Source organism: Ancylobacter sp. GW821-FHT10E12 (assembly GCF_058809335.1).
The window spans coordinates 384,885-441,808 of record NZ_JBXASN010000001.1; the positions used below are offsets into that span (position 1 = coordinate 384,885).

A 56,924-nucleotide genomic window follows, 5' to 3' on the forward strand; every position below is an offset into this window, starting at 1 on the left:
AAGCTCATCAGGCCGGAGGAGCGGCCGCCGCCGGACAGGCGCTCGCCCTCGCCGCGCAGCGCCGAGAAGTTGGAGCCGGTGCCGGAGCCGTATTTGAACAGCCGCGCCTCGCGCACCCACAGGTCCATGATGCCGCCCTCGTTGACGAGGTCGTCGGACACCGACTGGATGAAGCAGGCATGCGGCTGCGGGTGCTCGTAGGAGGTCTTGGAGCGGGTCAGCTTGCCGGTGGCGTAGTCGACATAGAAATGGCCCTGGCTGGGGCCGTCTATGCCATAGGCCCAGTGCAGGCCGGTATTGAACCATTGCGGCGAGTTGGGCGCCGCCATCTGCATGGCGAGCATGTAGCGGTGCTCGTCGAAGAAGGCCTGCGCGTCTTCCTCGCCGTCGAAATAGCCGCCCTTCCAGCCCCAATAGGTCCAGGTGCCGGCGAGGCGGTCGAAGACCTGCGTCGCCTTGTCCTCGCCGATGAAGCGTTCCTTCTCCGGCAGGCCGGCGAGCGCCTTCTCGTCGGCCGCGCCGCGCCACAGGAAGGAGGGGACGGTCTCCTCCTCGACGCGCTTCAGCCGGGCCGGCACGCCCGCCTTGCGGAAATATTTCTGCGCGAGGATGTCGCTCGCGACCTGGGAGAAGTGCTCGGGCACCTCGATCCCTTCCAGGCGGAAGACGATGGAGCCATCCGGGTTGCGGATTTCGCTCGTCACGGTGCGGAACGCGATGTCCGCATAGGGTGACCGGCCGGCCTTGGTGTAGCGGCGCTCGATGCGCATGATCTTCGTCCCCAACTCGTTCGAGGCGCCGACCGCAAGGCCGCACCCTGTTCGATAAGGCCTGGCGCTTCGTCCAAGCCGTCCCAGCCCTAATGAGGAAACAACCGCTCTCGAGCGCCTATCGTTTCCCGAAACAGTGGAGCCCACGCGCAAGGACCTTCCGGCGGTGTCGCCGGACGACGGACTTTGCTGGGCTGAAGCGCTCCCGAACAGACACAAACGCCAACGGCCGGGAGCGAACTCAACCTGTACGACTCTCCGTATGACGTCAAGATATGGTGGAGGTCGTAAACAAACTCTCTACATGTCGTATATGGTGACGGGCGGCCACCAATGCGACCCGCGAACCCTTATCGAGCGCGGATTCGTGAAGAGAGTCCAGACCTCCGGTCCGTGGACAGCGGAGATCGCGCAGGCGAGAGAAAAGCGGGGACAGTCCGTCCCTCGGCCAGTCTATCCCTTGTGCATGACCGCCTTGCGTCGTGCATGACCGCCTTGCGTCGCGGGCGGTGGACAAGCCGGCCGCGACGCCGCAGAACGGGCGCCCCTTTCCCGGAGACCGGCCGATGATCCGTTCCGGCGGGCGGCCCAGCGGGACCGCCAGCGAGTTTACCTTCTTCCTCCTCGCCTTCGCGGCGGGCGCCGGCGCGGCGAATCTCTATTACGCCCAGCCGCTGATCGCGCTGATCGGCGGCGATATCGGGCTCGACGAGAGCGTGGCCAGCCTCGTCGTCACCATCGGCCAGATCGGCTATATCGCCGGGCTGATCCTGGTGGTGCCGCTCGGCGACACGCTGGAGAATCGGCGCCTGCTCGGGCTGGTGCTGCTCTGCGCCTTTGCCGGGCTCGTCGTCGCCGCCTCCGCCACCTCGCCGGCGGTCTTCGCCGCCGCCGCGCTGGTCTATGGATTCGGCTCGGTGGTGGCGCAGGTGGCGGTGCCCTTCGCCTCGCACCTCGCCCCGCCGGAGCAGCGCGGGCGAAAAGTCGGCAATGTGGTGAGCGGGCTGATGGCGGGCATCATGCTCGCCCGGCCGGCGGCCAGCCTGATCGCCCACTGGTTCGGCTGGCGGGCGGTGTTCATGCTCTCGGCGGCGCTGATGCTGGCGCTGGCGGCGGGACTGCGCTTCGCGCTGCCGGCGCGCCGGCCGGACGGGCAGCTCGGCCTTGCCGCGCTGCTGCGCTCGTTCCCGGTTCTGCTGCGCACCCAGCCGGTGCTGCGCCGGCGCATCCTCTACCAGATGCCGATGTTCGGCGCCTTCATCCTGTTCTGGACCGCGGTGCCGCTCGAGCTTGCCGGCCCCGGCTTCGGGCTCGACCAGCGCGCCATCGCGCTGTTCGCGCTCGCCGGGGCGGCGGGGGTGTTCGGCTCGTCGCTGGCCGGGCGGCTGGCCGACCGCGGCTATTCGCGCCTCGGCACCGGGCTGGCGCTCGCCGGCGCCATTCTCGGCTTCCTGATCGCCGATATCGGCGCGGTCAGCGGATCGGTGGCGCTGCTGGTCGTCGGCGCGGTGGTGCTCGACCTTGCGGCGGCGGCCAATCTGGTGTTCGGCCAGCGGGCGCTGTTCATGCTGGACCCGGCGATCCGCAGCCGGCTGAACGCGCTCTATATCGCGCTGTTCTTCCTCGGCGGCGCGCTCGGCTCGGCGCTGGCCAGCCCGCTCTACGTGGCCGGCGGCTGGCTCCTGGTGTCGGCGGGCGGCATCCTCGCGCTGCTCGTCGCGCTCGGTTATTTCGCCACGGAGTTTCGCGCCGCGCGGCGGTGAGTGCGGTTGACGCTGCGCCTTGTCTGGACAGGGCGCGGCGCGGGTGGCATGTTCCGGCCGATATCGCCTCGCGAACTTTGCCTCGCCTCAGGGACGCAGCACGTGAACCTCTCGACATTCCTCACCGAAGTCTTCACCTGGTGGAACGGCCAGACCATGGGGACGCGCTTCCACACCTGGCGGCACGGCGAGTTCGTCGGCGAGGACGATTTCGGCAATCGCTACTTTCGCACCAAGGGCGGCGCCATCGACCCAGCGCTCGGCTTCGAGCGGCGCTGGGTGATCTTCAACGGCCCGGCCGAGGCGACCGCGATTCCGCCCGGCTGGCACGCCTGGATGCACCAGCGCTCCGACGTGCCGCCGAGCGAGGAAACCTACACGCCGCACGAGTGGGAACTGCCGCACCGCGCCAACCCGACCGGCACCGCCAACGCCTATCATCCCCCCGGCTCGACGCTTGGCTTCGGCCACCGCCCGGCGGTGACCGGCGACTATCGGGCCTGGACGCCCGAGTGAGGGCTCAAGGCGCCGGCGTAGTTGCCGCGGGTACGATGCGCGCCTTTGTGAGCCGGTTCGGGAGCCGTTCGCCCCTACATCGCCGCATTGCCTCGCCATGCCGCAGGGATGGTGCGGCGTCGGGTGGCGTGGCGTCGGGTGGTGTTCCGTGGGGGCGTGCCGTGTGCGCGCGCCGAGAGAGTCTTCGCATGGTTTCGGCTTCGTCATGAATTCGCGTTCGACCGCCGCGCTCCGACACTGCCTAGCCGTCGCCTCCGCGGTCGCGCTGCTGGCCTCCTCGCCGGCCGGCGCCCAGCAGGGCTGGCAGGGCGGGGTCGAATCGGCGCCGCTGGCCCCGCCGCCGGGCGGGCCGGTGCAGGAACCCGATTCGCCGGCGCCGGGCGGATCCGGCGTACCCTCGATCATGGAGCCGCCGGCCAGCGAGGTGCCGCGCGCGCCCGCCGCGCCGCCGCCGGAAGTGCCGGGCAGTGCGACCGTCGGGCCGCAGGGCGATATCGAGGTGGTGCAGCCGCCGACGCAGAAGATCGCCAACAAGACGGCGGTGTTCTCCGGCCTCGACAAGATCACCGGCCGCATCATCACCTTCGACGTGGCGGTGGGCGAGACGGTGCAGTTCGGCGCGCTGCGCCTCACCCCGCGTGCCTGCTACACAAGGCCGGAAAACGAGACGCAGAACACCACCGGCTTCGTCGACGTGCAGGAGATCGCGCTCGACGGCACGGTGAAGCCGCTGTTCGGCGGCTGGATGTTCGCCTCCAGCCCCGGCCTGCACGGCATCGAGCACCCGATCTATGACGCCTGGCTGATCGACTGCAAGCAGACGGCGCCGGTGATCGCCTCGCCGGGCCCCCAGCAGTAGAAATCCGCCTCGCCCTTCAGCGCCTTCGCCAGCAGCGCCGAATAATGGTGGCGCGGCACCTCCACCGCGCCGAAGCTGCGCAGGTGGTCGGTGACGAACTGGGTGTCGAGCAGCGTGAAGCCGCCCTTTTTCAGCCGCGCCACCAGATGCACCAGGGCCACCTTGGAGGCGTCGCGGGCCCGGTGGAACATGCTCTCGCCGAAGAAGGCGCGCCCCAGCCGCACCCCGTAGAGGCCGCCGACCAGCTCGCCGTCCTGCCAGGCTTCCACCGAGTGGCAATAGCCGCGCGCGTGCAGGTCGCAATAGAGCTTGTGGATGCGGGCATTGATCCAGGTGGAGCCGCGTCCCTCGGCCGGCTCGGCGCAGCCGCGCATCACCGCCTCGAAATCATGGTCGATGCGGATCTCGAACCTGTCGGCGCGCACGGTACGGGCAAGGCGGCTGGGGACCTTGAAGCCGTCCAGCGGCAGGATGCCGCGCCGCTCCGGCTCGATCCAGTAGAGGCCGGGATCGTCGGCGCTCTCGGCCATCGGGAAGATGCCGCAGGCATAGGCCTTCAGCAGCACTTCCGGGGTGATTTCGACCTGGTGTTCGCGCGGGCGTGACATGCGTGCAGCATGGCGCAATGCGACGAATGTGTGAAGGCGATGATGTGTGAAGGCGCCGCGGCGCCTTCACACGCGGCTTCAGGTGCCCGGCTCGCCCTCGGCGAGGAAATGCTCGAGCCAGTGGATGTCATAGGCGCCGCGCCTGATGTCGTCATTGACGACCAGCTCGCGGAACAGCGGCAGCGTGGTCTCGATGCCTTCGACCACGAATTCGTCGAGCGCCCGCCTGAGGCGGGCCAGGCATTCCTCGCGCGTCCGGGCGTGCACGATCATCTTGCCGGCGAGGCTGTCGTAATAGGGCGGGATCGTATAGCCCTGATAGACCGCCGAATCGATGCGCACCCCGAGCCCGCCCGGCACGTGCCAATAGGCGATCTTGCCCGGCGAGGGGCGGAAGGTGCGCGGGTGCTCGGCGTTGATGCGGCACTCGATGGCGTGGCCATTGATGCCGATATCGGCCTGGGTGATGCCGAGCGGCAGGCCGGCGGCGACGCGGATCTGCTCGTTGATCAGGTCGATGCCGGTGATCGCCTCGGTGACCGGGTGCTCCACCTGGATGCGGGTGTTCATCTCGATGAAGTAGAACTCGCCGTTCTCGTACAGGAACTCGACGGTGCCGGCGCCGAGATACTTCATGTCGCGCATGGCCTTGGAGACGGTCTCGCCGATGCGCGCCCGCTGCTCGGGCGTGATGACCGGGGAGGGGGCCTCCTCCCACACCTTCTGGTGCCGGCGCTGCAGCGAGCAGTCGCGCTCGCCGAGATGCACCGCATTGCCCTGGCCGTCGCCGAGCACCTGGATCTCGATATGGCGCGGCGTGCTCAGGTATTTCTCGATATAGACCGCATCGTCGCCGAAGGCGGCGCGGGCTTCCGAGCGGGCCTGCGACAGCGCCGAGGACAGTTCCTCCAGCGAGCGGGCGACCTTCATGCCGCGCCCGCCGCCGCCGGCCGCGGCCTTGATCAGCACCGGGAAGCCGATCTCCTCGGAGACGCGGGCGGCCTCCTCGTCGGTGGAGACGCCGCCGTCCGAGCCGGGCACGCAGGGGATGCCGAGCTTCTTGGCGGTCTTCTTCGCCTCGATCTTGTCGCCCATGATGCGGATATGCTCGGGCTTCGGCCCGATGAACTTCACGCCATGGTCGATGAGGATCTCGGCGAAGCGGGCGTTCTCGGCGAGGAAGCCGTAGCCCGGATGCACCGCTTCCGCCCCGGTGATCTCGCAGGCGGCGAGCAGGGCCGGGATGTTGAGATAGCTGTCCTTGGCCGCGGGCGGGCCGATGCACACGCTCTCGTCGGCCAGCTTGACATGCATGGCGTCGGCATCGGCGGTGGAATGCACCGCGACGGTGGCGATGCCGAGCTCCTTGCAGGCGCGCAGCACCCGCAGGGCGATCTCGCCGCGGTTGGCGATGAGGATCTTGCCGAACATGGGGCTAATCCTCACTCGATGATCAGGAGCGGCTCGCCATATTCGACCGGCTGCGCGTTATCCACCAGGATGCGGGTGATGGTGCCGGCGCGGGGCGCCGGAATGGCGTTCATCGTCTTCATCGCCTCGACGATGAGCAGGGTCTGGCCTTCCTTGACCACCGTGCCGACTTCGATGAAGGCGCGCGCACCGGGCTCCGGCGACAGATAGGCGGTGCCGACCATCGGCGAGGGCACGACGCCGGGATGCTTGGCCGGATCGGTCGTGGCCGGCGCGGCGGGCGCTGCGGCGGCGACCGGGACCGGTGCGGCGGCGGGCGCCGGGGCGAAGGCGGGTGCCGGCGCGGCATAGACGGTCGGCGCGGCGCGCACGACGCGGATCCGCAGGTCCTCGTGCTGCACCTCGATCTCGGTGAGGTCGCTCTCGGAGAGAAGATTGGCGATCTCGCGCACCAGCGCGGGGTCGATGGCCGGTTTGGTTGTTTTCATCATGATCCCGTGACGGTCGCTTGCCCGTCCCCCTCAACTCACGCGGCTGGAGGCCAGCGCGTCGATCGCGAGCCGGTAGCCCTCTCCCCCCAGCCCGCAGATCACCCCACGGGCGACCGACGAGATATAGGAGTGGTGGCGAAAGGCCTCGCGGGCAAAGACGTTTGACAGATGGACTTCGATGACCACCGCGCCCACCGCCTTGATCGCGTCCGCAAGAGCGATCGAGGTGTGCGTGTACGCGGCCGCGTTCAGCACGATGCCGAGCGAGCCGCGCGCGCGGTGGATCATCTCGACCAGCTCGCCCTCGTGGTTCGACTGGCCGAACACCAGCCTGAGCCCGTGCCGCTCGCAGGCCGACCGGCACAGCGCCTCGATATCGGCGAGGGTGGTGCGGCCATAGACCTCCGGCTCGCGCGTGCCGAGCAGGTTCAGGTTCGGTCCGTTGATGACGTGGACGGTGTCGGTCATGGTGACTCGAATGGACGGATCACGCCGACGGAAGCCGGCATGATCGCGGGGTTATAGGCAAAGGGCGGGCGCGCGCCAAGCCCTTCGCGGCGTTCGGGGCCCGGAACGGTGCCCGAGCGGTGCGGTAACTGTGGGAAAGCCCCGGCAGGCGGGTGTCAGCACGCCGCCATCAGCACGCTGCCTTGCCGCAGGCCCGGACGGCGTCGATGGTGCCCTTGAGCTGGTCGTGGCCGACCGCGCCGACGATCACCGCGTCGCCCGCCACGTAGCTCGGCGTGCCGTCGATGCCGAGCGCGTCGGCGAGCTGCATGCTCTCCTGCAGCGCGACGTTGACTTCCGGCCGGACCATCGCCTTCTCCACCGCCGCCCGGTCGATGCCGGCCTCGGCGGCGGCTTCGAGCGCGCGGGCCTTGTTGGCCTGGCCGCGGCCGCCGAGCAGGTTCTTGTGGAACTCCATGTATTTCTCCGGCGCGACCATCTTCACGCCGACCGCGACCTGCGCCGCCTCGACCGAGCCCGGTCCGAGCACCGGGAATTCCTTCAGCACCACCTTGAGCTTGGGGTCGTTCTCGATCAGCTGCACGAGGTCCGGCAGCGAGCGCTTGCAGTAGCCGCAATTGTAATCGAAGAACTCGACCAGGGTGACGTCGCCCTGCGGGTTGCCGACCACGACGCCGTTCGGGGAATCGAAGATCTGCGGCTTCAGCCTGGCGATGGCCTGCTGGCGCTGGACGTCCGCCGCCGCCGCCTGCTTCTTCTGCAATTCGCCGATCGCCTCCTGGATCACTTCCGGGTTCTTCAGGAGGTAGTCGCGGATCACGCTCTCGAATTCCTTGCGCTGGGCGTCGTCGAGGGCGAGGGCGGGCGCGACGCCGATGCCGAGCGCGAGGCACGCGGCGATGAGGCCGTGCGCGGCGCGGCGGAAGGTGAAGGTCGGCATGTCGGTCTCCAGATGCGACGGTGGCTGTTGGCTTTTGACGACAGGTAGCATGGCGCTCATGGCGAGGGGCGCTGGATCTTCTTCGGCGGCGGCTTGACGTTGACGATGTCGTCCGCCTTCAGCCAGCCCGGCGACCCGTAGGGGAATGTCTGGCGGGCGCGGGCGGCGAGCTCGCGGGCGAGCTTCACGTCGCCGGTGAGGAAGGCGGACTGGGCGGAGGCGAGGTCGGCATTGGGCAGGTCGCCCTTCTGCCCGTAGGCCTGGGCGAGGAAGCGCCACGCGGTCGCCGAATCCGGCTCGCGCTGCACGCCGAAATTGAGCTCGCGCACCGCCTCGTCGAGCGAGCCCTTGTCATTGGTCGCCACCAGCGCCTGGCCGAGCAGGGTGCGGATCAGCGGCGCGCCGCCCGACAGCTGCACCGCCCGGCGCAGCGGCGGGATCGCCTCGCGGGCGCGCCCGGCCTCCAGCAGCGCCTGGCCCTTGATCTCGTGGAAATAGGGATTGTTCGGCTGCTCGGCGATCAGCGCGTCGATCTGGCGCAGGGCGTCGGGGATGGCGCCATAGCGATAGGCGGAGATGGCGCGGGCGTAGCGGGCCGGCAGGCTGGTATTGGAGGGCGGATAGCGCCGCGCCACCGTGTCCGGCGGCTGGGAATAGCCCACCAGCTTGGCGCGCATCATGTCGTGGCGGGCCTGGAGCTCCGGCGGGTCCTTGGCGTTCAGATAGGGGCTCTTGGCCGCGAGGTCCTCCAGCGCGGCGATGCGCTCGCGCGCCATCGGGTGGCTGAGCGCATAGGGATCGAGGCGCTGGCTGATGAACATCTGGTCGTTCTGAAACCGCTCGAAGGTCTTGAGCATGCCGGCCGACGACTGCCTGGTCGCGTTCAGGTAACTCACGGCGGAGCGGTCGGCCGCCTGTTCCTCGCTGCGCTGATAGGCGAGCAGCGAGCGGCGGATCGCCTCCTGCGGGCCGAGGAACGCCCCCGCGGGGTTGCCGATGTTGGTGCCGGAGGACATGCCGGCCGCGACGCCGCCGGCGGCGAGCAGCGTCGCCACGATGGCGGCGGTCTGCGCGTTCTCCAGTTGCAGGCGCATGCGCGCGAGATGGCCGCCGGCAATGTGGCCGGTCTCGTGCGCCAGCACGCCGATGATCTCGTTCGGCGTCTCGGTGGTGACGAGCGCGCCGCTGTTCACGAAGATGCGCTTGCCGTCCATCACGAAGGCGTTGAAGGACGGATCGGAAATGATCACCACCTGCACGTTCTGCTGGGCGAGGCCGGCGGCGCGGTAGATCGGCCGCATGTAGTCGCGCAGCAGATTTTCGATCTCGGCGTCGCGGATGGTGGTCGGCCGGCTTCTCGGCGTGGATTCCTGCGCGACGACGGGCGGCGGGGCGAGGCCGAAGCAGAGGGCCAGCACCGTCGCGCTCCGGGCAAGGCGCGTGGCGGCATTGGCAAGGCTTCGCGCAAGCGAGGGGTTGTCAAGGCGGGCCAGAAGCATCATCCATCGTCTGCATGCGGGTGCCGCGACCTGACGCCCGACGGGGTGTCCGGTCAAGAGCGGTACCTATCATGTTCACTTGAACGCAGGGAGCGCAGACGAACCGCAGATTGCGGCATCGATGCGGCGACCCGACGGAACCCTCGCCGATGACGACCTCCCTCGCTTCCCCGCCCCCGGTTTCCGCGGCCGCCCTCGCCGCCGCCTCCGACCTGCTGACCGGCGCCTCCCGGCGCAGCGACATCGCGCCCTTCATCGTCATGGACGTGATGGAGCGGGCGGCGCAGATCGAGGCGGCCGGCGGCCATGTCGTGCACATGGAGGTCGGCCAGCCGGCGGCGTCGGCGCCGCTCGCCGCGCGGGCGGCGGCGCGGGCGGCGCTCGACGAGGGGCGCATCGGCTACACCACCGCGCTCGGCCTGCCGGGCCTGCGGGCGCGCATCGCCCGCCACTATGGCGAGACCTACGGAATCGATCTCGACCCGGCGCGGGTGGTGGCGACCACCGGCTCCTCGGCCGGCTTCCTGCTCGCCTTCCTGTCGCTGTTCGAGCCGGGCGACCGGGTGGCGATCGCCAACCCCGGCTATCCGCCCTATCGCCACATCCTCACCGCGCTCGGCTGCGAGCCGGTGCTGATCGAGACCGACGCCGCCTCGCGCTGGGCGATCACCCCCGAGGCGCTGATGGAGGCGCACCGCCAGGCGCCGCTGAAGGGCGTGCTGGTGGCGAGCCCGGCCAACCCGACCGGCACGATGATGCGGCCGGAGGCGCTCGCCGAGCTGATCGCCACCGCCGAGGGGCAGGGCATCCGCTTCATCTCCGACGAGATCTATCACGGATTGGATTATGCCTTCCCGGCGGCCACCGCCGCGGCGCTGTCGCCGCATGCGACGGTGATCCATTCCTTCTCGAAATATTTCTGCATGACCGGCTGGCGGGTCGGCTGGATGGTGATGCCGGCCCCTCTGGTGCGGGCGGTGGAGCGGCTGCAGCAGAACCTGATGATCTCGGTGCCGACGTTGTCCCAGGTCGCGGCGCAGGCGGCCTTCGACGGCGCCGCCGAGATGGAGGCGGTCAAGCACGGCTACGAGGCCAACCGGCTGCTGCTGACCGCCGAGCTGCCGAAGATCGGGCTGCCGGAATTCCTGCCCGTCGACGGCGCCTTCTACCTCTATGCCGACGTGTCGCGCTTCACCGACGATTCCGCCGCCTTCGCCCGGCGGCTGCTCGACGAGGCCGGGGTGGCGGCGACGCCGGGGATCGATTTCGACCCGCATCGCGGCCACCACTACCTGCGCTTCTCCTATGCCGGGGCGCAGGGCGAGATGGCGCTGGCGGTGGCGCGCATCGGCGATTTCCTGCGCCGGGGCTGAGAGCGGCGCGCCGGCCCGGTTCGGCGGGGCCAATGAAAAACCCCGGTCCGCGCAGGCGGGCCGGGGTTTTTCCTGTTTGATCGGCAGACGGTCTCGGCTGCCGAAGCGGTCTCAGCTGCCGAAGATCTTGCGCTGCCACCAGCCGGTGCGGCGCGGACGGTCGTCCGGCTCCGATTCCGGCGCGTTCTCGGTGCCGGTGCTCCCGGTGGTGGACCAGGAGGCGTCGAAGCCCTCGCTGGTGTAGGAGGTCGGCGCTGGCTCGTCCTCGGCGGACGAGGTGTCGATCGCGGGTTCGGCGGCCGGAGCCGGAGCCGGCGGCGCGGTTTCCGTCACCACCGGCGCGGCCTCGCGGACCGTCGAGCGACGGCGGCGCGGAGCCGGCTTCGGGGTTTCCGCTTCGACGGGGGCGGGGGCCTCGACGGCAGCCGCCTCGGCCGGAGCGACCTCAGCCTGAGCGACCTCGGCCGCAGCCGCTTCGGCGCTCGCGGCCTCGGCCGCCGCCTTTTCGCCGCGCGGACGACGGGTGCCGCCACGACGACCGCGCGAACGCGGCTTGGCGTCCTCGACGGGCGCGTCCTCGGCAGGTGCCGCTTCCGCAGGCGCATCGGCGAACGAAACCTCCGCGACCGGAGCTTCGGCAACCGGCTCGAACGCCGGGGCGAACTCCTCGGCCAGCGCCACCGCTTCCACCGCGGCCTCGCCCTCGACCGGCGCAGCGGCGATCACCGCCTCGCCCTCGGTGCCGGGATTCTCGGCGTCCGTCTCGTCGGAGCCGGCTTCCTCGCCGTCCTCGTCCTCGTCGTCGCCTTCGAACTCGACACCGCTCATCGAACCGTCATTCGGGCCGCCGGCATTCTCGCCATTGGCACCGCCGCCCCGCCGCCGCCGACGGCGACGCCGGCGCCGGCGTCCACCTTCGCCCTGCGGTGCCTGCTCGGCGGTGGGAGCCGCGGGAGCGGCCGGCGCGTCCGCAACGGCGACGCTCTCGGCCTCGACGACGTCCTCTTCCTCCTCGACGACGGCGATCTCGTCCTCGATCTCCGCCACCGGCTCGGCCGGGCGGGGGAGGGGGATCGGGTTCAGCACCGCCTCGCCCTTGTCGATGGCGAAGGGAATGAGGCCGGTCAGCGTCTGGTCCGCCGACACGGTGATCACCACGCCGAAGCGCTCTTCCAGCTCGTGCAGATGCGCGCGCTTGTGGTTGAGCACATAGAGCGCGTTCTCGGCGCGGGTGCGCACGATGAGGTTATGCGTGTTCGCCTTGAGCAGCATGTCCTCGACCGCGCGCAGCAGCTGCAGCGCCACGGAGGAGGAGGAGCGCACATGGCCGGTGCCGCCGCAATGTGGGCAGACCTCGGTCGAGCTCTCCAGCACGCCAGTGCGGATGCGCTGGCGGCTCATCTCCATCAGGCCGAAATGCGAGATGCGGCCGAGCTGGATGCGGGCGCGGTCGTTCTTCAGGCATTCCTTGAGCTTGCGCTCCACCGCCCGGTTGTTGCGCTTCTCGTCCATGTCGATGAAGTCGATCACGACGAGACCGGCGAGGTCGCGCAGGCGCAGCTGGCGGGCGACTTCCTCGGCGGCTTCGAGGTTGGTCTTGAGCGCCGTGTCCTCGATATTGTGCTCGCGGGTCGAGCGGCCCGAGTTCACATCGATCGAGACCAGCGCCTCGGTCGGGTTGATGACGAGATAGCCGCCGGACTTGAGCTGAACCACCGGCAGGAACATCGCGTCGAGCTGGCTCTCCACCCCGAAGCGGGCGAAGACCGGTTGCTGCTCGCGATAGGGCTTCACGTTCTTGGCATGGCTCGGCATGAGCATGCGCATGAAGTCCTTGGCCTCGCGATAGCCGTCGTCGCCGGAGACCAGGACCTCGTCGATGTCCTTGTTGTAGAGGTCGCGGATCGAACGCTTGATCAGCGAGCCTTCCTCATAGACCAGCGCCGGGGCGGAGGAGGCCAGCGTGAGCTCGCGCACGTTCTCCCACAGGCGCAGCAGATATTCGAAGTCGCGCTTGATCTCGGTCTTGGTGCGGCTGGCACCCGCCGTGCGCAGGATGACGCCCATGCCCTCCGGCACGTCGAGGTCGGAGGCGACCTCCTTCAGCCGCTTGCGGTCCTCGGCCGAGGTGATCTTGCGGGAAATGCCGCCGCCGCGGGCGGTGTTGGGCATCAGCACCGAATAGCGGCCGGCGAGCGACAGGTAGGTGGTCAGCGCCGCGCCCTTGTTGCCGCGCTCTTCCTTCACGACCTGCACCAGCATCACCTGCCGGCGCTTGATCACTTCCTGGATCTTGTAGGAGCGGGCGCGGCGGGGGGCGGCGCGCTCGGGCACCTCTTCCATGGCGTCGTCGGAACCGACCTGCTCGACGACCTCTTCCTCGCCGGCGATCTCCTCGACCTCGCCGGTCGGCTCGTCATCGGCGGAAGGGCGGCGCGGCCGGCGCGAGGAACGCGGGGCGGGCTCGGCGCCGTCGGCTTCCGGCGCGGCGGCCTCGGCCTCCTCGCTCACCGTCTCGTCGCCGCCGGCGCGGCGGGCGCTGGCCGGCTTGTCGTCGCGGCCGCGGCGGGGGCTGCGGCCGCGCGGGCGATCCTCGTTCTCTTCCTCGGCGTCCTTGCGCTGCTGGCGCTCCTCCTCGGCAAGCAGGGCCTGCCGGTCGGCGACCGGGATCTGGTAATAGTCGGGATGGATCTCGCTGAAGGCGAGGAAGCCGTGCCGGTTGCCGCCATACTCGATGAAGGCGGCCTGGAGGGACGGCTCTACCCGCGTGACCTTTGCGAGATAGATGTTGCCGCGCAGCGGCTTGCGGTTGGCGGCTTCGAAGTCGAATTCCTCGACTCGGCTGCCGCGCACCACCACGACCCGGGTCTCTTCCGGGTGGGTGGCGTCGATGAGCATCTTGTTGGCCATTGAACTCTCATATGGGGGCACGGCGTCGGCTTCGCGGACGAAGCCGGACGGCGAAGGGCGTGCCTGTAAGCGGGGATCGATACCGGGCCAGGGGGACGATCCGCCCCGCATGCGGGGCGCGAGGGATGAGGCCGCGTCGGCACCCGGCGATCACGCACCGCGCGGGACTTCCCGCTCCGTGCCCGATCCGCCCATGCCGGCTGACGTGTCATCACTCTGGTGTCGTCCATTCCTCGACCGAACAGGTAGCCGCGGTCGCGAACGACCCGGCCGGCGGCACATGGCGAGGGGAAGAGGCGCGGGCACGCTCGATACGAGCAGGCGCTGCGAGCGGCGCCCCGCGGCCTCGAAACGTCGTAGGCTCAGGCGTCACCGCGGCGCGCGGTCCGCGAGGGCCGCTCAATGCATCCTCACGCGCCCGTTTGAAAGGACCTGGTCGTGGCCGGATGCTGGGCTTCACCATTGCTGGACCGCCCGGCGCCATCGGATCGCAAAAGCCGGGGAATCTGACGTCCCTGCAGGCGAACCATATGCATGCTCTTAATAGCGGCATGCGTGCCGATTTGGCAAGCTGCGCCGCAAGCGGGCGTTGCCGGCCGGACACGCCGCCGCTCACAGGCGCGCGAGGCGGTCAACCGTCGGTTAACCGACGCTTCTTATTCGGTTAGATAGCGGAAGCCGGAGAGCGGGCGGGGCGGAAGTTCGGAGTGACGACGCTGACGACGGGTGTGCGGCCAGGAGGGTTGGGAGCGAGGCTTGCCGGGGCGATGCGCCTCGGGGCGGTGCTGCTGACCGTGGTTCTGGCGGGGCTGCTCCGTCCGGCGCTGGCGCAGGAGGCCCTCGACGGCGAACTGGCTCCGGCGGTGGCGACCGAGGCGCGCCTCGCCGGCGACGGCGAGCGCACGCGGCTGGTCGTCGACCTGTCGCGCTCGGTCTCGCTCGGCGCCTTCACCCTCGCCGACCCCTATCGCGTGGTGATCGACGTGCCGGACGTGGTGTTCGCGCTGCCGGCCGCCTCGGGGCAGGAGGGCCGCGGCCTGGTTTCCGCCTACCGGTTCGGCCTGTTCGCGCCGCGCAAGGCCCGCATCGTGATGGACCTTTCGGCGCCGGTCTCCATCGACAAGGCGTTCGTGCTCGACCCGATCGACGGGCAGCCGGCACGGCTGGTCGTCGACCTGGTGAAGGTCGACCGCGCTACCTTCCTCAGGACCGTCGCCGCGCCGGTGCGCGCGCTGCCGGACGCCGCCATGGCGCGGCCGACGCCGGGCCGGCCCGGCGACACGCGGCCGGTGATCGCCGTCGACCCCGGCCATGGCGGCATCGATTCCGGCGCGGTGAACAGCGAGTTCGGCGTCACCGAGAAGGAACTGGTGCTGAAGATCGGCGCGCTGCTGCGCGACAAGCTGGAGGCGAGCGGGCGCTACCGGCCGGTGATGACCCGCGACGACGACACCTATGTCGCGCTCGGCGAGCGGGTGCGCATCGCCCGCGAGAACGGGGCGCGGCTGTTCATCTCGCTGCATGCCGATTCGCTGGCGGCGCGCGACGGCGACGTGCGCGGCGCCACCATCTACACGCTCTCCGACCGCGCCTCCGACGCGGAATCGCAGCGGCTCGCCGATTCGGAGAACAAGGCCGACATGATCGCCGGCCTCGACCTGTCCGAGGAGCCGGCCGACGTCGCCGGCATCCTGTTCGACCTCGCCCAGCGCGAGACGCGCAATTTCTCGGCGCATTTCGCCCGCACGCTGGCCGGCTATGTCGAATCCACCGCCCGCATGCACAAGTCGCCGCTGAAATCGGCGGGATTCCGCGTGCTGAAGGCGCCCGACGTGCCTTCCGTGCTGTTTGAGCTCGGCTATCTTTCCAGCCGCAAGGATCTCGAACTCATGACATCGGCGGAATGGCAGTCTAAGGTCACCGACGCGATGATGACGGCGATCAATGCCTATTTCGCCGCTCAGAAGCCGACGGACGGGCCGTCCGTCGCCTTGCCAGGTGATCTGGACGAGGCGGTGGCCGGCACCCGCGCCGCTCCGGCCGCGATAAGGCCATAGTTGCTGCGCACACGGGTGCTTCGAGGCGACAAGGATCAACGGGGCTCGCGCGCCATGCGGCGGGGCGGGCGTACCAGCTTACGGGGTCACGGCCGAATGCGGCTGCTTTTGCGGTTCCTGGGATTTCTGTTCGCGTTCGGCACCATCCTCTTCGTGATCGGCGGTGCCGTGGCGGGCTATTTCGTCTGGAAGTTCTCCCAGGACCTTCCCGATTACTCGCAGCTGCAGAACTACGAACCGCCGGTGATGACGCGCATCCACGCGACCGACGGCTCGCTGCTGGCCGAATATGCCAAGGAGCGCCGGCTCTACCTGCCGATCCAGAACATCCCCAAGCGGGTGATCGACGCCTTCCTCGCCGCCGAGGACAAGAATTTCTATTCGCATGGCGGCATCGACATCACCGGCATCGGCCGCGCCGCCTACGCCTTCGCGCAGAATTACGGCTCCGGCCGCCGCCCGCAGGGTGCCTCCACCATCACCCAGCAGGTGGCGAAGAACTTCCTGCTGACCAACGAGGTGTCGATCGACCGCAAGATCAAGGAGGCGCTGCTCGCCCTGCGCATGGAGCGCGCCTATTCCAAGGAGAAGATCCTCGAGCTCTATCTCAACGAGATCTATCTCGGCATCGGCTCCTATGGCGTCGCCGCCGCCTCGCTGCTCTATTTCGACAAGTCGGTGAACGAGCTCACCGTCGCCGAGGCCGCCTATCTCGCCGCCTTGCCCAAGGGGCCGAACAATTACCACCCGTTCCGCCGCCACGACGCCGCCGTCGAGCGCCGCAACTGGGTAATCGACCGCATGGCCGAGAACGGCTTCGTCACCCAGGACGAGGCCGACAAGGCCAAGGCGAGCGACCTCTCGGTCACCGTGCGCCCGACCGGCGCGCATATCTTCTCGGCCGAATATTTCGCCGAGGAAGTGCGCCGCGAGATCTTCGAGCGCTATGGCGAGGACAAGCTCTATGGCGGCGGCCTGTCGGTGCGCACCACGCTCAACCCGAAATTCCAGCAGATCGCCAAGAAGGCGCTGCTGGACGGCCTGACCCGCTATGACGAGCAGCGCGGCTATCGCGGGGCGATCACCGGCATCGAGATTTCCGGCGACTGGGGCGCCCGGCTCGCCGACGTGCGCGCCTTCAACGACATTCCCTGGCGCCTCGCCGTGGTGCTGGAAGCCAATGCCGACATGGCGCGCATCGGCCTGCAGCCGCAGCGCGACCGTTCCGGCGTGCTCGGCACCCAGCGCGAGGTCGGGCTGATCAACTCCGACGGGGTGAAATGGGCGCTGCGCGGCAAGAAGGGCGGCGTCGCCGGCGTGCTCAAGCCGGGCGACGTGGTCTATGTCGAGCCGGTCGACGGCAAGCTGGACCAGTGGCGCCTGCGCCAGCAGCCGAAGATCGAGGGCGCGCTCGTCGCCATGGACCCGTGGACCGGCCGCGTGCTCGCGCTGGTCGGCGGCTTCTCCTTCGACGAGAGCCAGTTCAACCGGGCGACGCAGGCGCAGCGGCAGCCCGGCTCGTCGTTCAAGCCCTTCGTCTACGCCTCCGCGATCGACAACGGCTACACGCCGTCGAGCATCGTTCTCGACGCGCCGTTCGAGCTCAACCAGGCCGGGCAGGCGACGTGGCGGCCGGAGAACTATTCCGGCAAGTTCTACGGCCCGCAGACCTTGCGCTTCGGCCTCGAACAGTCGCGCAACGTGATGACGGTGCGGCTCGCCAACGACCTCGGCATGCCGACCATCGTCGACTACGCCAAGCGCTTCGGCATCTACGACAACCTGCTGCCGGTGCTGGCCATGTCGCTCGGCGCCGGCGAGACCACGGTGATGCGCATGGCCGGCGGCTATTCGATGTTCGCCAATGGCGGGCGCCGCATCAAGCCGACGCTGATCGACCGCATCCAGGACCGCTACGGCAAGACCATCTACAAGCATGACGAGCGCGAGTGCCGCGGCTGCGACGCCGCGCAGTGGCAGGACCAGCCGGAGCCGACGCTGGTCGACCGGCGCGAGCAGGCGCTCGACCCGATGACCGCCTACCAGATGGTCTCGATGATGGAAGGCGTGGTCCAGCGCGGCACCGGCACGGCGCTGAAGGAGCTCGGCAAGCCGATCGCCGGCAAGACCGGCACCACCAACGAGGAGAAGGACGCCTGGTTCGTCGGCTTCACCCCGGACATGGTGGTGGCGGTGTATCTCGGCTTCGACACGCCCAAGCCGATGGGCAAGGGCTCGACCGGCGGCCTGATCGCCGCCCCCGTGGTGCGCGACTTCATGAAGGTGGCGCTGGCCGACCGCCCGGCGGTGCCGTTCCGCGTGCCGCCGGGCATCAAGCTGATCCGCATCAACCCGAAGAGCGGCCTGCGCGCCGGACCGGGCGAGAACTCGATCCTCGAGGCCTTCAAGCCGGGCACGGCGCCGCCGGACAGCTATTCGATCATCGGCGCCACCGATGCCAGCGGCCGGCCGACCACGGTGACGCCGGATGCCGACCGCGCCATCGGCAATAGCGGCACCGGCGGGCTGTACTGACGCGCGATCACTCGATCGGCGTCCCGACGAATGCCGGCAGCGCCTCGGCGCGCGCGGTGAGCCGCGTGAGTGCCGGGCAGGCGTCGGCGGCCAGCGCGTCCGGCAGCATGTAGCGCGTGAAGCTCAACGTCACCGCCGCGGTGATGTCCGCCTGCATCGGCCGCTCGCCGAGCAGCCAGTCCTCGCCCGGGCCGATTTCCGCTTCCAGCAGCCGGTAGGCGGCGGCGAGCTGGCCGCGCACCCGCTCCAGCCACGGCTCGTGGCGGCGCTCGGCCGGGCGCAGCTCGTGCTCATAGACGATCTGCACCGTCTTCTCGCAGGCGGCGAGCGAGAGGCCGATGAGGCGCTGGGCGCGGGCATGGGCCTTGATCCCGGTCGGCGCCAGCGACAGCGCCGGGTCGGCGAGGCGCTCGGCATGTTCGAGGATGAGCGTCGAATCCATCAGCGCCACGCCGTCGTCGGTGACCAGCGTCGGCGCCTTCACCACCGGGTTGATCGCCGCGAAGGCGTCGAAATGCCGGAACACCGAGACCGGCTCGTGGGTGAAGGGCAGGCGCAGCAGCTTGAGCGAGATGGCGACGCGCCGGACATAGGGCGAATCGAGCATGCCGATGAGGCGCATGGGAAGGCTCCGTGAGGGCGGGCTTTTCGCCCGCGCGTGCAGGAATGCAGGAATGCGGACGTGCAGGAATGGTGGACGTGCAGGAATGCGGATTGTCGGTCCGCCCGCGCAGCATGGCAAAACCCGGTCGCCGGTGACATGCTGATCCATCGGCGAAAGCGGAGATCGGCTTATGGATTCAAGGCGAATGGACGTGAGGCGGGCTGATTCCAGGCGGGTGGATTCGAGACATGAGCGCATTCCCGGCTTCCGTCCCGCCGCCACGGCCCTCGACGAGCGCGACCTCGACATCGTGGAGGCGCTGCAGGAGGACGGGCGGCTGTCGCTTTCCGAGCTCGGCCGGCGCATCGGCCTGTCGCAGCCGGCGGTGTCGGAGCGGGTGAAGCGGCTGGAGGAGCGCGGCGTCATCGCCGGCTATGGCGCCCGCATCGATCTCGCCGCCGTCGGCCTGCGCATGACCGCGATCATCCGGCTGAAGACGACGCACGAGCATATCCGCGCCTGCCTCGCCGCCTTCGAGGACCTGCCCTATATCGTCGAGGTGCACCGGGTGACCGGCGCCGACTGCTTCGTGCTGAAGGCGATCGTGCCGACGCCGGAGCATCTGGCGCTGATCGTCGACGCCATCGGCCGCTTCGGCGAGGTGACGACCTCGCTGGTGCTGCGCTCGGAACCTGCGAGGCCGATCTCGCGCGAATTGATGGCGGCGGCGCGGGGACATTTCTGATCGGCCGTCCGCATCGACGGGACGGCCCGCCGGCGCCGGTTTACACGCCGGGCCAACCTCTCTATTTTCCGCCGCCTTCCATCTGTTCGAGAGTGTTCAACATGCGCGCCGACCTCGCCGCGAGCGTCGACGAAATTCGGGAAGCTGCCAATCTTCTGCGGCAGCACATCGATTTCGACCGTTCCAAAGCCCGTCTCGCGGAGCTGAACGCCCTCGCCGAAGATCCGAATCTGTGGAACGATCCCGAGCGCGCGCAGAAGCTGATGCAGGAGCGCGGCACGCTGGAGGATGGGCTCGGCGCCATCGAGCGCATCAATCGCGAGCTCGCCGACAATGTCGAGCTGATCGAGCTCGGCGAGATGGAGGGCGACGAGGGCATCGTCGCCGAGGCCGCCTCGTCCCTCGTCAAGCTCAAGGCGGAGGTGGCGCGCCGGCAGCTGGAAGCGCTGCTTTCCGGCGAGGCGGACGCCAATGACAGCTATCTCGAAGTCCATGCCGGCGCCGGCGGCACCGACAGCCAGGACTGGGCGCTGATGCTGCTGCGCATGTATACCCGCTGGGCGGAGCGGCGCGGCTTCAAGGTCGAGCTGATCGAGGAATCCGCCGGTGAAACCGCGGGTCTCAAGTCGGCGACCATCCTGGTCAAGGGCCACAATGCCTATGGCTGGATGAAGACCGAGGGCGGCGTGCACCGGCTGGTGCGCATCTCGCCCTTCGATTCGAACGCGCGGCGCCAGACCTCCTTCGCCAGCGTCGACGTCTACCCGGTGATCGACGACCGCATCGTGGTCGACATCAAGGAAAGCGACCTGCGCATCGACACGATGCGTTCGGGCGGCGCCGGCGGCCAGCACGTCAACAAGACCGAATCGGCGGTGCGCTTCACCCATATCCCCACCGGCATCGCCGTGGTGGCGCAGGGCGACCGCTCGCAGCACAAGAACCGCGCCACCGCGTGGGAGATGCTGCGCGCCAAGCTCTACGAGATGGAGCTGAAGAAGCGCGAGGCGCAGGCCGCCGCCGACCAGGCCGCCAAGACCGATATCGGCTGGGGCCACCAGATCCGCTCCTATGTCCTCCAGCCCTACCAACTGGTGAAGGACCTGCGCACCGGCGTCACCTCCGGCACGCCGCAGGAAGTGCTGGACGGCGATCTCGACCCGTTCATGGAAGCCGCGCTCGCCCAGCGTGCCTATGGCGGCGGCCCGGCAAGCGTCGACGATGTCGACTAGACCGGCATTCCATTGATTGCCCGCCGCGCGCAGGCCGGGCGCTCAGAGCGTCCGGGCCACCGCGAGCACCTCGTCGGCATGGCCGGCCACCTTCACGTTGGGCCACACCCTGGCGATGCGGCCTTCCGCGTCGATCAGCAGCGTCGTGCGCACCACGCCCATGAATGTGCGGCCATACATGCTCTTCTCCGCCCACACGCCATAGGCGGCGAGCATGTCGTGCGTCTCGTCGCCCGCCAGCGGGAAGCCGAGCTCCTGCCTGGCACGGAATTTCGCCAGCGCCCGGACCGGATCCGCCGAGACGCCCAGCACCGCGGTGCCCGCCTTGTCGAAATCCGGGAGCAGGCGGTTGAAATCGTTCGCCTCCAGGGTGCAGCCCTCGGTGCCGGCCTTGGGATAGAAATACAGCACCAGCTTGCGGCCGCGGAAGTCGGCGAGGCTGACGTTTTTGCCGTCGGCATCGGGCAATGAGAAGCCGGGAGCAGACTGTCCCGCAGCGATTATGGTCACTTGCCTTCCTTTCGTCAGCTTTTGCGGCGATGCCGCGTGTCGTCCGCCCGCTTCTACGACAATACCGCTTCATAGATTTGGCCACAGACAAGAAACAGACAGGATGTCGCGGTAGACCCCACGTGGGGACTATCATGGCATTCGGAGATTCGGGCTGTAGATGAGCGACACGACGACGCGCAGGGCCGGCGGTGGCCGCGCCGGCCCGGGGAAACGCCCGCGGCTGAGGCGGGTTGCGCGTGTCTGCGAGGCGCCCCGCCGCCGGCGTCGCTGGCTGCGCGTGTGCGGCTGGTCGCTGGGCGGGGCGGTCGGCTTGGCCGTCGCCGCGGTCCTCGTCGTCTATGTGCTGTTCTCCACCGGCCTGGTGACGGTGAACATCGCCCGCCCCTATGTCGAGCGTGCGCTCGAAGAGCGGCTCGGCGCCGGCCGCACGGTGGAGATCGGCGAGATCATCTCCGAGCGCGTTGCCGAAGGCGGCATGGCGCTGCGGGTCAGCAACATCGTGGTGCGCGACGAGACCGGCGACGTCATCGCCACCGCTCCGCAGGCGGAGATCGTGCTGCAGGACCGCTGGATGCCGTGGATGGCGGGGCCCAAGCGGGTCGACCTGATCGGCGTCAAGCTGCAGGTGTGGATCAATGCCGAGGGCGAGCTCGCGGTCTCCACCGGCGAGAACGCCAAGCCGATCCATGCGCCGGCCCCCGGCCACACGGCGGCGGCCTCGCAACCGGCTGCTGCTCCGGTGACGGCCTCGGCCCCGGCCGCGCCAGCCGGCTCCACGCCGGTCGCCGCCGCGCCGGCGGCCGTGGCTCCGGCGGCCGTGGCGCCGCCGATCGGGCCGGTCCGCCTCGCCAGCCTGGCGGCGCTGGCCGACAGCCTCGACCGCGGCGGGCTCGACGGCGGCGAACTCTCCGATATCGGCCTGAAGGACGGCACGCTGATCCTGCGCAGCGAGGTCAGCGGGCACACCTGGAGCTTCGACGACATCGACATCAGCCTGTCGCGGCCGGCGGCCGGCGGCCTCAGCTTCAACCTGCGCTCCGGCGGCGCCGACGGCCCGTGGTCGGCGCAGGCGACCATCGCCCCGCTGGTCGACGGGCGGCGCGACATCGACGTCGCCGTGCGCGACCTCTCCCCGCGCGACCTGATGGTCGCCGCCGGCATGGCCGACGCGGAGGTGATCGCCACCTCGCCGCTGTCCGGCGGGATTCATGCGCAGATCGACGCCAATGGCGAGCTTGTCGGCAGTTCCGGCCGGCTGCTGGTGGGCGCCGGCGAGCTCCAGCTCGGCAAGGACGATCTCGGCCGCATGATCCTCGACGAGGTGACGCTGGATTTCGCCTTCGATCCGCAGGCCCGCATCGTCGCCATCAAGCCGCTCGCCATCCATGCCGGCCCGCTCGATCTCGAAGTCGCCGCCGACCTGAAGCTGCCGGACACGGCGGACGGGACATGGACGCTGCACGCCACCAAGGCGCATGGCAGCCTCGGCGGCGGCGGTCCGTTCTCGGAGAAGGAACCGCCCTTCGTGGCGCAGTCCATCGCGCTCGACATCAGCTACGATCCGAAGGCCCGGAGCCTGTCCATCGACACCGGCAAGGTCAGCGGCCCGCAGGGCGACATCATGATCGGCGGCGGCTTCGATCTCGATGGCGCGGAGCCGACCTTGCGGCTCAACGTCTCGACCACGCCGATGTCGGCGACCTCGTTGAAGCGCATGTGGCCGGTGCTCGCCGCGCCGGACGTGCGGCGCTGGGTGTATGACCATGTGATTTCCGGCGACGTCAGTCGCGCCGAGATCGCGCTCGCGGCGCCGATGTCCTCGATCGGCAACAAGGACAATCCGCTGCCGGACGACAAGCTGCGCATCGACATCGTCGGCAGCAACGGCGTGTTCCGTCCGCTCACCGAGCTGCCCCCGCTCACCGGCGCCGACATCACCCTGCACGTCACCGGCCGGGCCGCCCATGTGGTGGCGAGCAAGGCCGGGCTGCAAACCCCGGCCGGGCGCAAGCTGACCCTGACCGAGGGCGTGTTCGACGTGCCGGACACGGTGCCGAAGAATCCGACCGCCAAGATCCGCCTCGCGCTGGAAGGCTCCGCCGCCGCCATGGCGGAGCTTGCCGGCATGCCGCCGCTGCGCAGCCACACCGCCTCGCCGCTCGACCCGGCGACGGTGTCGGGCGATTTCAAGGGCGTGGCGCAGATCAGCGCGCGGCTGTCGGACAACATCAAGCCCGAGGATGTCGATTTCGCCTTCGAGGCCGACCTCACCGACTTCTCCGCCGACAAGATACTGCTCGACCGCAAGCTCGACGACGCCACCATCCGCGTCTTCCTGACGCCGCAGGCGAGCGTCTTCCGCGGCGAGGGCAAGCTCGGCGGCGCGCCGGCCAGCTTCGAGTATACGCGGCCGACAAAGGGCGACGCCTCCTTCGCGGCGGCGGTGGTGCTCGACCAGGCGGCGCGCGACAAGCTCGACATCGATCTCGCCGGCCTCGCCGGCACCGTCGGCGTCAAGCTCAACGGCACCGTCGGCGCCAATGGCAAGGTGGCGGCCGATGTCGATGTCGATCTCGGCGGCGCCCGCCTCGCCGAGCTGGTGCCCGGCTGGTCGAAGCCGGCGGGAAAGCCGGCGCGGCTGACCGCCAAGCTCAACATGACCGGCAACGGCACGCGGCTCGACGACCTCGTGGTCGCCGGCTCGGGCGTCAACATACGCGGCTCGGTGACGCTCGATGCCAAGGGCCTGCCGTTGAGCGCCGACCTGCCCACCTTCCAGCTTTCCGACGGCGACAAGGCGAGCGTGAAGGTCGACCAGGCCGGCGGCGTGGTGAAGATCACCGTGCGCGGCGAGGTGATCGAGGCCCGCGCCTTCCTGAAGAACCTGCTGGAGGCCCCGATCGCCGGCAATTCCGGCCAGGCCAAGCCGGTGGATCTCGACCTCGACGTCAATCTCAACGTCGTGGTCGGCAATAATGGCGAGGCGATGCGCGAGGCGGTGCTGAAGCTGTCGCGGCGCGACGGGGCGCTGCGCAGCTTCTCGCTGGGCGCGCTGGTCGGGCGCGGCGGCGGCGTCACCGGCCAGTTGATGAACGTGAGCGGCGGCAGCCGGGTGCTGCGGCTGGCAACCACCGATGCCGGCGCGCTGCTGCGCTTCATCAATTTCTATTCGCGCATCTATGGCGGCGATCTGTGGCTGGACATCGATCCGCCGACCGGCGACGGCACGCCGCAGAACGGCGTCATCAACATGCGCGACTTCACCGTGCGCGGCGAGCCGGGGCTCGACCGGCTGATCGCCGCCGCGCCGACCACCGGCGCCGACGGCCGCCCGCAGCCGGGCTCGGCGGTGACCTTCCGCAAGCTGCAGGTGAACTTCACCCGCTCGGCCGAGCAGCTCGCCATCCGCGAGGGCGTGGTGTGGGGGCCCTCGATCGGCTCGACCTTCGACGGCTCGCTCGACTATGCGCGCGACCGCATCTCGGTGCAGGGCACCTATGTGCCGGCCTATGGGCTGAACAACCTGTTCAGCCGGCTGCCGGTGCTGGGCTTCTTCCTGGGCGGCGGGCCGAACGAGGGGCTGGTGGGCGTGACCTACGAGATCGTCGGACCGCTGAGCGGCCCGACGCTGCGGGTGAACCCGATCTCGGCGGTGGCGCCGGGCTTCCTGCGCAAGATCTTCGAATACCGCCAGGCGCCCGACCCGACGCCGCCGGCGCTGGTGCCGACGCGGTGAGGGGCTGAGCGCTCCATCCCCCCATCTTCTTCCCTCATCCCCGGACTTGATCCGGGGATCCCGCTTCGAGCAGCCGTGGCGGCGGAAGCATGGATGACCGGGTCAAGCCCGGGCATGAGGGGGCATGAAGGCAGCGCCCATGGTGAAAGCCGGTCCCGGCCCTGCAGCTTCGCCTTCGGCCGGGCCGACGGCAGCCGGCTGAGTCTCACACCGGGCGCAGCAGGACGTGCTTCTTCTTGCCGAAAGACAGCTTGACCACGCCTTCCGGCGTCAGGTCGCGGGCGCTCACCACCGCCTTGTCGTCGGTGACGACGGCGTCGTTCACCTTCAGCCCGCCGCTCCTGATCTGCCGGCGGGCCTCGCCATTGGAGGCGACGAGGCCGGTCTTCTCGGCGAAGGCGTTGAGCACGCCGATGCCGGCCTCAAGCTCGGCGACCGGCAGCTCGACGGTGGGCAGGTCGGCGGCGAGCCCGCCTTCCTCGAAGGTCTTGCGCGCCGTCTCGGCCGCGGCCTCGGCCGCCGCGCGGCCGTGCAGCATGGCGGTGATCTCGGTGGCGAGGATCTTCTTGACCTCGTTGATCTCCGAGCCGGCGAGCGTGGAGAGCCGGGCGATCTCGTCCATCGGCAGCGTGGTGTAGAGCTTGAGGAAGCGCGAGACGTCGTCGTCCTCGGTGTTGCGCCAGTACTGCCAGAACTCGTAGGCGCCGAGCATGTCGGCGTTGAGCCACACCGCGCCGTTGACCGACTTGCCCATCTTGGCGCCCGAGGCGGTGGTCAGCAGCGGCGAGGTCAGCGCGTAGAGCTGCCTGGTGCCCATGCGGTGGCCGAGATCGATGCCGTTGACGATGTTGCCCCACTGGTCGGAGCCGCCCATCTGCAGCCGGCAGTCATAGCGCTTGGCCAGCTCGACGAAGTCGTAGGCCTGCAGGATCATGTAGTTGAATTCGAGGAAGGACAGCGACTGCTCGCGCTCCAGCCGCGTCTTCACGCTGTCGAAGGACAGCATGCGGTTGACCGAGAAATGCCGGCCGACGTCGCGCAGGAATTCGAGATAGTTCAGCGAGCGCAGCCATTCGGCATTGTTGATCATCATGGCGCCCTGCGGGCCGTCGCCATAGCTGAGATAGTTGGAGAACACGCGCTTGATCGAGGCGATGTTGGCCTCGATGGTGTCGAGCGTCATCAGCTGGCGCGCCTCGTCCTTGAAGGACGGATCGCCGACCATGCCGGTGCCGCCGCCCATCAGCGAGATCGGCCGGTGGCCGGTCGCCTGCATCCAGTGCAGCATCATGATCTGGATCAGGCCGCCGGCATGCAGGCTCGGCGCGGTGGGGTCGAAGCCGATATAGGCGGTGACGGTTTCCGTGGCGAACAGCTTGTCGAGCCCTTCCGGGTCCGAGATCTGGTGGACGAAGCCGCGCTCGGTGAGGGTGCGCAGGAAGTCGGAACGGAACGTCGTCATGTCTGGCCTGCCGGCATCAACGCCATATAAAGGATCGGGCGGCTCATGTAGCAGCTTCGTGGCGCGCATGCACCCCGAGGCAGCGAGATGCGAGGGAGCGGGATGGCCGAAACGGTGAAGGCGATCGGGCTGATGAGCGGCACCTCGCTCGACGGCGTCGACGTGGCGCTGATCGAGACCGATGGAGAGGACGTCGCGGCCTTCGGGCCGTCCGCCACCTATCCCTACCGGCCGGAGGATCGTGCGCTGCTGGTGCGGGCGATCGAGGATGCCAAGCCGCTGGCCCGGCGCGACGAGCGCCCCGGCGCGCTCGCCAGGGCCGAGGCGATGCTCACCGCCCGCCATGCCGAGGCGGTGGCGCGGTTCATTGCCGTCCATCCCGAGGCGGCGGAGGCGCAGGTGGTCGGCTTTCACGGCCAGACGGTGCTGCACCGGCCGGAGATCGCCCTCACGGTGCAGATCGGCGACGGGCCGGTCCTGGCGCGCGCGCTGCGTACCGCCGGGCTGAAGCCGGGCGCTCGGCTAGTCTACGACCTGCGTGCCGCCGATGTCGCGGCGGGCGGGCAGGGCGCGCCGCTGGTGCCGGTGTATCACCGGGCGCTCGCGCGCAGGCTGGGGCTGCCCATGCCGCTACTGGTGCTCAATCTCGGCGGCGTCGCCAACGTCACCTATGTCGATGGCGAGGCCGACCCGATTGCCTTCGACACCGGCCCGGCCAATGCGCTGGTCGACGACTTCATGAACGAGCGCACCGGCCGGCCGGTCGATGGCGACGGTGCCGCCGCCGCCGCGGGGCGCGTGGACGAGGCGGCGCTGGCACGGCTGCTGGCGCACCCGTTCTTTTCGGCGCCGCCGCCGAAATCGCTCGACCGCAACGACTTCAAGGCCTTCGTCACCGAGCATGCCGGCCTGCCGGCCAAGAGCACCGAGGATGGCGCGGCGACGCTCACCGCGCTAAGTGCCGCCACGGTGGCGGCGGCCTTGAAGCTGCTGCCGCGCCGGCCGCGCGCGGTGGTGGCGGCGGGCGGCGGGGCGCATAACCCGACCTTGCTCGCCATGCTCGCCGAGCGGCTTGGCATGGCGGTGATGTCGGCGGACGAACTCGGCCTGTCGTCGGATGCGGTGGAGGCGCAGGCCTTCGCCTTCCTGGCGGTGCGCTCGCTGCGCGGCCTGCCGCTGAGCTTTCCCACCACGACAGGCATCCCGGCGCCGATGACCGGCGGGGTGATCCTCCCGTCCGCGGCTCGCTGAGCGGTTTGCGAGGCGAGGTTTCGGTTTGAAGCAAAGCTGAAGCGTTCATTCAATAAAATTGAATTAGAAGTCGCGGATTCCCCAGTATTCCTGAAACGCATTGGTGCGATGCGAAAACGTATGATGCGGCGCACAATAATTTGCTTATCTTGAGGGCTCCCGGAAGTCCGGCTCGCCAGGCAGGCAGCTTCTGATCAACACGCCTGGACAGAAACTTTGGAGCAATCGAGATGCGCAGCCTCTCCCGTGACATTCTGCCCCTCGCCTTGGCGGGGAGCCTCATCGCCATCGCCATCATCGCCCCGGTCCGTGCCTCCGAGAAGGCCGGCCTGCGTCCCGCCACCGCGCAGACGATCAATATCGGCTATGTCCGCGGCGTCGCCTATTACACCCCGCAGGAAGACGGCTATCACGTCGTCGCCACGCTGAGCGTCGCCGACGGGGCGCCGATCCGCGTCGCTGCCACGCTGCAGCCGGAGCAGGCCGTGAGCTTCTCCGTTCCGGGCCCCGAGGGCGCCACCGCCAGCATGGTCGAAATCTCGCGCCACGGCGACGGCGTGACGGTGACCAACCCGGCCCGCCTCGTGCTCAACTGAGCTCGCCGGCTGCCAAAAGAAAAAGCCCGGCGGTTCCGCCGGGCTTTTCATGTGTCGGGACGGCAGGCCGTTCGGGGCCGTGTTGCCCCTGAGGCCGCGCTTTCGCCGGTTCAGGCCGCGCTTTCGCTCTTGCGGGTCTCGGGCAGGCGCTTGTCGAGATAGGTGCCGATCAGCTCGGTCAGTTCTTCGGTCTTGTTGTCGAAGAAATGGTTGGCGCCCGGCACGGTCTGCTGCTCGATGATGATGCCCTTCTGGGTCTTCAGCTTCTCGACCAGCGTGTTCACCGCCGAGAACGGCACCACCGCGTCCTTGTCGCCATGCACGAACAGGCCCGAGGACGGGCAGGGCGCGAGGAAGGAGAAGTCGTAGAGATTGGCCGGCGCGGCCACCGAGATGAAGCCTTCCACCTCCGGGCGGCGCATCAGCAGCTGCATGCCGATCCAGGCACCGAACGAGAAGCCGGCGATCCAGCAGGCACGCGCATCCGGGTTGATCGACTGCGCCCAGTCGAGCGCGGCGGCGGCGTCGGCGAGCTCGCCCTGGCCGTGGTCGAACGAGCCCTGGCTACGCCCGACGCCGCGGAAATTGAAGCGCAGCGTCGAGAAGCCCCGGTTCACGAACTGGTAGTAGAGATTGTAGACGACCGGATTGTTCATCGTGCCCCCGAATTGCGGGTGCGGGTGCAGGATGATGGCAATCGGCGCGTGTCGCGTCTTGGCCGGCTGGTAACGTCCTTCCAGACGTCCTTTTTCGCCGGTGAAAATAACCTCGGGCATGAAGCGTGTGACCCTAGAAGCGGGCGGCCAGGCCGTCCTGCGCGGAGAAACGACGAGGACGAATGTCCACCGTTTCAATTCCCCTGCATGTGTACATAATACCGAGGGCGACTTGACGACATAGGGAGCGATCCCTAATTTGTTAGAATAATTCTAATATTCTACAAGAAGTTGCAAACCAAGGCCATGCAACCAGTGTCGGCGTCGTCCTGCGGATTGTGCGGAGCCGAACCTATGAATGAGATGGGCTTGTTTTGCAAGCATATCGAACGTGCCGCAGCAAAAGCGGCCGTCCATCCCCATATAGGCGGATGAACGGACTGAACCACCGATACGGGCCGCGATGAACGAACGCACCTATCTCGATCACAATGCCACCGCACCGGTTCGGCCGGAAGCGGCCGAGGCGCTCGTCGCCGCGCTGGCCGCCACCGGCAATGCTTCGGCGATCCATGGCGAGGGAAGGGCGACGCGGACACGTATCGAGGAGGCGCGGGCGGAGGTGGCGGCGCTGGTCGGCGGCGACGCGCGGGGTGTCGTCTTCACGGCCGGCGGCACCGAGGCCGATACGCTCGCCTTGACGCCCGACTACCAGCGCGGCGGCGAGCCCGCGAGCTGCGACGTGCTGATCATCAGCGCCGTCGAGCATGCGGCGGTGCTGCGCGGCCATCGCTTTCCCGCCGGGCGGGTGGAGATCCTGCCGGTGGACGCGCGCGGCCGGGTACGGCTCGACGCGCTCGACAGCGCGCTCGCGATCCATGCCGATGCCGGACGGCGGGCACTGGTGTCGCTGATGCTCGCCAATAACGAGACCGGGGTGATCCAGCCGGTGGCGGATGCGGCGCGGCGCGCCCATGCCCATGGCGCGCTGGTCCATACCGATGCGGTGCAGGCGGCCGGGCGCATCCGCGTCGACATCGCCGAGCTCGGAGTCGATCTGGTGTCGATCTCCGCCCACAAGATCGGCGGCGCGCCGGGCTCGGGGGCGCTGGTCATGGCCGATCCCGATCTGCGGCCCGCGCCGGTCTTTGCCGGCGGCGGCCAGCAGCGGGGCCTGCGGGCCGGCAGCGAGAACGCACCCTCCATCGCCGCCTTCGGGATGGCGGCGCGCAGCGCGCGCCTGGCGCTCGACGGTGAGATCGAGCGCATCGGCGGCTTGCGCGAACGGCTCGAAAGCGCTCTAAGGTGCGAGTTCCCGGAGCTGGTGCTGCTGGTCGGCGACGTCGATCGCCTGCCCAACACCTCGTGCTTCGCCCTGCCGGGCGTGCCGGCGGAGACCATCGTGATCGCGCTCGATCTCGCCGGGCTGTCGGTGAGCGCGGGAGCGGCCTGCTCGTCGGGCAAGGTCGGGCCGTCGCACGTGCTCGCCGCGATGGGCGTGCCGGAGCGCATCGCCCGTTCGGCGATGCGGCTGTCCTATGGATGGTCGAGCGGGGAAGAGGATGTTGACCGGGCGCTCGGCGTGTTCCGCCGCGTGTTGCCGGGCCTTTTGCGTCGCGCACGGGCGGCCTGAGGGGGTTTTTCCGCCGAGGCGCCGCGTTGGTGCCGAGGCGCAAGCAGTGCGGGGCCGCGTGCATGGCCTCGCTGACGTGTCGAGACGTGACGTGTTGACCTGACCCGCGGGCCTTGACCCCGCGTGGGAGAGGAGATGAGACGATGCCGGCCGTACAGGAGACAGTGGAGCAGGTCCGCTCCATCGACGTCGATCAGTACAAATACGGGTTTTTCACCGACATCGAGTCGGACAAGGCCCCGAAGGGACTGGACGAGAGCACCGTCCGCTTCATCTCGGCGAAGAAGAACGAGCCGGAATGGATGCTGGAATGGCGGCTCGACGCCTTCCGCCGCTGGCAGACCATGCGCGAGCCGGACTGGGCGCGGGTGAGCTATCCGGCGATCCCCTATCAGGACCTCTATTACTATTCCGCCCCGAAGCAGAAGGCCGGGCCGACGTCGATCGACGAGATCGACCCGGAGATCCTCGCCACCTATGAGAAGCTCGGCATCCCGCTGCGCGAGCGCGACGCGCTGCTCGGCATCGAATCGACCGGCGGCAGCAAGGTCGCGGTGGACGCGGTGTTCGATTCGGTCTCGGTGGCGACCACCTTCAAGGAAGAGCTCTCCAGGGCCGGCGTCATCTTCATGCCGATCTCCGAGGCGATCCGCGAATATCCCGAGCTGGTGAGGAAATATCTCGGCTCGGTCGTACCCGTGACCGACAATTTCTTCGCCACGCTGAATTCGGCGGTGTTCTCCGACGGCTCCTTCGTCTACGTGCCGAAGGGCGTGCGCTGCCCGATGGAGCTCTCCACCTATTTCCGCATCAACGAGCGCAATACCGGCCAGTTCGAGCGCACGCTGATCATCGCCGACGAAGGCGCCTATGTGAGCTATCTCGAAGGCTGTACCGCGCCGATGCGCGACGAGAACCAGCTTCACGCCGCCGTTGTCGAGCTGGTGGCGCTGGCGGACGCGGAGATCAAGTACTCCACCGTCCAGAACTGGTATCCCGGCGACAAGGACGGCAAGGGCGGCATCTTCAACTTCGTCACCAAGCGCGGCGACTGCCGCGGCGACCGCTCGAAGATCTCCTGGACGCAGGTGGAGACCGGCTCGGCCATCACCTGGAAATATCCGAGCTGCATCCTGCGAGGCGACAATTCGCAGGGCGAGTTCTACTCGATCGCCATCTCGAACGGCCGCCAGCAGGTCGATAGCGGCACCAAGATGATCCATCTCGGCAAGAACACGTCGAGCCGGATCATCTCCAAGGGCATCGCGGCGGGGCATTCCGACAACACCTATCGCGGCCTCGTCTCGGCCCACCGCAAGGCCACCGGCGCGCGCAACTTCACCAATTGCGACAGCCTGCTGATCGGCGACCAGTGCGGGGCGCATACCGTGCCCTATATCGAGAGCAAGAACTCCAGCGCCCAGTTCGAGCACGAGGCCACCACCTCGAAGATCTCCGACGACCAGCTGTTCTATTGCCGCCAGCGCGGCCTCGATCCCGAGGAGGCCACGGCGCTGATCGTCAACGGCTTCGTCAAGGACGTGCTGCAGCAGCTGCCGATGGAGTTCGCGGTCGAGGCGCAGAAGCTGATCTCGGTGAGCCTCGAAGGCTCGGTGGGCTGACGGCCCGCTTTCCACGTCCCGGCCGATGACCGGGACGTCCGCCCCTCAACAGCCTTTGGCGCGCCCGGTCCCGACGACCCGGACGCCGCGCCCCAGAACACGGAACGAACGAAATGGCCATGCTCGACATTGAAAACCTCCACGCCAAGATCGAGGGCGAGGAGGGTCGCGAGATCCTCAAGGGTCTGTCGCTCCAGGTGAATCCCGGCGAAGTGCACGCCATCATGGGTCCGAACGGCTCCGGCAAGTCGACGCTTTCCTACATCCTGGCCGGTAAGGACGATTACGAGGTCACCGAGGGCTCGGTCACGCTCGACGGCGAGGACCTCTTGGAGATGGAAATCGACGAGCGCGCCGCCAAGGGCGTGTTCCTCGCCTTCCAGTACCCGATCGAGGTGCCCGGCGTCGCCACCATGACCTTCCTGCGCTCGGCGCTGAACGCCCAGCGCAAGAAGCGCGGCGAGGAGGAGGTCTCCACCCCGGACTTCCTGCGCCTCGTGAAGGCCCGGGCCGCCGGCCTCGGCATCAGCACCGACATGCTCAAGCGCGGCGTGAATGTCGGCTTCTCCGGCGGCGAGAAGAAGCGCATGGAAATCCTGCAGATGGCCATTCTGGAGCCGAAGATCTGCATCCTCGACGAGACCGATTCCGGCCTCGACATCGACGCGCTGAAGATCGTGTCGGAGGGCGTCAACGCCCTGCGGTCGCCCGACCGCGGCATGATCGTCATCACCCACTATCAGCGGCTGCTGAACCATATCGTGCCGGACTTCGTCCATGTGATGAACAACGGCCGCATCGTGCGTTCCGGCGGCAAGGAACTGGCGCTGGAGCTCGAAGCCAATGGCTATGCCGAGTACCAGCAGGACGCGGCGTGAGGTGAACGAGATGAATGCCGACATCCGTCCCATCCGCACCGCGGCCGAGCAGGGGCTCATCGCGGCGCTGGCGCATCTGCCGGCCGTCGGCGGCGAGCGCATCGCCGAGCTGCGCCATGCCGCCGCGCGGGCCTTCAACGACAACGGCCTTCCCCATCGCCGGGTGGAGGAGTGGAAATATACCGACCTGCGCATGCTGATGCGCGAGGCGGTGCCGGTCGCCACCCCGGCGGCGCTGGCGCAGGCCGAGGCGGGCGCCCGCCTGTTCGCTCAGGCCGGTGCGCGCCGCATCGTCGTCGCCAATGGCGCGGTGGTGCCGGAGCTTTCCGACCTCGCCGATCTGGAGCCCGGCCTGTCCATCGTGCCGATCGCCCGGGCGCTGGCCGCCGGCGATGCGCGGCTCGCCCGGCTCGGCTCGCTGGAGCCCGGCCGCTACGACGCGGCGCTGGCGCTCAACACCGCCCTCGCCGCCGATGGCGTGCTGGTCGACGTGGCGCCGGGTTCGGTGGTCGAGCGGCCGGTGCATATCGCCCATGTCTTCGCCGGCGATACGGCGGCGGCGAGCTTCGCGCGCAACCTCGTCATGGTCGGCGCCGGCGCCCGCCTCACCTATGCCGAGAGCTTCGAGGGGCCGGAAGGCCTCGCCTACCAGGTCAACAGCGCCACCGAATTCGTGGTGGAGGACGAGGCGGTCCTCGATGTCGTGCGGCTGCAGCAGGATGCGGGCTCCGCCATCCACCTGTCGACGCTGCTGTTCGAGGTCGGCGCCCGCGTGAAGCTGAGCAGCTTCACCTTCACATCCGGCGCCGGCGTCTCGCGCACCTCGCTCTATGCCCGCCTGCAGGGCGAGGACAGCGCAGTGTCCTTCAATGGCGCGGTGCTGCTCAAGGGCCGCCAGCATGCGGATTCGACGCTGTTCGTCGATCACGCGGTGCCGGGCTGCGAGAGCCGCGAATTGTTCAAGCATGTGCTCGACGATTCCTCGCGCGGCGTGTTCCAGGGCAAGATCGTGGTGCGCCAGCCGGCACAGAAGACCGACGGCCGGATGATGAGCCGCGCCCTCGTCCTCGGCGACGACGCCGAGATGGACAACAAGCCGGAGCTGGAGATCTTCGCCGACGACGTCGCCTGCGGCCATGGCGCCACCTGCGGCGCCATCGACGACGACCTGCTGTTCTACCTGCGCGCCCGCGGCATCCCGCTGAAGGAAGCGCAGAGCCTGCTGGTGCAGGCCTTCGTCGGCGAGGCGATCGAGACCGTGGCGCATGACGAGCTGCGCGATGCGCTGGTCGAATGCGCCGAGACCTGGCTGAAGGCGCGGGGCTGAGGCGCCGCGAACCAAGCCGTCATCCCGGACGCGGCCTCGCCGCGCTCCGGGATCGCTCTCCGCAGGGGCCGGCGTTCGGCCCATGATTCCCGGCACCGCGCAGCGCCCCGGCCGGATGACGCATTGGAAGGTCGCGACATGACCACTCTCCATCCCGCCGTCGCCAACGGCACTTATGACGTCGCCCGGGTGCGGCAGGATTTCCCGATCCTGTCCAAGCAGGTCTACGGCAAGCCGCTGGTCTATCTCGACAACGGCGCCTCGGCGCAGAAGCCGGTCCAGGTGCTGGACCGCATGCGCTACGCCTATGAGAACGAATATTCCAACGTCCATCGCGGCATGCACTTCCTCGCCAATGCGATGACGGAAGCCTATGAGCAGGCGCGCGAACGGGTGCGCTCCTTCCTCAATGCCGGCTCGCTGGACGAGGTGATCTTCACCCGCTCGGTCACCGGCGCGCTCAATCTGGTGGCTTCCTCGCTCGGCCAGTCGATCGGCGAGGGCGACGAGATCGTGCTTTCGATCATGGAGCACCATTCCAACATCGTGCCGTGGAACTACCTGCGCGAGCGCAAGGGCGCGGTGATCAAGTGGGTGCCGGTGCGGGAGGACGGCTCGTTCGACCTCGAGGCGTTCAAGGAGCTGCTCACCGAACGCACCCGGGTCGTTTCCGTCACCCATATGTCGAACGTGCTCGGCACGGTGACGCCGATCAAGGAGATCGCCCGGCTGGCGCATGAGGCCGGCGCGCTGGTGGTGGTCGACGGTGCGCAGTCGGCGGTGCACATGCCGGTCGACGTGCAGGATCTCGGCATCGATTTCTACGGTATCACCGGCCACAAGCTGTATGGGCCGACCGGCATCGGCGCGCTCTACGGCAAGCGGGCGCTGCTGGAGAAGCTGCCGCCCTACGAAGGCGGCGGCGAGATGATCCGCACCGTCACCGAGACCGGCGTCACCTATGGCGAGCCGCCGCACCGCTTCGAGGCCGGCACCCCGCCCATCGTGCAGGCCATCGGCCTCGGCGAGGCCCTGGTCTACATGGAGAGCCTGGGGCGCGAGCGCATCGCCGCCCACGAGGCCTCGCTTGCCGCCTATGCGCAGGAGCGGCTCTCGCGCATCAACTCGATCACCATCTATGGCAACGCGCCGGGCAAGGGCGCCATCTTCGCCTTCGACGTGAAGGGCGCGCACCCGCACGACATCGCGACCATCATCGACCGTGCCGGCGTCGCCGTGCGGGCCGGCACCCATTGCGCAATGCCGCTTCTCGGGCGATATGGTGTAACAGCGACGTGCCGGGCGTCGTTCGCGCTGTACAACACGCATGAGGAGGTCGACCGGCTGGCCGACGCCCTCATCAAGGCTCAGGACCTGTTCGCATGAGCGACACATTTTCTGCCGACGCGCCGAACGTGCCGGCCATCGAATCGCAGATCCCGCAGGAAGAGCTGGATCGGCTGACCGACGACATCGTCACGGCGCTGAAGACGGTCTACGATCCCGAGATTCCGGTCGACATCTACGAGCTCGGCCTGATCTACAAGGTCGATATCACCGATGATCGCCAGGTCATGGTCGACATGACGCTGACCACGCCGAACTGCCCCTCCGCCGCCGAGCTGCCCGGCATGGTGGAAGGCGCGGTGGCGAGCGTCGGCGGAATCTCCGGCGTCAACGTCAACCTCACCTTCGACCCGCCTTGGGATCAGGGCCGGATGTCGGAAGAGGCACGGCTCGCCCTGAACCTGTGGTGACCGCCGTGCCGGCATCCGTCGCGCCGCCGATCTCCGGCGTGCTGGAGACCGGCCTCTATGTCGACGACATCGCACGGGCGCGCACCTTCTACGAGGGCGTGCTCGGCTTGAAGCCGATGGTCGCCGACGCGCGCTTCTGCGCCTACAATGCCGGCCCGGCGAGCGTGCTGCTGCTGTTCAGGCGCGGCGAGACGCTGGAGCCGGTGTCGATGCCCGGCGGCACCATTCCGCCGCATGACGGGCACGGGCCGCTGCACTACGCGCTGGCGATACCGGCCGACGCGCTGGAGGCGTGGCGCGCGCATCTGGAGGGCGCGGGCATCGACGTCGAGAGCCGCGTCGTCTGGAAGGGCGGCGGCGTCAGCCTGTATTTCCGCGACCCGGACGGCCATCTCGTCGAGCTGGCGACGCCGGGTCTGTGGCCGAACTACTGAGCCCGCGGCGCATGGCGGGACTGCGGTCGCGGCCCTTGCCTGCCGCCGCCGGATCACCCATCTTAACCGTGCCGATCCGCCGGCCTTGAACCGGCGTCGATGTGGAGACGACAGACATGGCCGATATCCGTTCCCGCCCCCCCGTCATGCGGCTCACCGATGCCGCCGCCGCCCGCGTGCGCGCGCTCATGGAGCGCAGCGACAAGCAGGCGGCCGGCCTGCGCGTCGGCATCAAGAATGGCGGCTGCGCCGGCATGGAATACACGATGGAATTCGCCGACGAGCCCGGCCGCTTCGACGAGGTGGTCGAGGACAAGGGCGCGCGGGTGATCATCGACCCGAAGGCGATCCTGTATCTGCTCGGCACCGAGATGGACTACAAGGTCGACAAGATGTCGGCGCAGTTCGTGTTCAACAACCCGAACCAGACCTCGGCCTGCGGCTGCGGCGAGTCGGTCGCCATCACCCCGGCCAAGCCCGAGGCGGTCGGCGCCAGCGCCTGAGCGCGCCGGTGGACGCCGAGACCATCGCGGAACTGTTCGCCGCTTTCGGCCCGGTGCGCGTCAAGCGCATGTTCGGCGGACAGGGTGTTTTTGCCGATGGGCTGATGTTCGCGCTGACCGTCCATGGCAGCCTGTATTTCAAGGCTGATTCCGCGCTGGCGGCGCGGCTGGAGGGCGAGGGTTCGGCGCCCTTCACCTATGAGGCGCGCGGTCGCAGCGTCTCGCTCGGCTACTGGTCCGCGCCGGAGCCGGCGCTTGACGATCCCGAAGCGCTCGCCGAGATCGCCCGTGCCGCGCTTGCCGTTGCCCGCCGGGCGGCGCTGTCGAAGCCGGCCTCGAAGACGCGCCGCGGCTCCATTTCGACCAATTGATGCCGCGCCGCGGTGAACCCTTGGCGCCGTTGCCCGTTACCCCTGTCTCGGCAACAGGGAGCACGGCATGGATCTCGACCGCATCAATCTCGAAAGTCTCGGCAATCTCCTCGTCCTCTACGGGCTGAACATCCTCTACGCGCTCGGGCTGATCATCATCGGCTGGTGGGTGGCGGGCCTCATCGAGCGGATGGTGCTGCGGGCGCTCGGTGCCACCCATCGCGTCGACGTGACGGTGTCCGGCTTCTTCGCCAGCATTGCCCGCTATGCGGTTCTGGTGTTCGTCGGCGTGGCGGTGCTGCAGCGCTTCGGCATCCAGACCACCAGCATCATCGCCGTGCTGGGCGCGACGTCGCTCGCCATCGGCCTCGCCCTGCAGGGCACGCTGTCGAACCTGGCCGCGGGGGTGATGCTGCTGCTGTTCCGCCCGTTCCGGCTCGGCGACGGCGTCGAGGTGGCGGGGGTGGCCGGCACGGTGAAGGGGCTGTCGCTGTTCACCACCGAACTCGCCTCCGGGGCGAATGTCCAGGTGCTCATCCCCAACGCCAAGGTGTGGGGATCGAACATCGTCAACAACTCCGCCTATGGCACGCGGCGCTTCGACGTGACGCTGGAACTGCCCGGCGCGGGCGACGCCGAGGCGGCGATGGCGGAGGCGGTGGATTTCCTGAAGGCCGATACGCGCGTGCTCGCCGAGCCGGGCCCGTCGGCGGCGGTGTCGAAGCTGCTGCTCGACCGGGTGGAGATCACGGTGTCCGCCTGGACCCATGCCGGCGATGCCGGCGCGGTGAGGGCGGCTTTGATCCGCCATCTGCGCGCCCGGCCGGCGACGGCGGAGAATCCCGCCGCCTGACGGTTCGAGAGGCGCTCAGCTCGCCTTGACGCGCACCGGGCGCAGCAGGAAGGCCGGGAGGTGCGAGGTGTCGGCCGGCTCGTCCTGATGCGACGAGCGCCGCTCCTCGCCGTGGCGCACCGAGGTCGGCGTCACCGGGGCGCGGGTCGGCGTGGCGGCCGCACGGGCAGGGGACTTCGCCGGCTGGCCGGCCGGGGCTTCCGCCGCCGACTTGCTGCGGCGGGACGGGCGGGCGGCGACGGGTGCCGGGGCGGCGACCTCCTCGGCCTCGACCGCCGCCGGTACCGGAGCGGTGCCGTCGCGGCGGCGGGCCGGGCGGGCGCCGCGGCGCTCGCCGCGGTCGCTGGCGCCACGATCGCCGGCGCCGCGTTCCCCGCGCTCGCTGCCACCGCGTTCGCCACTTCCCTTGCGCTCGCTACGTTCGCCGCGGCCGGCGGGCCGGGCGCTGCGCGCTTCGCGCGGCGGGGCGTCGCCGAGAGGCTCGCCCTGCCATTCGATGGGACGGCCGATCAGCTTCTCGATGGCGGCCAGCGACTTGACGTCGGCATGGGTCACCATGGTGAAGGCGGCACCGGCGCGGCCGGCGCGGCCGGTACGGCCGATGCGGTGCACATAGTCCTCGGCATGGTGCGGCGTGTCGAAATTGAACACATGGCTCACCGCCGGGATGTCGAGGCCGCGCGCGGCGACGTCGGAAGCGACCAGCAGGGTCGCCTCGCCGGTGCGGAACTGGTCGAGCGCATTCATGCGGGAGCGCTGGTCCATGTCGCCGTGCAGGCACACGGCCTTGTAGCCGTGCCGCAGCAGCGACTTGTGCACCACCGCGACTTCGCTCTTGCGGTTGCAGAAGATGATGCCATTCTGCAGGTTCTCGGCGGTGTCGATGAGGCGGCGCAGCGTCTCGCGCTTCTCGAAATCCTCACGCCCGCTCGCGACCAGCATCTGGGTGATGGTGGAGGCGGTGGAGGACGGCCGCGAGGCCTCGATCTGCACCGGATTGGACAGGAACTGCGCGACCAGCCGCTGGATTTCCGGCGGCATGGTGGCGGAGAAGAACAGCGTCTGCCGGGTGAAGGGCACCAGCTTGCAGACGCGCTCGATGTCGGGGATGAAGCCCATGTCCAGCATGCGGTCGGCCTCGTCGATGACGAGGATCTCGATGCCGGAGAGCAGCAGCCGCCCGCGCTCGACATGGTCGAGCAGGCGGCCGGGGGTGGCGATCAGCACGTCGACGCCGCGCACCAGCTTGGCGTCCTGGTCGCCGAAGGAGACGCCGCCGATCAGCAGCGCGACGTTCAGCTTGTGGTTCTTGCCGTAGCGGACGAAGTTCTCCTCCACCTGCGCCGCCAGTTCGCGGGTCGGTTCGAGGATCAGCGTGCGCGGCATGCGGGCCCGGGCGCGTCCCTGCTCGAGCAGCGTCAGCATCGGCAGGGTGAAGGCAGCGGTCTTGCCGGTGCCAGTCTGGGCGAGGCCCAGCACATCGCGGCGGGCGAGCACATGCGGAATGGCCTGCGCCTGGATCGGCGTCGGTTCCGTGTAGCCCGTATCGGCGACGGCCGAGAGCACTTTGTCGCTCAGGCCCAGTTCGTTGAAATGCATCTAGGGTCAATTCTGCGGCAGCGCACCGCTCACCTGCATCCCCCGAGCCGTAACCGGGGACGGGCTGCATCGTCTTCGCGCGGAGCGCATCTGTCGGATTAAGTCAGACGATGCAGCGCAACATAGGGGCAATGCTCGGAAAGTCAACGGTTTTCGGGCTGTTTCAAGGGGTTGGACGACAAAACGCGCCGTGATGTGATAGAGCGCGGCTCATTCATCAGGCCGCACCCGCCGGAGTTGCTTCATGTTGCCGACCAGCCAGACGCTGATGGTCTTCATCCCCGCGGCGCTGATGCTCAACCTCACGCCGGGCAACGACATGCTGTTCTGTCTCGGCCAGGGCATGAAATCGGGCCCCGCCGCCGGGCTTGCGGCCAGTTTCGGCATCGCCGCCGGGGTACTGCTGCACACGCTGGCCGCCGCCGCCGGCCTCGCGGCGCTGCTCGCCGCCCATCCCGGTGCCTTCGAGGCCATCCGCTGGGCCGGCGTCGCCTATCTCGTCTTTCTCGCCTTCAAGGCCTTCACCGCGTCGGGCGCGCTGATCGGGCAGGGGGCGGCGCGCCGGGCCAGCGCGTTTGCTGCCTGGCGCGAGGCGGTAGTGGTCAGCCTCACCAATCCCAAGATCGCGGTGTTCGTGCTGGCCTTCCTGCCACAATTCGTCGATCCGGCGCGCGGGTCGACCTTCCCGCAGTTCCTGCTGCTCGGCGCCATCCTCAATACCGGCGGCACCATCGTCAATTGCCTGGTCGGCGGCTTTGCCGGCGGAATCGGCCGCTGGCTGGGGCGGCGTGAGTATTTGGCTACCGCCTTCCAGCGACTGACCGGTGTAATCTTTCTCGGCCTCGCGGCACGCATCGCCTTCGATCGACGCTAGGGTATGTTCCCCAAGGTCGAATCCGCCTTTTGGCGGGAACGTGCTCAAGCCTGACGAGGCTTTTCGCATCGATCCGCTGACAGGCCGGATCGATGGGAAGGGCTCCGGGCGAGCGGGCCGGCTCGCCGGTTCCGGTGGCGCGGGGAGGGTGCAGTCGAGTCAAGCGGATGGGCATGCACGGCGCGGATCGGGACGACATCGCGTGCCTCGCACGATCGGGACTGTTCGACGAGGCATGGTATCTCGCCCGCCATCCGCAGGCGGCCGGCGGCGAGGGCTCCGCAGTTGCGCATTATCTCGACCATGGCTGGCGGGAGGGACACCACCCCTCGCCACGTTTCGATCCTGCCGCCTATCTCGCCGCCAATCCCGATCTCGCCGCGTTCGACGGCCCGCCGCTGCTGCATTATGCCCGCCGCGGCCGTCAGGAGGGGCGGCGCCTGCGGCCGCCGGACGGAAGGGACGCGCAGGCCGCCGGCATCGCCTTCTCGGTAATCCTCGCCACTCGCGACCGCGCCGCGGTGGTCGACGAGGCGATCGCCTCCATGCTGGTGCAGACGCACCGGAATTTCGAGCTGATCCTCGTCGACGACGGCTCGGCCGATGGAACCGAGGCGCATGTTCGCGACGTGCATGCCGACGAGCTCGCCGCCGGGCGCCTCGTCTATATCCGGCTGCCGCGCGGTCACGGCGTCTGCGCGGCGCGCAATGCCGGGCTGGCGGCGGCGCGGCACGCGTGGATCGCCTATGTCGATTCCGACAATCTCGTCGAGCCGCATTTCCTGGAGGTGTTCTCCCGCGCGATCCTCGACCATCCGCAGGCGCGGACCTTCTTCGCCGCCTTCTACCACCAGGGGAAGGGCGAGATTTTCGCCCGGCCGTTCGACCTCGCCGATCTGCGTCGCGACAATTACATCGATATCGGCGTCTTCGTGCACCACATCGATTGCTTTCGGGCGCTGGGCGGGTTCGACACGGGCCTAAAGCGGCTGGTCGACTGGGACCTGCTGCTGACCTATGCGCCGCATCACCCGCCGGTCTTCGTCGACGAACTGGTGATGATCTACCGCGACATTCCCTCGCTCCCGCGCATCAGCACCACCGAATGGCTGTCGCTGGCCAAGGTGCAGATCGTCAACAAGCACCGGCTGGCGCCGACGATCTCGACGTTGATCGTCACGCATAACCAGGTGGGCTACATCGCGCAGGCGATCGACAGCGCGCTCGCCCAGCGCGGCGACTTCGTCCACGACATCGTCATCGCCGACGACGGTTCGACCGACGGTACTGCGGATATCGTCGTGGACTACTGCCGCGCCCATCCCGAGCGGCTGCGCTCCATCGGCGACGGCACCCGCCGCGGCATTTCCGGCAATTTCCGCCGCGCCTTCGCCGCCGCCCAGGGCCGCTACACCGCGATGCTGGAAGGCGACGACTTCTGGACCGATCCCGGCAAGCTCGCCAAGCAGATGGCGTTTCTCGACCGCCATTTCGACTGCTCGATGGCGTTCTCGAAGATCGCGGTGGAGGACGAGCGCACCGGCCGCCGCTTCACCCTCGAGCGGCAGGACGGGATCGCCAAGCAGCGGCTCGACGGCGGCGATTTCCTCCACGAGCCGACGATGAACCTCATCGCCAATTTCTCCTGCTGCATGTTCCGCACGGCGCTGATCAAGGCGTTGCCGGACGTGCTGTTCCGCCATCGCATCAGCGAGATCGCGCTGGCTTTCCACCTGGAGCGACACGGCGCCATCGGCTATCTCGGCGAGGTGATGAGCGTCTACCGCCTGCACGAGAACGGCACATGGAGCAGCGCCAGCGTGCAGCAGCAGCTCGTCGGCGGGCGGCAGACCCGCGAGACCGCCTATGAGGTTGCCCGCGACGCCTACAAGCCGGCGATCCGTGAAATCATCGAGACGCGCTACGCGATGGCGCCGAACGAGGCCGGCTGAGGCCGGCGGCGGCAACGGCGGGCCACGTTCCCGTTCGCGAGGCGCCGCGCCTCAGATGTCGAGCAGTTCCTCGCTGGCGAAGGCGGCGCGCTCGGAGATGAAGGCAAAGCGGCTCTCCGGCTTGTTGCCCATCAGCCGCTCGATGGCATCGGCGGTGGCGGCCTGCTCGGCGACGTCGACGGTGACGCGCAGGAGCGTGCGCGACTTCCGGCTCATGGTGGTCTCCTTCAGCTGCGCCGGCATCATCTCGCCGAGGCCCTTGAAGCGGCCGATCTCCACCTTGCCGCGGCCGGAGAATTCCCTGGCCAGCAATTCGTCGCGATGCGCCTCGTCGCGCGCATAAAGCGTCTTGGGACCCTGGGTGATGCGGTAGAGCGGCGGCACGGCGAGGAACAGATGGCCGTTCTCGATCATCTTCGGCATCTGCCGGAAGAAGAAGGTCACCAGCAGCGAGGCGATATGCGCGCCGTCGACATCGGCGTCGGTCATGATCACCACCCGCTCGTAGCGCAGGTCCTCCTCGCGATATTGCGCGCCGGTGCCGCAGCCCAGCGCCTGCATCAGGTCGGCGAGCTGCTGGTTCTGCGCCAGCTTGTCGCGGCCGGCGCTGGCGACGTTGAGGATTTTTCCGCGCAGCGGCAGCACGGCCTGGGTCTGGCGCTCGCGCGCCTGCTTGGCCGAGCCGCCGGCCGAATCGCCCTCGACGATGAACAGTTCCGAGCCGGCCGCCGAATTGTTGGAGCAGTCGGCCAGCTTGCCCGGCAGGCGCAGCTTGCGCACCGCGCTCTTGCGGGAGATCTCCTTCTCCTGCCGGCGCCGCAGCCGCTCCTCGGCGCGCTCGATCACCCAGTCCAGCAGGCGGTTCGCCTGCACCGGGTTGCCGCCCAGCCAATGGTCGAACGGGTCGCGGATCGCGGTCTCGACGATGCGCGCCGCCTCGGCGGTGGCGAGCTTCTCCTTGGTCTGGCCCTGGAATTCCGGCTCGCGCACGAACACCGACAGCATGGCGGCGCAGCCGGCCATCACGTCGTCGCTGGTGATGCTGCTCGCCCGCTTGGCGTTGCCGGTGCGCTCGGCATGGTCGCGCAATCCCCGCAGCAAGGCGGAACGGAAGCCGGCCTCGTGGGTGCCGCCCTCGGCGGTCGGGATGGTGTTGCAATAGGAGGAGACCGCGCCGTCGGCGTCGCCGAGCCAGGCCACCGCCCATTCCGCCGCGCCGTGCCCGCCGGGCTTGGAGGTCTTGCCGGAGAAGATCTCCGGGTGCACCAGCGCGTGGCCGGCAATGTCGGCGGCGAGATAGTCCTTCAGTCCGCCGGGGAAGCGGAAGGTCGCCTGCGGCGGCACGTCGGTGCCGGCGACGAGCGCGGGATCGCAGCTCCAGCGGATCTCGACGCCGCCGAACAGATAGGCCTTGGAGCGCGCCATCTTGAAGACCCGCGCCGGCTTGAGGCGGGCCTCCGCGCCGAAGATCATCGGGTCGGGATGGAAGCGCACCCGGGTGCCGCGGCGGTTCAGCACCCGGCCGACCTCGGCGATCGGGCCCTGCGGCACGCCGCGCGAATAGGTCTGGCGGTACAGCGTCTGCCCGCGCGCCACCTCGACCTCCAGGAGGTCGGACAGCGCGTTCACCACCGAGACGCCGACGCCGTGCAGGCCGCCGGAGGTCTCGTAGACCTTGCTGTCGAACTTGCCGCCGGCATGCAGCGTGGTGAGGATCACCTCCAGCGCCGATTTGCCGGGGAATTTCGGGTGGTCCTCGATCGGGATGCCGCGGCCATTGTCGGTCACGGCGAGGCAGCCGTCGGATGTCAGCTCCACATCGATGAAGCTGGCATGGCCGGCCACCGCCTCGTCCATCGAATTGTCGATCACCTCGGCGAAGAGGTGGTGCATCGCCTTCTCGTCGGTGCCGCCGATATACATGCCCGGCCGGCGGCGCACCGGCTCCAGACCCTCCAGCACCTCGATATGGGCGGCCGTGTAGGCGCTCTCGGCGCCGGTCGCCGGCGCGGCGGCGCGCGGCGCCGGCTTGCCGGCGGCGGGGCGGGGCGCCTGCGGCGGCAGGTCAAACAGATTGGGGTCCGACATGGGGCGGGCGGGACTTTCGCTGGCAGATGCGGATGCGTGATTCCATTAGACCACATTATGCCAGCGCGAGTCTCGACCGTGAACAGGTCGTGAACGAAGCCTCGCGAGGCCGGATCTCATTTGCCGAGGCGCCGCCGGTTGGCCCGCACCTTGCGGCGGTAGAGCCTGACGATCTCCGGCCCGACGCGGTCGAGCCGGCCGGTGGCGGCGGCGGCGGCGAACCGCACATTGGCCTCGCCCAGCGCCAGCGCCTTCTCCGTCACCATGCGCATCGCTTCCATGCCGGCATCGAGGTCGCCGCGCGACAGGCGGCTGATCCGTTCGGCGACGACGACCTGCGCGTCGAGGCCGAGGCGGACCATGGACATGCCGAGGGAGAAGAAGGCGAGGGGATGCGTCATGGCGAGGAGAACTCCGAGGCTGTGCCGGGTCGGCGAGGGGCAAGCATCGTCGATGCCAATAGGTTCCCGTGGCCGGAGCGCGGCAGCCCTGCGCATAGCGGGCGGCTCGCCGCTTCCGTCCGCCCTGCGCCATGCGCATCTCTCGCCTTCACTGCGCCGGGCGCGTCTTCCGTCCGTCGCGCAACGGGTGTAAGTGCGCGGGTTCGGCAACCCTTTTTGCAGGGAGACGGAACGATGACGGACGGCAAGGCGCGGATCGCGATCCTCGGGGCCTCGGGCTATACGGGCTCGGAGCTGGTGCGCCTGCTGGTGCGCCATCCGCGCGTCGAGATCGTCGCCCTCACCGCCGACCGCAAGGCCGGCCAGTCGATGGCCGACGTGTTCCCGCAATTCGGCAAGCTTGCCCTGCCCAGGCTGGTCACCATCGAGGAGGTGGACTGGTCGGGCGTCGACCTCGCCTTCTGCGCCCTGCCGCACGGGACGACGCAGCAGGTGATCAAGCGTTGCTTCGAGCTGGCGCCGCATATCAAGATCGTCGACCTGTCGGCGGATTTCCGGCTGCGCGACCCCGGCGCCTACGAGCAGTGGTACGGCCACGCCCACCAGGCGCTGGAACTGCAGCAGGAGGCGGTCTACGGCCTCGTCGAGCTCTATCGCGACGACATCCGCAAGGCGCGGCTGATCGCCAATCCCGGCTGCTACACCACCACGGCGATCCTGCCGGTGGTGCCGCTGATCGAGGCCGGCGCCATCGAGCCGGAAGGCATCGTCGTCGACGCCAAGAGCGGTGTGACCGGTGCCGGCCGCTCGGCCAAGGAATCGCTGCTGTTCACCGAGGTGAGCGACGGCATGCATGCCTATGGCGTCGGCCATCACCGGCACATGGCCGAGCTCGACCAGGAATATTCCAAGGCCGCCGGCCGCAGCGTGCTGCCGAGCTTCACGCCGCATCTGGTGCCGATGAACCGCGGCATCTACGCGACCATCTATGTGAGGACCGGCGCCGGCGTCGGTGCCGCCGACCTGCACCGCGTGCTCGCCGATTTCTACAAGGCCGAGCCCTTCGTGCATGTGCTGCCGCTCGGCCAGGTGCCGCAGTCGCGCTATGTGAAGGGCTCGAACATGATCGTCATGGGCGTGGTGGCCGATCGCCAGCCGGGCCGCTCGATCCTGATCTCGACCACCGACAACCTGGTCAAGGGCGCGTCGGGCCAGGCGGTGCAGAACATGAACCTGGTGCTCGGCTTCCCCGAGACCACGGGGCTGGAGCAACTGCCGCTGTTTCCGTGATCAATGGACGGCCGGGCCGCGCGCCCGGCCATACCGTGCGAACAGCCGCACCACTCCGTTGAATTGATAGTTGCGGATGTAGCCCCAGAGAGCGGCGCGCTTGAAGGGGGAGAACTGGGAGAGCCGGTCGTTGGCCGCCGGCGTCTCTCCCATCAGATCGAGCCAATACGAAAAATAATCGGCGAAATCCTGCGCCTCTATCACGTCCTTGGCGATCAGATTCTCGATCCGATCGAGCCGATCGAGGAACGCGTCGAATATGCCCCGGATTGCGGCCTCGTCGATCGTGAAGCCGCAGCCATAGGCCGGGGACGGTTCAGATTGGGCGAAGGACGCATCCGACGAGCCGGCTTCGCCGGACATGCCGTGATGACGCAGCGCAGATGCGAACAGGGAACTGTCGACGCTCAGCGTCCGGTACACGCCGTCCGGGCCGCTGAGCGATAGGAGCGGCGGGTCCCAGTCGATCATCGCCAGCGCGTTCTTGACCGCCTCGTCGCGATTGAACGCTTCCATCTCGTCGGCGGCGACCAGCGCCTTCTCGCGCATGATCTGCCGGCGGGATCTCCCGCTATTTGCCACGTACTGGCCCAGCCCAGCAAAGCCGCCAATCACGGCAATCACAGTGCCGATCCAATCGGTCATCTCGGACATGTCGAGCCCCCATCTTACGATGGGGTTTCAAGATACCTTTAATGCAACTTGAAGTATACAAGTCAATCAAAGGGCTTGGGTCGGGTCGCTACCCCCGCACCTTCACATAGCTGCCCGGTGCGTCCTCGATCGCGGCGAACGCTCCCTCGCCCGGCTTGCGCGCCGGTACGCGCGCGGCGTCCTGCGCCTCCAGCCAGGCGAGCCAGTCCGGCCACCAGGAGCCGGGGTGCATCTCGGCCTTGTCGATCCATTGCTCGAGGCTGTCGCCGAGCTCGCCGCCGGTCCAGTACTGGTATTTGGCGCGGGCCGGCGGGTTGATGACCCCGGCAATGTGCCCGGAGCCCGCCAGCACGAAACGCCCCGGCGCGCCGAAATATTTCAGGCCGAGAAACACCGAGGCGGCCGGGGCGATATGGTCCTCGCGCGTCGCCAGGCTGTAGGTCGGCAGCGTCACCCTGGTGAGGTCGAGAAGCTGCCCGGCGAGCGACAGCATCCCCTTGGTGAATTTGTTGTCGAGGTAGCAGTTGCGCAGATAGAAGGAATGGTTCGCCCGCGGCAGCCTCGTCGAATCCGAGTTCCAGTAGAGGATGTCGAACGGGAACGGCGCCTGTCCCTTCATGTAGTTGTTCACCACATAGGGCCAGATCAGGTCGTTGGCGCGCAGCATGTTGAAGGCGTTCGCCATCACCTTGCCGTCCATGGTGCCGGATTCCAGCATGCGGCGCTCCAGCACCGCGACCTGCTCCTCGTCGATGAACACCTTCAGGTCGCCGGCATGGGTGAAGTCGACCTGGGTGGTGAGGAAGCTGGCCGAGCGGATGCCGGCCTCGGTACCGGTGGCGGCGAGCCAGGCCAGCGTCATGGCGAGCATGGTGCCGCCGACGCAATAGCCGACCGCATGCACGTCCTCGACATTGGCGGCCTGCCTGGCGACCTCGATCGCCTTCAGCACGCCGTCGCGCATGTAGTCCTCGAACCCCTTCTCGGCCAACGCCGCGGAGGGGTTGACCCAGGAGACGATGAACACGGTTAGCCCCTGCTCGACCGCCCAGCGCACGAAGGATTTCTCCGGGTTGAGGTCGAGCACGTAATATTTGTTGATCCAGGGCGGCACGATCACCACCGGAATCTTCAGCACGCTCTCGGTGGTCGGCGTGTACTGGATGAGCTGCATCAGCTCGTTCTGGAAGATCACCTTGCCGGGGGTGACGGCGAGATTGACGCCGACCTGGAACTTCGAATTGTCGGTCTGGCGGATCTTCAATTCGCCGTCGCCGGCCTCGATGTCCTCGGCGAGCATCTTCATGCCGCGCACCAGGTTTTCGCCATTGGAGGCGAAGGTGGCGCGCAGCAGCTCGGGATTGGTGAGCACGAAATTGGAGGGCGAGACCGCGCTGGCAATCTGCCGGACGTAGAACTCGGCCTTGTGCTTGGTGTGCTTGTCGATCTCGGCTTCCTCGACCAGCGATTCCGCCCAGTTGGCGGTCAGCAGGTAGGTCTGCTTCAGCGCGTCGAAGAACGGGTTGGAGCTCCATTCCGCGTCGGCGAAGCGGGCATCGCGCGCCAGCGGCACCGCGACCGGTTCCGCCGGCTCGCCGCTCAGCCGTTTCAGCGTCGAGGACCACAGCGAGAGATAGCCGCCGATGAGGCGGGACTGGATGTCGACGGTGCGCTTGGGATCGGTCAGCCAGTATTCGGCGACGTTGCCGAGCGTCTTCATGACGTCGGCGACCTCCTCGGCGATGTCGTCCTTCACCCGTCCTTCCTCGCGCGGGCGCAGATAGGCGGCCATTGCCTTGCCGCCCTCTTCGACGAGGCGGGCGAGATTGCCGGCGAATGCCTCGAAATCCACCGGGCCGGCGGAGATCGGCTCCGTAGCCGCGGGCTTCTGGGCGACCTGCTTCTGGGCGACCTGCTGGGCGGGTTCGGCCGGACGCGAGGCCGGCGCGGCCGGAGCCGGCTGCGGGGCTTCCGCCACTTTGGCGACCGGCGCGGGAATCGGGCGCGGGGCGAGGCGGGCATGACTGGCCGTCGGACGCGATTGCGCCGCGCGCCGCGGCGCGGCGATTGCCGCGCGGGTCGATGCCGGCGGTTTCGTTGCCGGGGGCGTCCCGGCCGAGCTCTTCGCCGCCGGCTCCTTGGAAGCCTGAGCTTTGGCCGTCCGAGCGGTGACGGGAGCCTTGGCGGTGGCAGGTGCCTTGACCATGACAGGAGCCTTGGCGACGGCGGGCGTTGTGGCCTTGGCCGTGGCTGGCGCCTTGGCAGTGACGGGAGCCTTGGCGATGGCAGGTGTTGTGGCCTTCGCTGGCGCCTTGACCGTGGCGGTCGCCTTGGTGGCGACGGGAGCTTTAGCCTTGGCCGTGTCAGGCGTTCCGGCGATCGTCGCCCTTGCCGCTGTGGCGGTTCCAGCCTTGGCGGACGTTTTAGCTTTGGGGGCGGCCTTGGCGGCCACCGGCTCGGCGACGGCGGCCTTGGCCGCGGTGGGCGTCGTCACCGCCACCTTGCCGGCTGCCGCCTTCTGCTTGGCCCGTGGCGGCTCGGCCGGTGGCGGCTTGGCGGCGGAGGCGATCCCGGCGGCTTTCGCCGTCGTGGCAGCTTTCGGCGACGCGGCGGCGATCTTCGCCGCGGCCGCCTTGGCGCCGTTTCGCTTTGCCGCGGCGGGCGTGCCGGATTCGGCATTCCCGGCAGCCGTCTTCGCCGCCCGTGTCTTGGCGGCGCCCTCGGGCGGGCCGACGGCAATATCCGGCATCGCCGCCTGGTCGGTGGTGGCGGAGCGCTCCCCGGCGCTCCGTCGGGAGGTGGAACGGCTGGTGTTTCGATTACTCACCGCTTGTCCCCGCGGGTGCGTGCGTTCATAGGTGAGAGCATCATAGACGCGACGCCCGGTTCGAGCGAGAGCCTACCGCCGGATCGATGACAGTTCGGAAAGAGGGACATGACGAGCCGCACCGCCATTTCGCCGAAATCGCCCGCCGGCCTGCGTCTCGTCGTCTGCGCGGCGCTTTGTCTCGGGCTCGCGGGCTGCGCCGGCTTCGGCATGCCGAGCACCAGCGTGCCGAAGCAGGATCTTGCCTATCCGAGTTTCGGCACCCCCGCCAAGGTCGGCGACCGCCCGGTGATGGACGCGGAGACGCAGGCCAAGACGCAGGCCGATCTCGAAAGTCTCGGCCGCGACCGGGCCAACGAGATGCAGCAGCAGATCGACCAGGGCGGCGACCTCGAAAACGCCGGCCAGTGAGACAAGGGGCCGCGAGAGCCCCGTTACCGTTCGTTCACCACGCTTCTGCCAACATGGCTTGCGATGCCTCGCTGTGCGGGCGAGCGAACGATGATATGAACGCCTGTTGCGCCGTGCCATGCGAGGAAGATGGCCGGCTTGGAGCTTGAGACCGATGACCGATTTCCACCGCATCCGCCGGCTGCCGCCCTACGTGTTCGAGCAGGTCAACCGCGTGAAGGCTATCGCCCGCAACGGCGGCGCCGACATCGTGGACCTCGGCATGGGCAACCCGGATCTCGACGCCCCCGAACATGTCGTCGAGAAGCTGAAGGAAACCATCGGCAAGCCCCGCACCGACCGCTATTCGGCTTCCAAGGGCATTCCCGGCCTGCGCCGCGCCCAGGCGGCCTATTACGAGCGCCGCTTCGGCGTGAAGGTGAATGCCGACACCCAGGTCGTCGCCACGCTCGGCTCCAAGGAAGGCTTCGCCAACATGGCGCAGGCGATCACCGCCCCCGGCGACGTGATCCTGGTGCCGAACCCGTCCTATCCGATCCACGCCTTCGGCTTCCTGATGGCGGGCGCCGCCATCCGCTCCGTGCCCTGCGAGCCGGGGCCGGAATTCTTCCATGCGCTGGAGCGGGCGGTGGCGCATTCGATTCCCTCGCCGCTGGCGCTGGTGCTCTGCTACCCGTCGAACCCGACCGCCTGCGTCGCCGATCTCGATTTCTATCGCGACGTCGTCGCCTTCGCCAAGAAGCACGACCTCATCGTGCTGTCCGACCTCGCCTATTCCGAGGTCTATTTCGACGGCAACCCGCCGCCCTCGGTGCTGCAGGTGCCGGGCGCGATGGACGTGACGGTGGAATTCACCTCCATGTCCAAGACCTTCTCCATGGCCGGCTGGCGCATGGGCTTCGCGGTGGGCAACGAGCGGCTGATCGCCGCGCTCGCCCGCGTGAAGTCCTATCTCGACTATGGCGCCTATACGCCGATCCAGGTCGCCGCCACCGCCGCGCTCAACGGCCCGCAGGACTGCATCGCCGAGATGCGGTCGGTCTACCGCAAGCGCCGCGACGCGCTGGTGGACAGCTTCGGCAAGGCCGGCTGGGAGATTCCCTCGCCGAGCGCCTCGATGTTCGCCTGGGCGCCGATCCCCGAGAAGTTCCGCCATCTCGGCAGCCTGGAATTCGCCAAGCTGCTGATCGAGAAGGCGGACGTCGCGGTGGCGCCGGGCGTGGGCTTCGGCGAGCACGGCGACGATTATGTCCGCATCGCGCTGGTGGAGAACGAGCAGCGCATCCGGCAGGCGGCGCGCAATGTGCGCCGCTTCCTTGAAACGGGCGCGGAAACATTGCACAACGTCGTCCCGCTCGCTGCGGCGCGATGAGGTTTTCCAAGTACCGGATCGGCGCCGTTTCCTGCAGTTTCTGATGTTCGGATAGTTTGATGGCGCCGCCGCTCAAAATTGGCATCGCCGGCCTCGGTACGGTCGGAGCCGGCGTCATGCGCATGCTCGCCCGCCAGCAGACCGAGATCGCCGCGCGTTGCGGCCGTACGGTCGAGGTCGTGGCGGTCAGTGCGCGTGACCGCTCGCGCAACCGCGATTGCGATCTTTCCTCGGTGCGCTGGGTCGACGGCCCGGTCGCGCTCGCCCGCGATCCCGGCATCGACGTCTTCGTCGAGCTGATCGGCGGTTCGGACGGCGCGGCCCGCGACGCGGTCGCCGCCGCGCTGGAGGCCGGCAAGCCGGTGGTCACCGCCAACAAGGCGCTGCTCGCCCATCACGGCATGGCGCTGGCGACGCTGGCGGAAGCGCACGGCGCCGGCATCGGTTTCGAGGCGGCGGTCGCCGGCGGCATCCCGATCGTCAAGACGCTGCGCGAGGCACTGCTCGGCAACCGCATGGCGCGGATCTCCGGCATCCTCAACGGCACCTGCAACTACATCCTGACCAAGATGCAGGAGGAGGGGCTGTCCTTCGAGGAATGCCTCGATCAGGCGCAGCAGCTCGGCTATGCCGAGGCCGATCCCAGCTTCGACGTCGACGGCTTCGACACCGCCCACAAGCTCGCCCTGCTGGCGACGCTGGCCTTCGGCGTGCAGCCGGACCCCGACGCCATCCATGTCGAGGGCATCCGCACCATCAGCCTTGCCGATCTCGATGCCGCCGACGAGCTCGGCTATCGCATCAAGCTGCTCGGCGTCGCCGCCCGCACCGGCGAGCAGGTCGAATTGCGCGTCCACCCGACGATGGTGCCCAAACATTGGCCAATCGCGCAGGTCGCCAGCGTCACCAATGCGGTGGCGGTGGACGGCGATGCGGTGGCGCTCACGCTGGTCGGCCCCGGTGCCGGCGGCGACGCGACCGCCTCGGCGGTGGTCGGCGACCTCTGCGATCTCGCCGCTTCGCGGCCCTGCCGGCCTTTCGGCTGGCCGGTGGCGATGCTGCGTCCGGCCGGCAAGCCGGCAATCCAGCGGCACGAGGGCGGCTACTACATCCGCCTCGCCGCGGTGGATCGGCCTGGAACGGCGGCAGCCATTGCCCGTCATATGGCCGAGCAGAACATATCCCTAGAGTCCATAATGCAGCATCGGCGCGGAAGACCGCATGGCGGCGACCGGGCGGAGAGTGCAGGAGGCCCCGCGCCGGTGGTGCTGATTACCTACGCGACGACGGAAGAGGCGGTGCGCCGCGCGATCTCAGCCATCGAAGCCGATGGCGTGATCACGTCGCTGCCGCAGGTGATACGGATCGAGAAGGATTGAGGGCTGGGACGATGGCGGAAATCACGGTCAAGGCAGGTCAGGCACTGGAGCGCATCCTGACGCTCGAACTGGTGCGCGTCACCGAGCGCGCGGCGGTTGCCGCCGCGGGTCTGCGCGGTCGGGGCGACGAGAAGGCGGCCGACAAGGCGGCGGTCGATGCGATGCGGCGCGAACTCAACCGGCTGCCGATCGCCGGGCGCATCGTCATCGGCGAGGGCGAGCGCGACGAGGCGCCGATGCTGTTCATCGGCGAGGAGCTCGGCACCGGGCACGGCCCGGCGGTGGACATCGCCGTCGATCCGCTCGAAGGCACCACGCTCTGCGCCAAGAACATGCCGGGCTCCATCGCGGTGATGGCGATGGCCGAGGGCGGCACGCTGCTCTACGCCCCCGACGTCTACATGGACAAGATCGCCATCGGACCGGGCTATGCCAAGGGCACCATCGACATCGACGCGACGCCCGAGGAAAACATCCACTCGCTGGCCAAGGCCAAGGGCGTGAAGCCCTCGGAGATCACCGCGCTGATTCTCGATCGCCCGCGCCATGCCGGCATCATCGCCGCGGTGCGCAAGACCGGCGCCTCGGTGCAGCTGATCACCGACGGCGACGTCGCCGGCATCATCCACACCACCAATCCCGACGAGACCGGCGTCGACATCTATCTCGGCACCGGCGGGGCGCCGGAGGGCGTGCTGGCGGCCGCGGCCCTGCGCTGCATCGGCGGCGAGATGTATACCCGCCTGATCCTCGACAGCGAGGAGAAGCGCGAGCGCGCCAAGACCATGGGCGTCACCGACCCGAAGAAGATCTACACCATCACCGACCTGGTGCGCGGCGACTGCCTGATCGCGGCGACCGGCGTGACCACCGGCAACCTGCTCAAGGGCGTGAAGTACCGCAAGGACGTGGTGGAGACCCACACCGTCGTCATGCGCTCGGCCTCCGGCACGGTGCGCTGGATCGAGGCGGAGCACCGCGACATGTCGAAGTTCCATCTCGGCTGAGTTCGGCGGGACGGATTTCACCTTCCCTACGGGGCGCGGCAACGCGCCCCGTTTTCGTTTCCGACACGCCCGTCAAACCCGCCCGACGCGGCGGCGAGGGGGTTGCGAGACGCCGCCGATCCGCCTACCTCGGTCTTTGGAAGTGGCTCGGTGTGCTGTATACCAGACGCCGCAGGCCAGCATTCCACGAGAATGCCAAGACATTTGCAAAGGGAACGACCCATGTCCGCCGCTCATTCGCCGCTGCCGGAAATCCTCAAGCAACTCACCGCCCTGATCGAGGCCGACAAGTATCGCGACGTCGCCGAGGCCTATGCCGCCTTCGTGAAGGAGCATCCGACCACGCGCTTCCTGGCTTCCGAGCCGATCCCCTTCAAGATCAAGGTGCGCCTCTCCGACAAGTACGGCTCGTCCGCGACGTCCACCTTCACGCTGCGCCACACCACCTGGGCCGAGGACGTGAAGGCGGCGCTGAACGAAAGCCCGGACGCCTTCGCCGCGCTGGCGGCCAAGTACGATGCCGAGACCGCCGAGGTGGCCAAGACGGTGAAGAAGGTCGCCTGATCGTCCTTTGCGGCGCCGGTCGCGAGGACCGGCGCCCGCCCTGGAACATTGATTTTACGCACTTTCTTAACGCGAGCCGGTATCCGCTTCGCGTGAAAGCGCTCTAGATGCCGATGCGCCCGAAGCCGGGCAGCTTGATGCCCGGCCGCCGCAGGTCGAGCCCGGCCACCGCGCCGAACAGGTTCACCTCCAGCCCCTCCACCCAGGCGAGCGTCAGCCCGGCATAGCCGCCCAGCGACAGCCGCAATCCGGTGCGCGAGGGCGACCAGCCCACCCATTCGCCCTCGACCGGGAAGTCCTTGCCGATGGCGGTCGGCGGCAGCGCCACGGCCATTTCCGGTACCTGCCCGACGACATAGGCGACGAAGCTGTTGGAGTTCGGCCCCGGCCAGACGCGATAATCCCCGGCATCGGCATAGGGATAGGCGTCGATCGCCGCCTGCAGCTTCGGGATCAGCCGCCCGGCGGCCTCGCCCGTCGCCTCGAACACGATCTCCGGCGCATTGCCGAACCAGCGCCCGTCCGGCGGGTAGGCGTCGCGGCGGATCGGCGAGCCCCAGCCGACCTTGTCGAAGCGCTGATAGGGGCCGCCTTCCGGCTTCAGCACGATCCAGCTATGCACCGCGAAAATCCCGCGCCAGCGCCCGACCCGCGCGGCGTAGACGCGCACCATCGCCTCCCGGTTCTGCGCGGCGACGGGCAGCGTGCCGGTGCTCGACCAGTCGGCATTGCGCCAGGAGCGCGACCAGTCGGCGCCCTGCCACTGCACCAGCGCATGCGCACCGAGCGGCAAGGCGAAGAACAGCAGGAATCCGAGAACGACGACGCGGGCGGTGAGCAGCATGGTGCAGCATGTGTTCGGCTTGGAGCCGAAATCCAGAGCCCGCGCCGATGCTGGCGCAATCGTGTTCGATGCGCTGCAGCAAACAGGCGTTGACAGAGTTGCAAACGAGTCGCATCTTTCTTGCGAATAGTTTGCAATAGCGAGTGAGAATATGCTGGACAGCATCTCGTCGGGCGGGTGGAGGCGTGAGCGCGGGGATCCCGCGCTATCGGAAGTGCATGGCACCATTGCCGTGCCGAAGCGTCCCGGCTTGCGCCGCGTGCTGGCCTTCATGGGGCCGGGCTATCTGGTCGCCACCGGCTATATGGATCCCGGCAACTGGGCGACCTCGCTCGCCGGCGGTTCCAAGTTCGGCTACGGCCTGCTCACCGTCGCGCTGCTGTCCAACATGATCGCGATCCTGCTGCAGGCCCTGTGCTCGCGCCTCGGCGTCGCCTCGGGCCGGGACCTGGCGCAGGCCTGCCGCGACGCCTTTCCGCGCACCGTCTCCTTCGTGCTGTGGATCCTCGCCGAGGCGGCGATCTGCGCCACCGACCTCGCCGAAGTCATCGGCACCGCCATCGGCCTCAATCTCCTGTTCGGCCTGCCGCTGGAGATCGGCGTGGTGCTCACCGCGCTCGATGTCTTCCTGATCCTGTGGCTGCAGAATCTCGGATTCCGCTGGGTGGAGGCGATGGTCGTCGCCTTGCTTGCCGTCATCGCCGTCTGCTTCGGCCTGCAGATCGCGATGGCGGACCCGGACTGGGGCGAGGTCATCCGCGGCTTCGCGCCGACCACCGAGATCGTGCGCAACCCGGACATGCTCTACCTGGCGCTCGGCATCCTCGGCGCCACGGTGATGCCGCATAACCTCTACCTGCATTCGGCCATCGTGCAGACCCGCCGCCATGACGGCACGCTGGACGGCAAGCGCGAGGCGATCAAGCTCGCCACCTTCGATTCCACCTTCGCGCTGATGTTTGCGCTCACCATCAACGCCTCGATCCTCATCCTCGCCGCCTCCGCCTTCCATGCCGGCGGAGTGGGGGAGGTGGCCGATCTCGGCAAGGCGCACGAGCTGCTCAACCCGCTGCTCGGCAGCGCGCTGGCGCCCACCCTCTTCGCCGTCGCGCTGCTGTGCTGCGGCCTCAACTCGACGGTGACCGCGACCATTGCCGGACAGGCGGTGATGGAGGGCTTCCTCAATTTCCGCATCGCGCCATGGCTGCGCCGGCTCACCACCCGCTCCATCGCCATCGTGCCGGCCGCGGCTGTGACCATCGCCTATGG

The 56,924-nt window shown here is 68.6% G+C and carries 48 protein-coding genes (2 of these 48 cut by a window edge); 30 read left to right on the top strand and 18 right to left on the bottom strand.

The genetic code is table 11. From position 1 onward, the window contains the following. Positions 1–770, bottom strand: partial view of a vitamin B12-dependent ribonucleotide reductase gene (locus AC1RU4_RS01905; RefSeq protein ID WP_492889293.1) — the 5' end (the start) only. Its footprint begins 2,953 nt before the window's first position; 770 of the gene's 3,723 nt are visible here — the first part of the coding sequence; it begins with the start codon at positions 768–770; the stop codon falls past the left edge of the window. 566 nt (positions 771–1,336) lie between these two features. Between AC1RU4_RS01905 and AC1RU4_RS01910 the strand changes: the two genes are divergently transcribed. The 3 genes from AC1RU4_RS01910 (at position 1,337) to AC1RU4_RS01920 (ending at position 3,908) form a co-directional block, all read left to right on the top strand. Beyond that, positions 1,337–2,533: an MFS transporter gene (locus AC1RU4_RS01910; RefSeq protein WP_492889294.1), complete on the top strand. Its 1,197-nt coding sequence runs from the start codon at positions 1,337–1,339 to the stop codon at positions 2,531–2,533. Positions 2,534–2,635: 102 nt separating this feature from the next. Beyond that, complete coding sequence (locus AC1RU4_RS01915) at positions 2,636–3,049, top strand: NADH:ubiquinone oxidoreductase subunit NDUFA12 (RefSeq protein ID WP_492889295.1); 414 nt, start codon at positions 2,636–2,638, stop codon at positions 3,047–3,049. Between the two features lie 205 nt (positions 3,050–3,254). After that, positions 3,255–3,908 (top strand): DUF2155 domain-containing protein, encoded by a 654-nt coding sequence (locus tag AC1RU4_RS01920; RefSeq protein ID WP_492889296.1) that lies wholly within the window; start codon positions 3,255–3,257, stop codon positions 3,906–3,908. Here AC1RU4_RS01920 and aat read toward each other — a convergent pair. The 6 genes from aat to AC1RU4_RS01950 all read right to left on the bottom strand — a co-directional run bounded on the left by aat (position 3,839) and on the right by AC1RU4_RS01950 (position 9,348). Continuing rightward, entirely contained in the window at positions 3,839–4,516 is a 678-nt protein-coding gene (gene aat / locus AC1RU4_RS01925) for a leucyl/phenylalanyl-tRNA--protein transferase (RefSeq protein WP_492889297.1), read from the bottom strand. The two genes, AC1RU4_RS01920 and aat, sit on opposite strands and share 70 nt — an antisense overlap. 78 nt (positions 4,517–4,594) lie before the next feature. Then, positions 4,595–5,947 (bottom strand): acetyl-CoA carboxylase biotin carboxylase subunit, encoded by a 1,353-nt coding sequence (gene accC / locus AC1RU4_RS01930; protein ID WP_492889298.1) that lies wholly within the window; start codon positions 5,945–5,947, stop codon positions 4,595–4,597. 11 nt (positions 5,948–5,958) lie between these two features. Continuing rightward, positions 5,959–6,435 carry an acetyl-CoA carboxylase biotin carboxyl carrier protein gene (gene accB, locus AC1RU4_RS01935; RefSeq protein WP_492889299.1) on the bottom strand — a complete coding sequence of 159 codons (477 nt, stop codon included), beginning with the start codon at positions 6,433–6,435 and terminating at the stop codon, positions 5,959–5,961. 33 nt (positions 6,436–6,468) lie between these two features. Then, positions 6,469–6,906, bottom strand: coding sequence for a type II 3-dehydroquinate dehydratase (gene aroQ, locus AC1RU4_RS01940; protein ID WP_492889300.1), 438 nt, complete (start codon positions 6,904–6,906; stop codon positions 6,469–6,471). 169 nt (positions 6,907–7,075) lie between these two features. Then, on the bottom strand, positions 7,076–7,846 hold the full coding sequence (locus AC1RU4_RS01945) for a DsbA family protein (RefSeq protein WP_492889301.1): 771 nt from the start codon (positions 7,844–7,846) through the stop codon (positions 7,076–7,078). Between the two features lie 56 nt (positions 7,847–7,902). Continuing rightward, positions 7,903–9,348 (bottom strand): M48 family metalloprotease, encoded by a 1,446-nt coding sequence (locus AC1RU4_RS01950; protein ID WP_492889302.1) that lies wholly within the window; start codon positions 9,346–9,348, stop codon positions 7,903–7,905. 257 nt (positions 9,349–9,605) lie between these two features. Here AC1RU4_RS01950 and AC1RU4_RS01955 point away from each other — a divergent pair, with 257 nt between their 5' ends. Beyond that, complete coding sequence (locus AC1RU4_RS01955) at positions 9,606–10,718, top strand: pyridoxal phosphate-dependent aminotransferase (protein ID WP_492889413.1); 1,113 nt, start codon at positions 9,606–9,608, stop codon at positions 10,716–10,718. 111 nt (positions 10,719–10,829) lie between these two features. On the opposite strand, the gene AC1RU4_RS01960 is transcribed toward AC1RU4_RS01955, so the two are convergent. Next, positions 10,830–13,628 carry an Rne/Rng family ribonuclease gene (locus tag AC1RU4_RS01960; protein ID WP_492889303.1) on the bottom strand — a complete coding sequence of 933 codons (2,799 nt, stop codon included), beginning with the start codon at positions 13,626–13,628 and terminating at the stop codon, positions 10,830–10,832. A 767-nt stretch (positions 13,629–14,395) separates the two neighbouring features. On the opposite strand from AC1RU4_RS01960, the gene AC1RU4_RS01965 reads away from it, so the two are divergent. Together AC1RU4_RS01965 and AC1RU4_RS01970 are read left to right on the top strand one after the other, a co-directional pair. Beyond that, on the top strand, positions 14,396–15,685 hold the full coding sequence (locus AC1RU4_RS01965) for an N-acetylmuramoyl-L-alanine amidase (RefSeq protein ID WP_492889415.1): 1,290 nt from the start codon (positions 14,396–14,398) through the stop codon (positions 15,683–15,685). Between the two features lie 96 nt (positions 15,686–15,781). Continuing rightward, positions 15,782–18,220: a penicillin-binding protein 1A gene (locus AC1RU4_RS01970; RefSeq protein WP_492889304.1), complete on the top strand. Its 2,439-nt coding sequence runs from the start codon at positions 15,782–15,784 to the stop codon at positions 18,218–18,220. Positions 18,221–18,227: 7 nt separating this feature from the next. Here AC1RU4_RS01970 and AC1RU4_RS01975 read toward each other — a convergent pair whose 3' ends face one another. Then, positions 18,228–18,842: a glutathione S-transferase family protein gene (locus AC1RU4_RS01975; protein WP_492889305.1), complete on the bottom strand. Its 615-nt coding sequence runs from the start codon at positions 18,840–18,842 to the stop codon at positions 18,228–18,230. A gap of 217 nt (positions 18,843–19,059) precedes the next feature. Between AC1RU4_RS01975 and AC1RU4_RS01980 the strand changes: the two genes are divergently transcribed. Together AC1RU4_RS01980 and prfB are read left to right on the top strand one after the other, a co-directional pair. Further along, positions 19,060–19,569: an Lrp/AsnC family transcriptional regulator gene (locus AC1RU4_RS01980; protein WP_492889306.1), complete on the top strand. Its 510-nt coding sequence runs from the start codon at positions 19,060–19,062 to the stop codon at positions 19,567–19,569. 101 nt (positions 19,570–19,670) lie between these two features. Then, positions 19,671–20,801 (top strand): peptide chain release factor 2, encoded by a 1,131-nt coding sequence (gene prfB, locus AC1RU4_RS01985; RefSeq protein ID WP_492889307.1) that lies wholly within the window; start codon positions 19,671–19,673, stop codon positions 20,799–20,801. 42 nt (positions 20,802–20,843) lie between these two features. On the opposite strand, the gene bcp is transcribed toward prfB, so the two are convergent. After that, the gene (gene bcp, locus AC1RU4_RS01990) at positions 20,844–21,311 is read right to left on the bottom strand and encodes a thioredoxin-dependent thiol peroxidase (RefSeq protein WP_492889308.1); all 468 of its coding nucleotides are present in this window, start codon (positions 21,309–21,311) and stop codon (positions 20,844–20,846) included. 160 nt (positions 21,312–21,471) lie between these two features. Between bcp and AC1RU4_RS01995 the strand changes: the two genes are divergently transcribed. Beyond that, positions 21,472–25,050 (top strand): YhdP family protein, encoded by a 3,579-nt coding sequence (locus AC1RU4_RS01995; RefSeq protein ID WP_492889309.1) that lies wholly within the window; start codon positions 21,472–21,474, stop codon positions 25,048–25,050. A gap of 205 nt (positions 25,051–25,255) precedes the next feature. Here AC1RU4_RS01995 and tyrS read toward each other — a convergent pair whose 3' ends face one another. After that, entirely contained in the window at positions 25,256–26,512 is a 1,257-nt protein-coding gene (gene tyrS / locus AC1RU4_RS02000) for a tyrosine--tRNA ligase (protein ID WP_492889310.1), read from the bottom strand. A gap of 102 nt (positions 26,513–26,614) precedes the next feature. Here tyrS and AC1RU4_RS02005 point away from each other — a divergent pair, with 102 nt between their 5' ends. Then, positions 26,615–27,763 (top strand): anhydro-N-acetylmuramic acid kinase, encoded by a 1,149-nt coding sequence (locus AC1RU4_RS02005; RefSeq protein WP_492889311.1) that lies wholly within the window; start codon positions 26,615–26,617, stop codon positions 27,761–27,763. A 230-nt stretch (positions 27,764–27,993) separates the two neighbouring features. Then, positions 27,994–28,359, top strand: a complete 366-nt coding sequence (locus AC1RU4_RS02010) for a hypothetical protein (RefSeq protein WP_492889312.1) — start codon at positions 27,994–27,996, stop codon at positions 28,357–28,359. 110 nt (positions 28,360–28,469) lie between these two features. Here the strand turns inward: AC1RU4_RS02010 and AC1RU4_RS02015 are convergent, their stop codons facing one another. Continuing rightward, positions 28,470–29,135: an alpha/beta hydrolase gene (locus tag AC1RU4_RS02015; protein ID WP_492889313.1), complete on the bottom strand. Its 666-nt coding sequence runs from the start codon at positions 29,133–29,135 to the stop codon at positions 28,470–28,472. A 343-nt stretch (positions 29,136–29,478) separates the two neighbouring features. Between AC1RU4_RS02015 and AC1RU4_RS02020 the strand changes: the two genes are divergently transcribed. The 10 genes from AC1RU4_RS02020 to AC1RU4_RS02065 all read left to right on the top strand — a co-directional run bounded on the left by AC1RU4_RS02020 (position 29,479) and on the right by AC1RU4_RS02065 (position 38,393). Then, entirely contained in the window at positions 29,479–30,648 is a 1,170-nt protein-coding gene (locus AC1RU4_RS02020; RefSeq protein ID WP_492889314.1) for a cysteine desulfurase family protein, read from the top strand. Between the two features lie 143 nt (positions 30,649–30,791). Continuing rightward, positions 30,792–32,270 carry a Fe-S cluster assembly protein SufB gene (gene sufB / locus AC1RU4_RS02025; protein WP_492889315.1) on the top strand — a complete coding sequence of 493 codons (1,479 nt, stop codon included), beginning with the start codon at positions 30,792–30,794 and terminating at the stop codon, positions 32,268–32,270. A gap of 119 nt (positions 32,271–32,389) precedes the next feature. After that, positions 32,390–33,148: a Fe-S cluster assembly ATPase SufC gene (gene sufC / locus AC1RU4_RS02030; protein WP_492889316.1), complete on the top strand. Its 759-nt coding sequence runs from the start codon at positions 32,390–32,392 to the stop codon at positions 33,146–33,148. Between the two features lie 10 nt (positions 33,149–33,158). Next, positions 33,159–34,475 (top strand): Fe-S cluster assembly protein SufD, encoded by a 1,317-nt coding sequence (gene sufD, locus AC1RU4_RS02035; RefSeq protein ID WP_492889417.1) that lies wholly within the window; start codon positions 33,159–33,161, stop codon positions 34,473–34,475. 138 nt (positions 34,476–34,613) lie between these two features. Further along, positions 34,614–35,861 carry an aminotransferase class V-fold PLP-dependent enzyme gene (locus AC1RU4_RS02040; protein WP_492889317.1) on the top strand — a complete coding sequence of 416 codons (1,248 nt, stop codon included), beginning with the start codon at positions 34,614–34,616 and terminating at the stop codon, positions 35,859–35,861. Next, positions 35,858–36,232: an SUF system Fe-S cluster assembly protein gene (locus AC1RU4_RS02045; RefSeq protein WP_492889318.1), complete on the top strand. Its 375-nt coding sequence runs from the start codon at positions 35,858–35,860 to the stop codon at positions 36,230–36,232. The genes AC1RU4_RS02040 and AC1RU4_RS02045 overlap by 4 nt, the downstream gene beginning before the upstream one ends. 5 nt (positions 36,233–36,237) lie before the next feature. Further along, positions 36,238–36,666 (top strand): VOC family protein, encoded by a 429-nt coding sequence (locus tag AC1RU4_RS02050; protein WP_492889319.1) that lies wholly within the window; start codon positions 36,238–36,240, stop codon positions 36,664–36,666. A gap of 116 nt (positions 36,667–36,782) precedes the next feature. Then, positions 36,783–37,169, top strand: coding sequence for a Fe-S cluster assembly scaffold SufA (sufA, locus tag AC1RU4_RS02055; protein ID WP_492889320.1), 387 nt, complete (start codon positions 36,783–36,785; stop codon positions 37,167–37,169). An 8-nt stretch (positions 37,170–37,177) separates the two neighbouring features. Continuing rightward, a complete protein-coding gene (locus AC1RU4_RS02060) occupies positions 37,178–37,540 on the top strand; it encodes a TfoX/Sxy family protein (RefSeq protein ID WP_492889321.1) in 363 nt (120 codons plus the stop codon). Positions 37,541–37,607: 67 nt separating this feature from the next. After that, positions 37,608–38,393, top strand: a complete 786-nt coding sequence (locus AC1RU4_RS02065; protein WP_492889322.1) for a mechanosensitive ion channel family protein — start codon at positions 37,608–37,610, stop codon at positions 38,391–38,393. A gap of 15 nt (positions 38,394–38,408) precedes the next feature. Here the strand turns inward: AC1RU4_RS02065 and AC1RU4_RS02070 are convergent, their stop codons facing one another. Continuing rightward, complete coding sequence (locus tag AC1RU4_RS02070) at positions 38,409–39,992, bottom strand: DEAD/DEAH box helicase (RefSeq protein ID WP_492889323.1); 1,584 nt, start codon at positions 39,990–39,992, stop codon at positions 38,409–38,411. 244 nt (positions 39,993–40,236) lie between these two features. On the opposite strand from AC1RU4_RS02070, the gene AC1RU4_RS02075 reads away from it, so the two are divergent. Beyond that, positions 40,237–40,866 carry a LysE family translocator gene (locus tag AC1RU4_RS02075; protein WP_492889324.1) on the top strand — a complete coding sequence of 210 codons (630 nt, stop codon included), beginning with the start codon at positions 40,237–40,239 and terminating at the stop codon, positions 40,864–40,866. A gap of 167 nt (positions 40,867–41,033) precedes the next feature. Continuing rightward, positions 41,034–42,818, top strand: a complete 1,785-nt coding sequence (locus tag AC1RU4_RS02080) for a glycosyltransferase family 2 protein (RefSeq protein ID WP_492889325.1) — start codon at positions 41,034–41,036, stop codon at positions 42,816–42,818. Between the two features lie 51 nt (positions 42,819–42,869). Here the strand turns inward: AC1RU4_RS02080 and parE are convergent, their stop codons facing one another. Both parE and AC1RU4_RS02090 read right to left on the bottom strand, forming a co-directional pair. After that, the gene (gene parE / locus AC1RU4_RS02085; RefSeq protein WP_492889326.1) at positions 42,870–44,906 is read right to left on the bottom strand and encodes a DNA topoisomerase IV subunit B; all 2,037 of its coding nucleotides are present in this window, start codon (positions 44,904–44,906) and stop codon (positions 42,870–42,872) included. 116 nt (positions 44,907–45,022) lie between these two features. Continuing rightward, positions 45,023–45,307 (bottom strand): hypothetical protein, encoded by a 285-nt coding sequence (locus AC1RU4_RS02090; protein ID WP_492889327.1) that lies wholly within the window; start codon positions 45,305–45,307, stop codon positions 45,023–45,025. Between the two features lie 234 nt (positions 45,308–45,541). On the opposite strand from AC1RU4_RS02090, the gene argC reads away from it, so the two are divergent. Beyond that, complete coding sequence (argC, locus tag AC1RU4_RS02095; protein WP_492889328.1) at positions 45,542–46,597, top strand: N-acetyl-gamma-glutamyl-phosphate reductase; 1,056 nt, start codon at positions 45,542–45,544, stop codon at positions 46,595–46,597. On the opposite strand, the gene AC1RU4_RS02100 is transcribed toward argC, so the two are convergent. Further along, positions 46,598–47,251, bottom strand: coding sequence for a hypothetical protein (locus tag AC1RU4_RS02100; RefSeq protein ID WP_492889329.1), 654 nt, complete (start codon positions 47,249–47,251; stop codon positions 46,598–46,600). A gap of 88 nt (positions 47,252–47,339) precedes the next feature. Next, positions 47,340–50,078: a class I poly(R)-hydroxyalkanoic acid synthase gene (gene phaC, locus AC1RU4_RS02105; RefSeq protein ID WP_492889330.1), complete on the bottom strand. Its 2,739-nt coding sequence runs from the start codon at positions 50,076–50,078 to the stop codon at positions 47,340–47,342. Positions 50,079–50,186: 108 nt separating this feature from the next. Here phaC and AC1RU4_RS02110 point away from each other — a divergent pair, with 108 nt between their 5' ends. From AC1RU4_RS02110 to AC1RU4_RS02130, 5 genes are all read left to right on the top strand, one after another. Next, positions 50,187–50,489, top strand: coding sequence for a hypothetical protein (locus AC1RU4_RS02110; protein WP_492889331.1), 303 nt, complete (start codon positions 50,187–50,189; stop codon positions 50,487–50,489). Between the two features lie 154 nt (positions 50,490–50,643). Next, positions 50,644–51,861: an LL-diaminopimelate aminotransferase gene (locus AC1RU4_RS02115; RefSeq protein ID WP_492889332.1), complete on the top strand. Its 1,218-nt coding sequence runs from the start codon at positions 50,644–50,646 to the stop codon at positions 51,859–51,861. 59 nt (positions 51,862–51,920) lie between these two features. Continuing rightward, on the top strand, positions 51,921–53,240 hold the full coding sequence (locus tag AC1RU4_RS02120; protein WP_492889333.1) for a homoserine dehydrogenase: 1,320 nt from the start codon (positions 51,921–51,923) through the stop codon (positions 53,238–53,240). An 11-nt stretch (positions 53,241–53,251) separates the two neighbouring features. Next, on the top strand, positions 53,252–54,247 hold the full coding sequence (gene glpX, locus AC1RU4_RS02125) for a class II fructose-bisphosphatase (protein ID WP_492889334.1): 996 nt from the start codon (positions 53,252–53,254) through the stop codon (positions 54,245–54,247). Positions 54,248–54,469: 222 nt separating this feature from the next. After that, a complete protein-coding gene (locus AC1RU4_RS02130) occupies positions 54,470–54,811 on the top strand; it encodes a hypothetical protein (protein WP_492889335.1) in 342 nt (113 codons plus the stop codon). A 103-nt stretch (positions 54,812–54,914) separates the two neighbouring features. Here AC1RU4_RS02130 and AC1RU4_RS02135 read toward each other — a convergent pair whose 3' ends face one another. After that, complete coding sequence (locus tag AC1RU4_RS02135) at positions 54,915–55,655, bottom strand: DUF3750 domain-containing protein (protein ID WP_492889336.1); 741 nt, start codon at positions 55,653–55,655, stop codon at positions 54,915–54,917. 151 nt (positions 55,656–55,806) lie between these two features. On the opposite strand from AC1RU4_RS02135, the gene AC1RU4_RS02140 reads away from it, so the two are divergent. Then, on the top strand, positions 55,807–56,924 hold the 5' portion of the coding sequence (locus AC1RU4_RS02140; RefSeq protein WP_492889337.1) for an Nramp family divalent metal transporter. The gene runs 217 nt beyond the window's last position; the window shows 1,118 of its 1,335 coding nt (coding positions 1–1,118); it begins with the start codon at positions 55,807–55,809; its stop codon lies beyond the right edge, outside the window.

What these genes read in the sequence shown, in the direction of transcription:
- AC1RU4_RS02070 (WP_492889323.1), bottom strand. Translation starts at nt 39,992, where the DNA reads ATGCATTTCAACGAACTGGGCCTGAGCGACAAAGTGCTCTCGGCCGTC.
- AC1RU4_RS01975 (WP_492889305.1), bottom strand. Translation starts at nt 18,842, where the DNA reads ATGCGCCTCATCGGCATGCTCGATTCGCCCTATGTCCGGCGCGTCGCC.
- AC1RU4_RS02115 (WP_492889332.1), top strand. Translation starts at nt 50,644, where the DNA reads ATGACCGATTTCCACCGCATCCGCCGGCTGCCGCCCTACGTGTTCGAG.
- AC1RU4_RS01970 (WP_492889304.1), top strand. Translation starts at nt 15,782, where the DNA reads ATGCGGCTGCTTTTGCGGTTCCTGGGATTTCTGTTCGCGTTCGGCACC.
- AC1RU4_RS02080 (WP_492889325.1), top strand. Translation starts at nt 41,034, where the DNA reads ATGGGCATGCACGGCGCGGATCGGGACGACATCGCGTGCCTCGCACGA.
- sufA (WP_492889320.1), top strand. Translation starts at nt 36,783, where the DNA reads ATGGCCGATATCCGTTCCCGCCCCCCCGTCATGCGGCTCACCGATGCC.
- sufB (WP_492889315.1), top strand. Translation starts at nt 30,792, where the DNA reads ATGCCGGCCGTACAGGAGACAGTGGAGCAGGTCCGCTCCATCGACGTC.
- AC1RU4_RS01965 (WP_492889415.1), top strand. Translation starts at nt 14,396, where the DNA reads ATGCGCCTCGGGGCGGTGCTGCTGACCGTGGTTCTGGCGGGGCTGCTC.
- AC1RU4_RS02065 (WP_492889322.1), top strand. Translation starts at nt 37,608, where the DNA reads ATGGATCTCGACCGCATCAATCTCGAAAGTCTCGGCAATCTCCTCGTC.
- AC1RU4_RS02120 (WP_492889333.1), top strand. Translation starts at nt 51,921, where the DNA reads ATGGCGCCGCCGCTCAAAATTGGCATCGCCGGCCTCGGTACGGTCGGA.
- AC1RU4_RS02045 (WP_492889318.1), top strand. Translation starts at nt 35,858, where the DNA reads ATGAGCGACACATTTTCTGCCGACGCGCCGAACGTGCCGGCCATCGAA.
- AC1RU4_RS02005 (WP_492889311.1), top strand. Translation starts at nt 26,615, where the DNA reads ATGGCCGAAACGGTGAAGGCGATCGGGCTGATGAGCGGCACCTCGCTC.
- sufD (WP_492889417.1), top strand. Translation starts at nt 33,159, where the DNA reads ATGAATGCCGACATCCGTCCCATCCGCACCGCGGCCGAGCAGGGGCTC.
- AC1RU4_RS02010 (WP_492889312.1), top strand. Translation starts at nt 27,994, where the DNA reads ATGCGCAGCCTCTCCCGTGACATTCTGCCCCTCGCCTTGGCGGGGAGC.
- AC1RU4_RS02130 (WP_492889335.1), top strand. Translation starts at nt 54,470, where the DNA reads ATGTCCGCCGCTCATTCGCCGCTGCCGGAAATCCTCAAGCAACTCACC.
- AC1RU4_RS02110 (WP_492889331.1), top strand. Translation starts at nt 50,187, where the DNA reads ATGACGAGCCGCACCGCCATTTCGCCGAAATCGCCCGCCGGCCTGCGT.
- aat (WP_492889297.1), bottom strand. Translation starts at nt 4,516, where the DNA reads ATGTCACGCCCGCGCGAACACCAGGTCGAAATCACCCCGGAAGTGCTG.
- parE (WP_492889326.1), bottom strand. Translation starts at nt 44,906, where the DNA reads ATGTCGGACCCCAATCTGTTTGACCTGCCGCCGCAGGCGCCCCGCCCC.
- accB (WP_492889299.1), bottom strand. Translation starts at nt 6,435, where the DNA reads ATGAAAACAACCAAACCGGCCATCGACCCCGCGCTGGTGCGCGAGATC.
- tyrS (WP_492889310.1), bottom strand. Translation starts at nt 26,512, where the DNA reads ATGACGACGTTCCGTTCCGACTTCCTGCGCACCCTCACCGAGCGCGGC.
- accC (WP_492889298.1), bottom strand. Translation starts at nt 5,947, where the DNA reads ATGTTCGGCAAGATCCTCATCGCCAACCGCGGCGAGATCGCCCTGCGG.
- AC1RU4_RS02100 (WP_492889329.1), bottom strand. Translation starts at nt 47,251, where the DNA reads ATGTCCGAGATGACCGATTGGATCGGCACTGTGATTGCCGTGATTGGC.
- glpX (WP_492889334.1), top strand. Translation starts at nt 53,252, where the DNA reads ATGGCGGAAATCACGGTCAAGGCAGGTCAGGCACTGGAGCGCATCCTG.
- AC1RU4_RS01995 (WP_492889309.1), top strand. Translation starts at nt 21,472, where the DNA reads ATGAGCGACACGACGACGCGCAGGGCCGGCGGTGGCCGCGCCGGCCCG.
- AC1RU4_RS01950 (WP_492889302.1), bottom strand. Translation starts at nt 9,348, where the DNA reads ATGATGCTTCTGGCCCGCCTTGACAACCCCTCGCTTGCGCGAAGCCTT.
- AC1RU4_RS02020 (WP_492889314.1), top strand. Translation starts at nt 29,479, where the DNA reads ATGAACGAACGCACCTATCTCGATCACAATGCCACCGCACCGGTTCGG.
- AC1RU4_RS01910 (WP_492889294.1), top strand. Translation starts at nt 1,337, where the DNA reads ATGATCCGTTCCGGCGGGCGGCCCAGCGGGACCGCCAGCGAGTTTACC.
- AC1RU4_RS01945 (WP_492889301.1), bottom strand. Translation starts at nt 7,846, where the DNA reads ATGCCGACCTTCACCTTCCGCCGCGCCGCGCACGGCCTCATCGCCGCG.
- AC1RU4_RS02090 (WP_492889327.1), bottom strand. Translation starts at nt 45,307, where the DNA reads ATGACGCATCCCCTCGCCTTCTTCTCCCTCGGCATGTCCATGGTCCGC.
- AC1RU4_RS01955 (WP_492889413.1), top strand. Translation starts at nt 9,606, where the DNA reads ATGGACGTGATGGAGCGGGCGGCGCAGATCGAGGCGGCCGGCGGCCAT.
- argC (WP_492889328.1), top strand. Translation starts at nt 45,542, where the DNA reads ATGACGGACGGCAAGGCGCGGATCGCGATCCTCGGGGCCTCGGGCTAT.
- AC1RU4_RS01960 (WP_492889303.1), bottom strand. Translation starts at nt 13,628, where the DNA reads ATGGCCAACAAGATGCTCATCGACGCCACCCACCCGGAAGAGACCCGG.
- AC1RU4_RS02015 (WP_492889313.1), bottom strand. Translation starts at nt 29,135, where the DNA reads ATGCCCGAGGTTATTTTCACCGGCGAAAAAGGACGTCTGGAAGGACGT.
- AC1RU4_RS02040 (WP_492889317.1), top strand. Translation starts at nt 34,614, where the DNA reads ATGACCACTCTCCATCCCGCCGTCGCCAACGGCACTTATGACGTCGCC.
- AC1RU4_RS01920 (WP_492889296.1), top strand. Translation starts at nt 3,255, where the DNA reads ATGAATTCGCGTTCGACCGCCGCGCTCCGACACTGCCTAGCCGTCGCC.
- AC1RU4_RS02075 (WP_492889324.1), top strand. Translation starts at nt 40,237, where the DNA reads ATGTTGCCGACCAGCCAGACGCTGATGGTCTTCATCCCCGCGGCGCTG.
- sufC (WP_492889316.1), top strand. Translation starts at nt 32,390, where the DNA reads ATGCTCGACATTGAAAACCTCCACGCCAAGATCGAGGGCGAGGAGGGT.
- prfB (WP_492889307.1), top strand. Translation starts at nt 19,671, where the DNA reads ATGCGCGCCGACCTCGCCGCGAGCGTCGACGAAATTCGGGAAGCTGCC.
- aroQ (WP_492889300.1), bottom strand. Translation starts at nt 6,906, where the DNA reads ATGACCGACACCGTCCACGTCATCAACGGACCGAACCTGAACCTGCTC.
- AC1RU4_RS02135 (WP_492889336.1), bottom strand. Translation starts at nt 55,655, where the DNA reads ATGCTGCTCACCGCCCGCGTCGTCGTTCTCGGATTCCTGCTGTTCTTC.